This is a genomic window from Vibrio sp. B1Z05, from assembly GCF_052955985.1.
Map to the genome: position 1 here is coordinate 2,364,528 of NZ_CP130463.1, position 57,671 is coordinate 2,422,198.

Genomic DNA, 57,671 nt, shown 5'->3' on the forward strand with positions numbered 1-57,671 from the left:
CTCGAACCCAAACTCTCTGTATGTAATATTATTCCTGTTGCTGAACTTGATGTGATATTCACGCCTCTGGTAGCGTTTGATGTACATGGTCATCGCCTAGGTATGGGTGGCGGATACTACGACAGAACGTTAGCGCCTTTTATTGATGGCCATGGCCCACAAGCAATTGGGATCGCTCATGATTGTCAGCAACTGTCTTTGCTACCCACCGAAGAATGGGATGTGCCGCTAAATAAAATCGTCACGCCAAATAAGACCTGGAATTGGTCTCTTTCACCTTAAGCACTTGATTCAAATATTTAACAGATGAGTATATACTCTTGCTGACCCCCTTTACTCTCGATCTGGAGAACTAGAATGACCCAAGATGAAATGAAAAAAGAAGCTGGTTGGGCAGCACTTAAATACGTTGAAGCTGGCGCAATTGTCGGTGTAGGAACGGGCTCTACCGTAAACCATTTTATTGATGCCTTGGGAACAATGAGCGACAAAATCAAAGGGGCTGTATCTAGCTCGGTCGCATCGACTGAGAAATTAGAAAAACTGGGTATTAAAATATTTGATTGTAATGACGTCGCTTCACTGGATGTCTATGTAGATGGCGCAGATGAAATTAACGCCAATAAAGAAATGATCAAAGGCGGCGGCGCAGCGCTAACCAGAGAAAAAATTGTTGCGGCTATCTCTGAAAAGTTCATCTGTATTGTAGACGGCACCAAAGCGGTTGACGTTCTAGGTGACTTCCCTCTTCCTGTTGAAGTGATTCCTATGGCTCGCTCATATGTTGCTCGTGAGCTAGTAAAACTTGGCGGTGACCCTGTTTACCGTGAAGGTGTCATTACCGACAACGGCAATATCATCCTAGATGTACACAGTTTAAAAATCAGCAACGCTAAACAACTTGAAGACCAAGTGAATGCACTACCGGGCGTAGTGACTGTTGGCCTATTTGCACATCGTGGTGCAGATGTAGTCATTACAGGTACGCCTGCTGGCGCTAAGATCGAAGAGTAATAATATATATATTTCAGCTTTAACTACAAAGTTAATACGCTGATTTTATTGAATAATCATGAAAGCAGAGGCGAAAAATAGCCTCTGCTTTTTTTTTATTGTAATTTTCTTACCCAAACTGTTCTTTTTTTGATAATTTAAAGACAGCCTACTTTGGAAAACGATTGCTTTTCGAAATTAATTTACTAAATGTTAAGGAATAACCACAATGACTAGAGTCTCTTTGCACAAAGATAAAATAAAAATACTACTTCTAGAAGGGCTTCACCCTTCATCAGTTGAGGTGCTAGAGGCTGCGGGTTACACCAACATTGAATACCATAAAGGCTCTATCTCTGAAGAAGAATTGATTGAAGCCATTAAAGACGTACACTTTATTGGTATTCGCTCTCGTACAAACCTTAATGAACGTGTTTTAGCGGCAGCAGACAAGCTGGTCGCTATCGGTTGTTTCTGTATTGGTACCAATCAGGTTGACCTAAAAGCGGCCGCTGTGAAAGGCGTACCGGTATTTAATGCACCATTCTCAAACACTCGTAGTGTGGCAGAATTAGTTCTAGGTCAAATACTGCTATTGATGCGCGGTATTCCTGAAAAGAATGCTCTAGCTCACCGCGGTATTTGGAAGAAAAGTGCCGACCACTCTAATGAAGCACGTGGCAAGCGCTTGGGTATCATAGGTTATGGTCACATTGGTACTCAGCTAAGTATCATTGCTGAAAACCTAGGTATGCGTGTCTACTTCTACGATATTGAAAACAAGCTTTCTTTAGGTAATGCCACCCAAGTTTCAACTATGGCTGAACTGCTCAATAAGTGTGATGTGATTAGTTTGCATGTCCCTGAAACGCCAGAGACTAAAGACATGATGGGCGCAGAACAGTTTGCACTAATGAAGCCAGGCGCTATCTTCATCAACGCCGCTCGCGGCACTGTGGTAGATATCCCTGCGCTCTGTAATGCTCTAGAATCTAAACACCTATCAGGTGCTGCTGTCGATGTGTTCCCTGTAGAGCCAAAAACAAATGCCGATGCATTTGAGTCTCCACTAATGAAATTCGACAATGTTATCCTAACGCCGCACGTAGGTGGTTCGACTCAAGAAGCACAAGAGAATATCGGCGTTGAAGTTGCTGGTAAGCTAGCGAAATACTCAGACAATGGTTCAACACTATCAAGTGTGAACTTCCCTGCGGTATCTCTACCACAGCACAAAGGCACCTCTCGCTTGCTGCACATCCATGAAAACCGCCCAGGTATTCTAACTCAAATCAACACCATCTTTGCTAGCGCTGAAATCAACATCGCAGGTCAGTACTTGCAGACCAACAGCCACATTGGTTACGTTGTGATTGATGTAGAAACCGCGCGCTCGCAAGAAGCACTGGATAAGCTAAAAGAAATCGACGGCACTATCCGCGCTCGTCTACTTCACTAATTTGATGTCGCTATACGCTTTATAGAAATATAAGTGTTAGACAATAACAAAGCCCTTACTGAGCCTAAATTAATAAAGGTCAGTAAGGGCTTTTTAGTATCAATATCTCAGCAGCTATTGGTGTTATACCAATCGTACTAAATAACTGGTCATTCTAGCTTGTTAAAATACTCGATAACGGCGTTAGAATTTTTGATTGTAGAATAACTACTTATCAAAAAATTATGCCTTGTTCTCGAGCATTTTTCCTGCGCTAGTTCTGAACACTTACTTAGTGTGATTGGTATTATTTAAGTTTATAAACCACATCAACTCGGTCTTTAATCACGATAGTGGTATCTTGATAACTATTCGCTCGCTCTGATGAATCCATTGCCATACTGCGAGACAACATTGGTCTAACTTGCGGGGATTGGTAGTTAACTTGCCATACTTCACCCAAGGTTCTATCAAAACCCTCAGCAATAGATTCAGCCTTTAGCTTGGCATCTTTAATGGCCTCGCTGCGTGCAACGGCTTGGTACTTAGAAGGGTCTTTGACACCCAATTGAACCTTATCAATACGATTAATACCCGACTTAAGTGCTACGTCCAATAACTTAGGCAGCATCTCTAAATTATCAATCGTGACTTTTACTTTTCTTACCGCTCGGTAGCCTTTTTGTTCTGGTTTGGCATTTTTCGGATAATGCATTTGTGGCAGCAGCTGAATATTGCCGCTTCTAATATCTTCTCTGGGCAAACCTAACGCTTGCAGTTGCTGCAAAAAATCATCGACTACTTTATCTGTTTTTTGTTTTGCTTGTTCCGCACTATCTTGCACCATCACCACTTGTACACTAAATTCAGCCATGTCGGGTTCAGCGAGCACTTCGGCATACCCTGTCGTATTGATGTGCGGGAAATTTATCGCTTGTGCCTGCACGACTAAAGAACACCCTGCTAATACTATCCCTAAAAACCAATGAGTTATCGCATTACTCTTCTTCATCTAAAGCCCTTCCTTTTTTGGCATTCCACACATTCCAACTGCTACTCGTTATTTATATAGAATAGATAAAAAAACGCGCCATAAGGCGCGTTTTAATTGAATTAGCTTACTTTACTCAGCAATTTTGTTCAGATGAACATCCATTTGTGGATACGGGATTTCAATACCGTTTTCATCCAGAGCAATTTTAATCGCTTTAAGCATATCAAAATACACATCCCAATAGTCAGCAGTGCGACACCAAGGGCGAACAACAAAGTTGACTGAAGAATCCGCAAGCTCAACCACACCAATCTGAATGCCTTTATCTTTCAGAAGACGCTCTTCAGCTTCCAGTGTCTGACGAATCACTTGTTCAGTTTTCTTCAAGTCGGCACTGTAAGAAACCCCTATCACGTAGTCAATACGACGGGTTTCATGGCGGGAGTAGTTGGTAATTGGACTACCAATAACGCTACCATTAGGTACCACAACCATTTTGTTATCAGGCGTAGTCAATACTGTCTGGAAAATTTGAATTGAATCAACAGAACCGGCAACACCACCAATCTCAACATAATCGCCAGATTTGAATGGACGGAATGCAACAATAAGTACACCCGCAGCAAAGTTAGATAGTGAACCTTGCAGAGCAAGACCAACCGCTAAACCAGCCGCACCAATAATAGCAACTACGGAAGCAGTTTGAACACCTAGACGCCCTAGAGCTGCAATCAATACGATAACAAACAGTAGGTAACGCACCATAGCGTGAACAAAATCAATGACAGCTTTGTCTAAATCACGCTTTTTAAGCACTTTAGAAACACTGTTCGCAATCATCTTGGTAATGATATTACCAATAAATAGAATCAGAACAGCGGTAATGATATTCATTGCATAGCCAATCAGAAGGTCAGTATTATTCACGAACCAATGATGAGCATCTTGCATACCTTCATGAAGGGCATCTACGTTTGGGATTTGGGGAGTTTCTTGTGACATTGTAAATTTCTCTTCCGTAATAAAGTGTTACAAACAAACTAAAACCAGCATCATACTTCCATATGTCCGTTATAAGTCAGACTTCTGTCAAAACACAATCGTCTAAAGACCTTATACCACTTGAGCTAAATAACAGGTCGTTCTAGCTTGTGATTGGTATTAAAGGCAGTACTTAAGAACAGCACTTAAAAACTATAGTACACAAGACAAAAAAAACCCGCTAAATAGCGGGTTTTTTTAATTTAATTAGTAGCTTGCAGGCGTATTACAATACGTCAATCGCGTTAAGATCAGCAAAGGCTTTCTCAAGACGAGTCACCATTGAAGATTGACCAGCACGTAGCCATACGCGAGGATCGTAGAACTTCTTGTTCGGCGCTGCTTCACCCGTTGGGTTACCGATTTGACCTTGTAGGTAATCGTGGTTTTTAGCTTCGTAAGTACGGATGCCGTCCCAAGTTGCCCACTGAGTATCAGTATCGATGTTCATTTTGATAACACCGTAGCCGATAGACTCTTTGATCTCTGCTTCAGAAGAACCAGAACCACCGTGGAATACAAAGTTAAGAGCATTTGGTGCGATACCAAATTTCTCTGAACAGTATGCTTGAGAGTCACGTAGGATAGTTGGAGTAAGAACTACGTTACCCGCTTGGTAAACACCGTGTACGTTACCGAAAGATGCTGCGATAGTGAAACGAGGGCTGATAGCGCTCAGTTTTTCGTATGCGTAAGCGACATCTTCAGGAGAAGTGTACAGCTCAGATGCATCCATATCAGAGTTATCAACGCCATCTTCTTCACCGCCAGTACAACCTAGTTCGATTTCTAGAGTCATACCCATTTTAGCCATGCGCGCTAGGTACTTAGAACAGATTTCAATGTTTTCTTCTAGAGACTCTTCTGAAAGGTCAATCATGTGAGAAGAAAATAGAGGCTTACCAGTTTGAGCGAAGAACTCTTCACCAGCGTCTAGTAGACCGTCAATCCAAGGAAGTAGTTTCTTAGCTGCGTGGTCAGTGTGAAGAATAACTGGAACACCGTATGTTTCTGCTACTGCATGAACATATTTAGCGCCAGCGATACCGCCAAGGATTTGTGCACCTTGACCTTCTAATTTAACGCCTTTACCAGCAAAGAAGCCAGCGCCACCGTTAGAGAATTGAACAACTACAGGAGCTTTAACTTTTGCAGCCGCTTCTAGTACACCATTTACAGAATCAGTGTTTACAACGTTTACAGCAGGAAGAGCAAAACCATTTTCTTTTGCTACTTCAAATACTTTTTGAACGTCATCACCAGAGATAACACCAGGTTTTACAAAATCGAAGATCTTAGACATGGAATAAGTCCTATTTTCTGTCGTTTAGTATTAAATTGCACTTTTGCAAGTATAAAAAAGATTGCATACAACGCAAAGCATTGCAGCAAAACAATAAAAAGGCGAGGACAAGGTCCTCGCCAAAAAAATATTACGCTTTTGCTCGTTCTTCTAGCATAGCAACTGCTGGAAGTACTTTACCTTCTACAAACTCAAGGAAAGCGCCGCCGCCTGTTGAGATGTAAGAAACATCAGCTTTGATACCGAACTTGTCGATAGCTGCTAATGTGTCACCGCCACCTGCTACAGAGAAACCTGCAGATTCAGCGATTGCTTTAGAAATACCCGCTGTACCCGCTTCGAAGTTTTTAAATTCGAATACGCCAACAGGGCCATTCCAAAGAATTGTTTTTGCGTTAGCAATGATGTCAGCTAGAACTGCTGTTGAATCTGGACCAAGGTCGAAGATCATGTCGTCATCAGCAACGTCAGCAACGTTTTTGATTTCAGCTTCAGCGTTTTCGTCAAATGCTTTTGCACAAGCAACGTCAGTTGCAACTGGAATTGCACACTCTTTCATTAGTTTCTTAGCAGTTTCAACTAGGTCAGCTTCGTATAGAGACTTACCTACGTTGTGGCCTTCCGCAGCGATAAATGTATTTGCAATACCGCCACCCACAACAAGTTGATCAGCAACTTTAGATAGAGACTCAAGAACAGTCAGTTTAGTAGAAACTTTAGAACCACCAACGATAGCTACTAGAGGACGCTCTGGGTTATCCATTGCTTTACCTAGTGCTTCTAGCTCAGCAGCCAAAAGAGGGCCAGCACAAGCAACAGGAGCGTAAGTACCTACACCATGAGTAGACGCTTGAGCACGGTGAGCTGTACCGAATGCATCCATTACGAAGATGTCACATAGTGCAGCGTATTTCTTAGAAAGCTCTTCTTCGTTTTTCTTTTCGCCTTTGTTAAAGCGAACGTTCTCAAGAACAACAAGTTCACCAGCGTTTAGTTCAAGACCTTCTAGGTAGTCTTTAGCTAGTTTAACTTCGCAATCTAGTGCGTCGTTTAAGTAGTTTACTACTGGCTGTAGTGAGAACTCTTCAGCGTACTCGCCTTCAGTTGGACGACCTAGGTGAGAAGTAACCATTACTTTAGCGCCCGCTTCTAGGCAACGCTTGATAGTTGGAAGAGATGCAAGGATACGAGCATCAGAAGTTACTTTACCGTCTTTTACTGGAACGTTTAGGTCAGCGCGGATAAATACACGTTTACCTGCTAGTTCTAGGTCAGTCATCTTGATTACAGACATTGTTAGTCCTCTAGGTTTTAATTTAAAAACTTTCCGCCTATCCCCACAAAGTTGTCGGCATAGGCGTTCGAAATCTATCTAATGTGATGCTACATGGGGTCTCTTACTCTATAGTTCAAGAGGTTGAACTAAAAAGCTACGGATTTATTTCACGCGATGTAATAAATGTGACGTGTGCATCGCTAGAGCCGTATCTAGCATCCGATTTGCAAACCCCCACTCGTTATCACACCACACTAGCATCTTCACTAAATGGCCATCACTAACACGGGTTTGCGAGCCATCGACAATCGCACTATGCGGGTCGTGATTAAAATCTATCGAGACAAGAGGCGCTTCCGTGTAGTCGACTATTGATTGTAATCTACATTGAGATGCATGCAAAATAGTTTGATTTACATCATCAACACTCACTTTAGCATCTAGTGTAACACTCAGATCCATCGCTGTAACATTGACAGTGGGCACTCTCACTGATATTGCCTCAAACTTATTTTCAAACTTAGGAAAAATACGTTCAATGCCTTTATGTAACTTAGTATCAACAGGGATAATTGATTGGCTCGCACTGCGAGTTCTACGTAAATCTGAGTGATAGGCATCAATGACTTGCTGATCATTCATTGATGAGTGAATGGTGGTTATCGTCCCTCTTTGAATGCCGTACGCTTCATCTAATACTTGGATAATCGGCACGATACAGTTGGTGGTACAAGAACCGTTTGACACTACATTATGCTCAGACTTTAGGCTCTGGTGATTAATGCCATAGATAATAGTGTTATCGAGATCGTTAGAGCCAGGGTGAGAGAACAATACCTTACTCGCACCAGCGGCAATGTGCTGTTGCCCATCCGCCTGCGAGCCATACACCCCAGTACAGTCCAAAACAATATCTACACCTAAGTCACGCCACGGTAATAAATCCAACTCAGCAAGATGTAAAATTCGTATCTCATCTTTGCTTCCATCGGCATTATGAATATTCAAATACTCTTGGGTATGAGAGATTTTTCTAAGAAAGCGTCCATGGCTAGTATCGTATTGCAACAAGTGAGCCATCGCATCCGGTTGTGCGAGTTCATTAACGGCGACCACTTTAATCTGATCTTGTAGCCCCCCTTCATAAACAGCGCGTAGGACATTACGACCAATACGACCAAAACCATTTATTGCGACTCTTAGCATACCGAAACTCCATCTAAGGTTTATTATTATAGTAATGAGGCAAGAGTTTATCAGATCACATATTTTTATACATAAGTGAATTTAACAGTGCTTATCTTATGCTTACGCTTTTATATTATAAGATAGTCTTGTATCCTCTAGAGGCTAGAAGAAAAAGGGTTAGTCTGGATGCTCAAGGGGTGGGTTTACAGCAATAGAAAGGATCTCCTTTTTATTGTTTTTTGTTGGTTTATCATCGCTACCGTAATGTTCACAAAGAGTTGGGAAAATATTTCTAATCTTGAACTAAAGGATAACGATGACTACATGCGTTATGTCCAGTTTATGGATTGGATAAAGTTCGGCAATTGGTATCTAGAGCCAATGCCACGCTTTAACCCTGAAGATGGGGTGATAATGCATTGGTCGCGAGTTTCAGATTTTATTCCGGCAGGGTTAACCCTTTTATTCATCTCATTTTTAGGGTTTGAAGTTGCCAGTCTAGTAGCAATTGCTGTTACGCCATTACTGTATCTACTGTTGTTTGCTCTAGCCTTATTCGCCTATGTTGATCACTACCTTGGAAAGGATCATCGCTTTATAGGTATGTTATTTGCTCTCGGCTCACACGCTATTTCGAAGTTTTTTCCTGGCTCAATTGACCATCATAACCTTCAATTAATTATTGTAGCACTGTTCTTAATTGGCACCCCCCAACTCTGTATTCAAGAGAATGAAAAGTGGCGTCCTATATATCAAGGATTACTGATCGGACTATCTCTATGGATAGGGTTGGATAACTTTATTTTATTTACAAGTTACCTTTGTCTTTACACACTTTATAGTTATCTTTATAGATATAAATTACTTGATTACTTATTTAGACTTTGTTTTTTTGCCACCTTATTTACTACAATAGCAATACTACTTAATAGACCAATATCTGAATTTACATTTGAACATTATGACTCTATTTCATTACCCTTTGCCTTATGCTTTTTAGCTGGAGGGTTCTTTACCTATTTATCCAATAAATGTTTGACTATAGAAACTTCTTTTAATTCAAAGTTAATTAAAGGCATACTATTATTTATAATTTGTTTTGTTCCTATTATCTATATTTACCCACAATTACTGAAAGGAGCTCTAGCTGACTACCCATTATTGCTTCGAGAATTTTGGTTAAATAAAGTGACTGAAGCTCAACCAATGCTGAGAACAATTCAAAAAAATGGCTTCTTTTCTTCTGAGAATTACTTTTTATTTTTCGTTCCTGCACTTTGCTACCCACTATTGCAAAAAAAAAATAAAGACCTCAATATTCTCTACTTTATGTTACTCATTCAATTAGTACTTGGCTTATTGTGGCAAGTAAGAGTTATGACTATTTGCTTCATACTCAGTGCCCCTATTCAAGTGTACGTACTTATGAAGATCAGTAATAGTTTTAAGTTTCAACTGACTCAAGCTATAATTATATTATCTGGTATGCCTATTATTGTTCTAATACTTATCTCTATGATATCACCCAGTCCTGATGAGCCGGAGAAAAATACTAAGAATAATGTCAGTGCATACCAACAACTCATTAATAGTGGCATCAATAGCAATAAGATAATGACTGGAACAGAATCTGGTGCAAAGATCTTAGCTACCACCCACAACACTATCATTGCTGCTCCCTATCACCGCAATATCAACGGTAATAGCTTTGTTATAGAAACCTTTTTGAGCACTAACATTGACGAAGTACATAAAAGACTCATCCAAAATAATGTTGATTTCATACTCATCAATAATGATTCTCAGTTGAAGATCATCCGAGCTTCAGCCACAAATGACGCTTTCATTAATGTATTGGAGCACACTGAACTACCAAGCTGGATTCAACCCACCTCAGTTGACTTCAATACAAATTCACGTTTATTTAAGATAATAGGTCCTAATGAGTAAACCCAATATCGCAGTATTACTTCCGTGTCACAATGAAGCAGGTGCTATCGGCATTACTGTCAATGCATTTAAGCAAGCGCTACCTGATGCAACTATCTATGTTTATGACAACAACTCCTCAGATAGTACAGTAGAAGAAGCTAAAGAAGCTGGCGCGCTTGTTCGCTTTGAACAAAGACAAGGGAAAGGGGAAGTCGTCAGAAGAATGTTTGCTGATATTGATGCTGATATCTATGTCATGGCCGATGGAGATAATACCTATGATGCATCAGTTTCTGCTAAGTTAATCCAAATACTGATCAACGAACATCTAGATATGGTAATAGGAACACGCTCACGTAAAGAAGCTTCTTACCCTAAAGGGCACATTCTAGGCAACTCCATATTTTCTAAGTTAATCAACCGTGCATTTTATTCAAACCTGACTGATGTTTTTTCTGGATATAGAGTTATGTCAAGAAGATTTGTAAAATCAGTGCCTTTATTCAGTGATGGATTCCAAGTCGAGACTGAATTAACAGTGCATGCTTTACAGCATAAGATATCTATCAAAGAAGTACCAACAAACTATATATCACGACCGGAAGGGACTATAAGTAAATTAAATACTTATAGAGATGGATTTAAAATACTAGCGTTTATTATATTTCTGTTAAGGGATGTAAGGCCATTATTTTTCTTCAATATATTGTCATTAATATTCATATCTTTATCTCTTACGCTTGGCATTCCAATAATTATTGATTTTTTTGAAACTGGATTAGTTAAAAGAATACCAACTGCTATATTATCTAGCTCTGTAGCCATACTAGGGATTATATCATTATTTACTGGCTTAATTTTAGATAATGTAAGTAGAGGAAGAAAAGAAACCAAAATCATTAATTTTTTAATGTATAAAAATTAGAGGCAGCAACATGAGAAGTGATCATAATGAAGATCCTGAATGGGAAAAATACTTATCACGATTTAGCAATGAGTACGATGAAAGAGTATATGATAATAAATCCACTGGCTATGTTATGAGGGCCGGCCATAAAGCCACTGAAGCGTTATTTAAGAAAACTCACCATTTTTCTAAAGTTTTAGAGGTTGCAGCAGGCACTGGGGAGCACTTACTTTCAGTAAACCACTCTTATGATGAGTATATTTTAACTGACGGTGATGAAAATGCGTTGAATATAGCAAATCTAAACTGCAAAGACTTAAGTAACTATAGTAAAATCAGATTTAAAAAAGAAAATGCCTCAAAACTATCATTTGCAGATAATACATTTGATCGAGTTGTTGCTACACATATACTAGAGCACTTATATCACCCTCACCTAGCTATTAAAGAGTGGCTAAGGGTACTGAAGCCTGGTGGTACTTTATCAATTTTAATTCCTACCGATCCTGGGGTCGCTTGGAAGGTTGGACGTCATATTTCAACAAGAAAAGTAGCTCTAAAATATGGATGGAACTACGATTACATAATGGCTAGAGAGCATGTAAACCCTTGTAATAATTTAATTGCTTTTTTGGACTACTATTCAACTGATAGTTCATCATTCTTTTGGCCATTAAAAATAATCCCTTCGATAGATTTAAACCTATTTTACATACATCACTCTATAAAACCTTAAATCTATCTAGAAAAATTTAAGCCATATTTATAAATATTTACCTAGTAGGTTATGCTGTAATCCTCTCATTAATAACTGCACGTAATTGTAGCATTTAGACTGCAGTTTTTAGGGGGGATTCCCCACCAATTATTTTTTATTATTGATTAGTTTATAATTATCAATAGTATGTAAGCTTTAGACATTTTTAGTTATTGTACGTAACACTCTCTATGTAGAGATATATTATATCTAACATATGAACATTTCTTATATAAATCATAATATTTAAATCCACTAAAAAATTGCTATTAATGATTATTGCCTAGTTTACACTTGAAACAATAACGAACAGCAAAATTGAATCTGTTAATTATTCTTCCTGATTGTTCTTATTAACATACATAAAAAGAGTAATGTCAGTACTGGAGCATATGGAAAACCAATAATAGAAAAACGCATAGTAAGAATTGGAGTCACCCAAATAAATACCATTAAGTATCTTTCTAGCTTGTTGAAGCTGCATATTTTATCACTAGAAATCAATAAGACGATAATGACACTTAATGCACTCATATCATAAGAATGAATATACGGACTGCTTAAGTAAGTAGCAGTAACTAAAACTGCTACTTTAATTAACCAACAATCTGATTTAATAAATGCATATATGGTAGATAAAATAGCTATTAAACAACATATCACTTGAACAATCCAGGCAAAGTAAATACTTCCAGTTAATAACCTTGCACTTATAAATGGGGATATTTGCATATTAATTCCCAAACCTACACCATGCTCTATAAAATTTTTAGCATACTTCCATGGGCTATTTATCATCCAATAATACCAAACTTCATAGCTTAATATAAAACAGCTAAAAGCAACCATAATAATTGCAGTCAACGTTGCCCATATAAATGTTTTCCAATATCTTCCTGCAATTAACGCAAACGGTATTAGTATTCCCATATGAGGTTTAATAGTTAGGATACCAAATAATATTCCTGAAAGTATATGAGATCTATTTAAAGCTTTACACCCACCAATTAACAAGGCAGCTGTCAGTAAACCATTTTGGCCAAAGCTTATATTAATTAGAGTTGCAGGAGCAAGCATTAAAACTAGTATGTATATTTTATTATAACTAGATCCTAATGTTACAGATAATAAAAAGCAGGAGAAAGAAAGTAAACTCCAGATAATAAATGCACTCTCATAACTTAAAAATCCTAGAGGGTATAGAATGGATAACATCTGAGGGGGGTACGCAAAGTTAAAAGCTACACCGGTGGCTCTCACTTCATCAGGTGCATGATTTGGAAAAAGTGTATGGTTATATACATCAGGTAAGTGATTATTTACTGCTAACTTAGCTGCAGTCCAAGAATGTAAAAAATCTCGCCCAAAAATCTGTCCTCTAGACAGCTCACCAGAAATAAAATCTATATTATCTATATATAAGAAATTTAATGTAATTATTAATCCTAAGATAAAAAAAAACAAAAAGAAAACTTTGTAATCAATATTCTCATCTGTCATAAAAAGTATCCTTTAGTGTTTATTTAGTCTAGATTATAATATGCAAAAAAAACCAGCAGTAAACTGCTGGCTTTCATTTTTTAGAGGTTGCTAGACTTTAATTAAGCTAACAACTCTTTAGCTGTGTTTACTACGTTTTCAGTAGTGAAACCAAACATCTTGAACAACTCACCTGCTGGTGCAGATTCGCCGAATGTTGTCATGCCGATGATCTTGCCACCGAAGCCAACGTACTTGTACCAGAAGTCAGCAATACCAGCTTCTACAGCAATACGTTTAGTTACTGATGAAGGAAGTACTGACTCACGGTAAGCTTCATCTTGCTTATCAAATGCATCTGTTGAAGGCATAGAGACAACGCGTACTGCTTTGCCTGCCGCAGTGAGTTCAGCTTGCGCTGCTACTGCTAGTTCAACTTCAGAACCTGTCGCAATGATGATTAGCTCAGGAGTACCCACGCAATCTTTCAGTACGTAACCGCCTTTTGCGATATCAGCTACTTGAGTAGCATCACGCTCTTGCTGTGCAAGGTTTTGACGAGAGAAGATAAGCGCAGATGGGCCATCTTTACGTTCGATAGCCAGTTTCCATGCTACTGCTGACTCAACTTGGTCACATGGACGCCATGTGCTCATGTTTGGAGTTAGACGTAGAGAAGCCACTTGCTCAACCGGTTGGTGAGTTGGGCCATCTTCACCCAGACCGATAGAGTCATGAGTATAAACTTGGATGTTCTGAACTTTCATTAGAGCAGCCATACGCATTGCGTTACGTGCGTATTCCATGAACATTAGGAAAGTTGCGCCGTATGGTACGAAACCACCGTGCAGAGCAATACCGTTCATGATAGCTGTCATACCAAATTCACGTACACCGTAGTGAATGTAGTTGCCAGAGAAGTCTGATGCTTCAAGAGACTTAGAACCAGACCACATAGTCAGGTTAGAAGGCGCAAGGTCAGCAGAACCGCCCATAAATTCAGGAAGCATTTTACCAAATGCTTCTAGTGCATTTTGTGATGCTTTACGAGATGCGATGTTAGCAGGGTTTGCTTGCAAATCAGCAATGATTTGGTTTGCTTGTTCTTCCCACTGAGCTGGAAGCTCACCATTAACACGACGTTTTAGTTCAGCCGCTTCAGCAGGGTATGCTGCTGCGTAAGCGTCAAACTTAGCATTCCAAGCCGCTTCTTTCTCAGCGCCAGATGCTTTTGCATCCCATTGTGCGTAGATGTCAGCAGGAACTTCAAATGGTCCGAATTCCCAACCTAGTGCCGCTTTAGTCGCAACGATTTCGTCTTGACCAAGTGGAGCACCGTGACAGTCGTGCGTACCCGCTTTGTTTGGAGAACCAAAGCCAATCACTGTTTTAGTACAGATAAGTGTTGGGCGAGGATCTGCTTTAGCCGCGATAATAGCCGCATTAATTGCTTCGCTATCATGGCCGTCTACTGCTGGGATTACGTGCCAGCCGTAAGCTTCGAAACGCTTAGGTGTATCGTCAGAGAACCAACCTTCAACTTCACCATCAATTGAGATGCCGTTGTCATCCCAGAAAGCAACTAGCTTGCCAAGACCTAGAGTACCCGCAAGAGAACATGCCTCGTGTGAGATACCTTCCATCAGACAGCCATCACCCATGAACGCATAAGTGAAGTGGTCAACGATGTCGTGGCCTGGCTTGTTAAACTGAGCAGCAAGTGCTTTTTCAGCCATCGCCATACCAACAGCGTTAGTAATACCTTGGCCTAGTGGGCCTGTCGTTGTTTCAACGCCGGGTGCATATCCATATTCTGGGTGACCCGGAGTTTTAGAGTGCAACTGACGGAAGTTTTTAAGATCATCAATAGACAACTCATAACCACTCAAATGAAGCAGAGAGTAGATCAGCATTGAACCATGACCATTAGAAAGGATAAAACGGTCACGATCAGCCCACTCTGGGTTTTGTGGGTTATGGTTTAGATGATCACGCCAAAGTACTTCAGCGATGTCAGCCATCCCCATTGGTGCGCCTGGGTGACCAGAGTTAGCTTGTTGAACACCATCCATGCTAAGAGCACGAATTGCATTGGCTAGATCTTTACGAGAAGACATGTCTGCTCCTGAATGCATAAGCAATTTATAAAAAATAAGTCCTGTTCCCAACAGAGGATGTTGGGCGGTGTTATTGTCGCAAAGCGCCTCTGTTACTGCAAACAGTTTCCCGTGCAAAATTCAAACTATGAGATATTGATTTATTTAACATCTAACGATATTTAGTAAAAACTAATGTGACCTAGCGCAAATATTTTACTCACTTAAATCGTAAAAAAGCTTGTATTTCGTCTATTCAAAATTAGAATAGACGTCTAGAAGTAGAAACACCTACTTAAAGTACAATTCAAAAGACGCCTATGATGCGTCTTTTCTTAAACCAGAATAAGGGAGCCCATCATGGCTAAGCACCTGTTTACTTCTGAATCAGTATCAGAAGGCCATCCAGATAAAATCGCAGACCAAATCTCTGATGCGGTTCTAGATGCAATCATCGAGCAAGACCCGAAAGCTCGCGTTGCATGTGAAACTTACGTAAAGACTGGCATGGTAATGGTAGGTGGTGAAGTGACTACCTCTGCTTGGGTTGATATCGAAGAACTAACGCGTCAAACCGTTCGTGAAATCGGTTATGTAAACTCAGAGATGGGCTTCGATGCTGACTCTTGTGCTGTACTAAATACTATTGGTAAGCAATCTCCAGATATCAACCAAGGTGTTGATAAAGCTGACCCTAAAGATCAAGGCGCTGGCGACCAAGGTATTATGTTTGGTTACGCGACTAACGAAACTGAAGTATTAATGCCTGCACCAATCACTTACTCTCACCGCTTAGTTGAAAAACAAGCTGAAGTACGTAAAAACGGCACGCTACCTTGGTTGCGTCCTGATGCAAAATCTCAAGTTACCTTCCAATATGACCAAGGTAAAATTGTCGGCATCGATGCTGTTGTTCTATCAACTCAGCACAGCGAAAGTGTTTCAACAGAAGAGCTTCGTGAAGCGGTGATGGAAACTATCATCAAACCAGTACTTCCTGAGCAATGGTTAAACAAAGAAACTAAATTTTTTATTAACCCAACCGGTCGTTTCGTTATCGGTGGCCCAATGGGTGACTGTGGTCTAACTGGTCGTAAAATTATCGTTGATACCTACGGCGGCGCAGCTCGTCACGGTGGCGGTGCATTCTCTGGTAAAGATCCATCAAAAGTTGACCGTAGTGCGGCATACGCAGCTCGTTATGTAGCGAAAAACATCGTTGCTGCTGGCATGGCTGACCGTTGTGAAATCCAACTTTCTTACGCTATCGGCGTTGCTGATCCAACATCAATCATGATTGAAACCTTCGGCACTGAAAAAGTAGCTCAAGAAATCATCATTGAAGCTGTTCGTCAAAACTTCGACCTACGCCCATACGGCTTACAAGAAATGCTGAACTTGCTACAACCTATCTACAAGAAAACAGCAGCTTACGGTCACTTTGGTCGTGAAGAATTCCCTTGGGAAGCGACAGACAAAGCAGCAATCCTTAAGGATTTTGCTGGTCTATAATCGACTAGAAACACCTATTTATATCAACCTCAGCCTTTGTGCTGAGGTTTTTTTTGCTCTCAGTTTACTCCTGTCATCTACCTCCTTCTGATTATTTTTCATGCAAAATTTGTAATTCCTAGCATCCACAACGATAGTTATGAAAGTTAATAAAATGTTAAATAGATCACCTTTTACATAAAGGAATCAAAATAGCAGCAGACCGACTCTAGTAGGATTTCTAGTGCTAACAACCAGTTATCCCATGTTCAGAGTCAATATTACGGGACTCAATCAGGAGGATTATCATGCCTCGTACATACGATGACAGTGATTTTCATAAAGCATCTGAAATCAAAAACAGTGAATATGCCAAAACACTGCCCTGCAATAAAATCAGCATCAGCGACCCTTTTCAATGGTTAGCTTTAGGCTTAAATGACTTCGTCCGCTCCCCCGTTATTAGCCTCTTTTATGGCACCTGTTTTGCTATTGCCGCCGCAGGCATCGTTGGCTTGATCTACCTACAAGGTAATCATCCACACCTAGTGATACTGCCGGCGCTGATTATCTATATGCTCATTGGACCATTTTTAGCGCTAGGGTTATACGATGTCAGTTGGGCAAGAGAAAGAGGCAAACAACCCAACCTACTGCATTCAATGAAAGCCATCGGTCGTAATTCCACATCACAATGGAGCTTTGCAGTGTTGTTGGTTGTCGCCATGATATTTTGGATGAGAATAGCCTCACTACTGCATGCTTTATACCCTTCCGTGGAAGGCGCCAGTATCGTCGAATTTGCACCATTCCTTATTACTGGTTCCATCACAGGGTTTATTTTGGCATCCGTGGTATTTAGCATTGCGGTTTTCTCGATGCCTTTAATGCTAGAAAGACGCGTTGATATTATGACCGCAATATTTTCCAGTTTTAATGCGGTTAAAAATAACCCCGGCCCTATGCTAGTTTGGGCGGCCATTATCTGTGGGGGTGTTTTAATAGGCTTTGCCACCTACGGGGTAGGAATGATAGTTACTATGCCCATTCTAGGTTATGGCACATGGCACGCTTATCACGCGACGATTCAGAAAAAGAGTTAGCGTTTTTGCGGGATAAAAGAGCACAAAACGACAATTGCCCACCGATTAATTGGTGGGCAGTTTTTATCAATAATTGTTGGTAGACAATGAAGGTTGATTGATTTATAAGAAAGTTTTGGACATAAACGTATTAGCAAAAAATTCCCAAAACGTCTATGCCATATAGATTAAATTATCTTTTCAATCTATGGTTATTTTTTATTGACTATATTACCTAACAAACCAGAGATTTATTAGTGACTTTTTTAAAGTCTCATGTCTATCTTTTAAGGCTGAAATATTCCATTCAGGAACTTTACAAATATCCTTTGTAAGATCAAAAGAGCTTTTATTATTGAGCTTCTCGTAAATATCTTTCTTCCTATCGAAGTCGCTATTTTGAGCTTCAGAGTTCTTTGTGCCACTTATTAATGTTAGGTTGCCTAATTTATGCAACCATACTGCATGTTCTTCATTAGAGAACCTAGTGTTCCAATATTCATTGGCTAATTTTTGCGGGAGTATATGTTCAATCGTAATTCGCCCTGTATATGTTTTTATTACACTTTCATCTTGTTGCTCAAGATCCAGACGTAACAAAATAGACTTGATTAAGTTAACTTGATTAGGTCTTGGTTCATACAAATCCTTATCTAGAGATTCCATAAACCCTTCGTTATCGGCATGCTGATTTACATGTTCAATTATTTCCGAAAAAGTCCCTTCATTGTTTATAGCTACAAGAGCAGAATAACAGACCATTTCTCTCTGACTTTTAACGAGGTTTTTGATTCTTCCATGCATGTATACCTTCTCAAAAGCAGAGACAAACTCGTCGAATTCAATCCATGTTAAATCTTGCTTCCTAGTCATTCGATTCATAAACGCCATAACTGGCGGAATCCACTCATCAGTAGCAAGATTTGTTAGTGAGGCGATACGTCTCTTTAACGATAAGTTTTCAAAATCAATTTCAGCTAGCCTAGTGTAATTCTTAGCAGAGTTCACTAGCATTAAAGCCATCTCTACTGCATCATCTGAAAAGTCAGTCTGTAAGCTCTCAATGAACGAAGATAAGCCTTTCTGTAAAACACGGTCACGATCCTTTTTTTCGGATAGCCGATGAAGTGTTAGAAACTTGTCTAGTTTATTAACACCGACCATATCCTCAATTTGAGACCAAGAAGATTCTATTTGACTTGAATCTTTTCTCATTGATGCTGCAGACTCAAAAAGAGTATTTTTCAATAAATCAGCATTACTTAGAGGTAGGCCTCTATTATTAAGTACATTAAACAACCTAAATGAAGATGCGAAATCATCAGTTTGTACAAATACTATAAAAACATTGTGGAGAATATACTTCGCGATTTTCTTCAAATCAATCTGATCTTTATCAGATAGAAAACTCCTTACTACACAGGAATTGTCTATAAATAATTGTTCTGTATCTGTAGGCTTTTCTGGTTTATATTCTTTTTTATCTTGAAGAATGTAGAACTTATATAAGCTATGCTCTTTACTACGAACAACTAATCGAGGTTCATCAGTTTCGTCTGAATATACATCTATTGGTAAAATACGTTTTTGTAAGTCGTCTTTTACCCCCTGAAAATCAATGAGTTTTTTCAACTCTGAGACTATAAGGCTAAGTGTCGTTAATCGCTGCTGACCATCAACCACTTCAAAAGTATTATTTCCCTTATTGATGCATATCATACTGCCAATGAAATATTCATTTTCATCTGAAAGGTAACTCTGGTAAATATCATTGATAAGTTGTTCTGCATTATCAGCACTCCAACTATATGGCCTTTGATAAGGCGGGATAATATATTTTTTATTTTCTGTAAGGATATCCTGAACTTTGCATTCTTTCGCTTCCACTATAAATACCTATTTAATAACGGTTTATCTCATTATGACACAGTACATTTTAAGCACAACTTGCCAATAATGGTTCCGTTTCAAAGTCGTGATAAGCGGTTTAGTGAAATGAACACTCATAGACTATGGATTTGTTCCGAGTCTAACAAGAAAAGGGGGATTTCTGAGTTACGAAGTACCGCTATGAAAATTTTGAACAACATTTTTGCGCTCCCGCCCCACATGAACTAAATCATCCATATTTTTCCCACACATCTACCCAAGTTATTCACCCCAAAGCATCTATCACGAACTTTGTATCCAAAGAGAGATTAAGCTAAAGTTGTACCCGTTTTAAATCGATAGCCAAAACCACTGCATGACGCCAATTCAATACCAATTGCTTAGAAAAGCCACAGCACTCATCAAAGTGGCTAATACTCACTTTGAGCGACAGTTTTCAATTCCTACGATTGAAACTGATATGCGTGGTAAGGCGGCCGGAAAAGCCTTTTTGCAGTTGAATACCATAAAGCTGAATCGCGTATTGCTGGCGGAAAACCAACAAGAATTTATTGAGCACGTTCTGCCTCATGAAGTTGCGCACTTAATCACTCATCAAGTGTTTGGGCGAGTTAGACCGCACGGTAAAGAGTGGCAATACGTGATGTCTAAAGTGTTTGGTATCAAGCCAGATCGTACGCATTCTATGGATGTCAGCTCGGTGCAGGGCAAAACGTTTGAGTATCAGTGCTCTTGCCGCCAGTATCCTTTATCGATACGTCGCCACAATAAAGTGCTGCGAGGGGAGACTAACTACTCTTGTCGCAACTGTGGCAATGAACTTAAATTTACTGGTAAGCAACTCTGTTAATAACACTATTACAATCTATAACTGCAAGGCGAGATTAGGCTGAACAATATCTGGTCAAAGCGCCAAAGTGGCTGTATTCTCTGCGCTGTTTTTCTCAACAGCCGTAATTTACTCTTGAAACGTTATATTCTCCCTATCATTAGCCTACTGCTGGTCTCGCTATCAGTGCATGCGAAACCACACTCTTTTTATCAATCTAAACGACTGGCTGTTGGCATCTATCAGCAACACCCACAAACCTTCTATTGTGGATGCAAAATAGATTGGCAAGGCAAAAAGGGCAAACCACAATTATCCGATTGTGGCTATCAAGTACGTAAACAAGAACGTCGTGCCAATCGCATTGAATGGGAGCACATTGTGCCTGCCGCACAACTGGGTAATCAGCGACAATGTTGGCAACATGGCGGCCGCTCCAATTGCACCAAGAGCGATCCTGTTTATAAGGAGATGGAAGCGGATTTACATAACTTAGTGCCTGCCATTGGCGAAGTTAATGGTGACCGCTCTAACTACTCTTTTACTCAGTGGAATGGCAACCGTGGAGTAAGCTATGGTCAATGCCATATGCAAGTCAGCTTTAAAGACGACAAAGTGATGCCACCAAAACGTGCTCGTGGCGCTATTGCTCGAACCTACCTATATATGGCACAGCACTACCCTATCAAGATATCAGATCAGCAAATTAAACTGATGCAAGCATGGAATAAAACCTATGCTGTGACTGATTGGGAATGTCAGCGCAACCAAATGATCGATAAAATTCAAGGCAACTCAAACCCATTTGTTGACCAAGAGTGCAAACATTAGATAAATCCTGTCACGCAGACGAAGCGACACCTCTTGTTATTTGCTAACATAGCAACCATATTTATTTTGTTAAGTTAGTTACAGGTGTAGTTTTAATGCGCATTCCTAGGATATATCATCCTGAATCTTTATCTTCAGCCACACACGTTCAGCTATGCGATGATGCCGCAGGGCACATTGGACGTGTGTTACGAATGCAGGTAGGCCAAGCGGTTTCACTCTTTGATGGTAGCAATGTTGAGTATTCTGCTGTCATTACCGAGGTCTCCAAGAAAAATGTCGCGGTTGAGATACAAGATTCCAAACAACACAATGTAGAATCACCACTGGATATCCACTTAGGGCAAGTGGTCTCTCGCGGTGACAAAATGGAATTCACCATTCAAAAATCGGTGGAGCTTGGTGTTAATACGATCACTCCACTTATTTCTGAGCGTTGTGGCGTGAAACTAGACCAAAAACGTTTCGAGAAAAAGCTGCAACAGTGGCAAAAAATCGCTATTGCCGCTTGTGAGCAAAGTGGTCGAAATACCGTGCCCGTCATCCGCCCTATCATGCCTCTAGAGCAGTGGTGCCAAGAAGAATATCAAGGGTTGAAACTCAATCTTCACCCTAGAGCTCCCTACTCTATCAACACCCTTCCTCAGCCAATCACAGAAGTGAAATTATTAATTGGCCCTGAAGGCGGACTTTCTGAGTCCGAAATTGACATGACCACAGAATATAACTTTGAACAAACATTATTAGGCCCGCGCGTTCTTAGAACAGAAACCGCGGCCCTAACAGCCATAACCGCACTCCAAGTTCGCTTTGGCGATCTTGGCTAGGAGAAATAAATGATTAAGATCGGCATAGTGATGGACCCTATTTCGTCCATCAATATTAAAAAAGACTCTAGCTTTGCCATGCTTTTAGAAGCGCAAAAACGTGGTTATGAAATCCACTATATGGAAATGAATGATCTGCATTTAGATCAGGGTGTGGCCGTTGCGGATACCAAAACTCTAAAAGTAGAGAAAAACCCTGACAATTGGTTTGAGTTCCTTTCAGAGCAAACCATCCGCTTGTCTGATCTTGACGCTGTGTTAATGCGTAAAGATCCTCCGTTTGATACTGAATTCATCTACGCAACTTACATTCTTGAGCGCGCAGAAGTTGAAGGCACCTTGATTGTCAACAAACCACAAAGCCTACGTGATTGTAACGAAAAGCTCTACACAGCATGGTTTGCAGACATGACACCAACCACCATCGTGACTCGCAAAGCAGACAAAATCAAAGCCTTCCACGAGCAACACAGAGATGTAATTCTAAAACCTCTAGATGGTATGGGCGGCGCGTCAATCTTCCGCGTTAAAGAAGGCGATCCTAACGTCTCCGTTATTATCGAAACCTTAACTAATCACGGTCAAAACTACGCTATGGCGCAGGCATTTGTGCCAGATATCAGCAACGGTGACAAGCGCATCTTAATTGTTGACGGTGAGCCAATGCCGTACTGCCTAGCTCGTATTCCAGCTAAAGGTGAGACTCGTGGCAACCTAGCGGCTGGCGGCCGTGGTGAAGCTCGTCCTTTAAGTGACACTGATTTTGCAATAGCGAACGCAATCGGTCCTACACTTAAAGAGAAAGGATTAATCTTTGTTGGCTTGGACGTTATTGGCGATAAAGTTACCGAAATCAATGTGACTAGCCCTACTTGTATCGTAGAAATCGAAACTGAATTTGGTATCTCGATTACAGGTAAATTGATGGATGCTATTGAGCGTCGCATCGGCAAATAATCAGTCATGCAGACATCATTGATAGCCACCTCAATGAGGTGGCTTGTTATAGGAGGGAATGCATGAATCTCACCAATCATTTCTTGGTGGCTATGCCATCGATGCAAGACCCACATTTCAAGCGCTCAGTGATTTATATTTGTGAGCACAATGAACATGGGGCGATGGGAATTATGATTAATGCTCCCATCGATATTACCGTTGGCGGTATGCTAAAGCAGATAGAGCTAAAATCAGCCCATATTCAAGCGGGTGATAGCCTAAAACAACCTGTACACAATGGTGGTCCTGTTTCCGAAGATCGCGGCTTTATTTTGCATCAGGCTAAAGATAAATATCAGTCCAGCTTAGTCATGACCAACGGCATCACTATGACCACCTCAAAAGATATTTTATCGGTATTAGGTACTGAAGAAGAACCGACTCAATACCTAGTGGCATTGGGGTATTCGGGTTGGGATGCAGGGCAACTGGAAAGCGAGTTAGCGGAGAATTCTTGGTTAACCATTGAAGCAGATCCTGACATCATTTTCAGTACTCCAGTACAAGACCGCTGGGCTAGCGCAGTACAATCTCTGGGCATCGAAGCCTCACAATTATCAACACAAGCAGGACATGCATGAGCAAAACCATAATGGCGTTTGATTATGGCACTAAAAGTATTGGCAGTGCTATCGGACAAGATATCACTGGCACCGCCACCCCACTAAAAGCCTTCAAAGCCAAAGATGGCATCCCAAACTGGGACGACATTGGCACTCAAATACAAGAGTGGAAACCCGACTTAGTTGTGGTGGGCTTACCAACGGATTTGCATGGCAAAGATCTGAAAACCATTACCCCGAGAGCTAAAAAATTCGCCCAAAGAATACATGGTCGATTTGGCGTACAAGTCGAGCTGCATGATGAAAGGCTCTCCACCACTGAAGCTCGCTCAGACCTTTTTGCTATGGGCGGTTATAAAGCACTAAGCAAAGGCAATGTGGACTGCCAATCTGCCGTTGTGATCTTAGAAAGTTGGTTTGAAAATCAATGGGCTGAGTGATTCACCGCCCCTTTAAGCTCACCCCATATCAATCTTAACGTCATCTAAGGGGCTACTGCCTTTAGTCCCTTGCTGATTTTTAAGCATTAAGCGCAGATCGTTGGCTGAATCAGCACTGCGCAACGCTTCTTCTGCTGTGATCTTGTCTTGCATCACTAAGTTAAACAAAGAGTGATCAAAAGTGCAGATCCCCTCTTGTCTGGTTTTACTCATGTAATTTTTAATTTCAGCAATCTCACCTTGTCGGATAAGATCGGACGATCTTGGCGTAGAAAGCAGTATTTCCAATGCCACATGACGCCCTTTTCCATCTTTGGCTTTTAGCAGTTGCTGGCCAACAATCCCTTTTAAATTAAGCGAAAGATCCAACAAAAAATGCTCTCTTTGATCTTTTGAGACTAAATGTAAAATCCGCTCTAAGGCTTGGTTGGCATTATTGGCATGCAAGGTTGCCACACACAAATGCCCTGTTTCGGCAAAGGTCATCGCATAACGCATGGTTTCTGGGGTGCGGATCTCGCCAATCACTATCATATCGGGCGCTTGTCGTAGCGAGTTTTTCAGCGCGATTTCGTAGCTTTCCGTATCTAAACCCACTTCACGCTGAGTCACTATGCTTTGCTGATGTTGATGCACAAATTCAATCGGATCTTCTACCGTTAAAATATGCCCGTGTTGATGCTGATTTCGATGCCCCACCATAGCGGCAAGCGTTGCCGACTTACCAGAGCCTGTTGCTCCAACCACCAGCACTAAACCTCGCTTAACCATAGCCAGATCTTTTAAGGTATTGGGCAAGCCAAGATCTTCAAAGGACGGAATTTCTGTCTCAATATGTCGAATAACCGCACCGGGTAAATCACGCTGAAAAAAGGCGCTGACACGAAAACGCCCCGATTCACTTTCAATGGCAAAATTGGCTTCTCGGCAGGCTCGATACTCTTTGCGCCTATCGTTATCCATAATGCTGTCTAAAATTGCAGTCACACCTGATTGATGCAGCTTTTCACCAAACGGTTGCAGCTCTCCATCGACCCGAAACATACAAGGTGCATCGACTGTAATGTAAAGATCAGACGCTTTGTGCTGTGTCATTGCACCTAACAACTCTTTCAATTCCATGTTGCTGCCCTCGCTGTTATTTTGCGCTTAAAAACCGCCACCAAGACCGACTTGAATCTCAATTTTAGTTTCGACTTCTTCTCTAGTGACCTGATTTTGTTGCATCAATTGATTTGCCGCTTGCTCCATCGTTTTCATGCCGTGTGACGCGCCCGTTTGGATAATGGAATACATCTGCGCCACTTTATCTTCCCGAATTAGATTTCTAATGGCTGGGTTAGCCAACATGATTTCATGACAAGCAATACGACCGCCGCCCACTCTCTTTAATAGCTTCTGCGCAATCACCGCTCGCAGTGATTCAGAAAGCATAGAGCGCACCATGTTTTTATCTCCGGCAGGAAACACATCAATAATCCTATCTATGGTTTTGGCCGCCGAACTGGTGTGCAATGTGCCAAAGACCAAGTGCCCTGTTTCAGCCGCTGTTAACGCTAAACTAATGGTCTCTTGGTCGCGCAATTCTCCCACCAAAATCACATCTGGATCTTCACGCAGTGCCGAGCGGAGCGCCGCTTTGAAGCTGTGCGTATCACGGTGTACTTCACGCTGATTGATCAAACACTTATTGCTTTGGTGTACAAACTCAATCGGATCTTCAATGGTCAATATATGTTTATTGTGATGACGATTAATATAGTCCACCATCGCCGCGAGCGTGGTAGATTTACCCGATCCTGTAGGGCCAGTGACCAAGACTAAGCCTTTTTCATAATTGACGATGTTTTCGAAGATAGGCGGGCAATCTAGCTGTTCAAGCGTAGGGATATCGGTGGGAATGGTTCTAAATACCGCTGAAGCGCCACGACTTTGATTAAAGGCATTAACCCTAAATCGCCCCACGCCTGCAAGCTCGATCGAAAAATCCAACTCTAGATTTGACTCAAACTCACTTCGTTGGGCATCATCCATGATATCAAAAATAAGCTCGTGGACTTCAGTCTCGCTAAACTCTGGCATCTCCAGACGTCGCACATCGCCGTCTATCCTCACCATAGGAGGTAAGCCCGATGAAAGATGTAGATCTGAAGCATTATGCTTTACACTAAAGCGAAGTAATTCGGTGATATCCATAAAATTCCTTGTTAAGTCAAAACTATGCAGACAATCCAATCAAATTTAGAACACATTCATCAGCAAATTAAAGATTCTGAACGTAAGTTTGGGCGTCTAACTGATTCCGTGCAACTTCTTGCGGTAAGTAAAACCAAACCTATTCAAGCTGTGTTAGATGCTTGTCACGCTGGTCAGCGTCAGTTTGGTGAAAATTACGTACAAGAAGGTGTTGAAAAAATTCAATACTTTCAAGAACATCATAACGATTTCGATATAGAATGGCACTTTATTGGGCCAATCCAGTCAAATAAAACACGCCCTATTAGTGAGAGTTTCGACTGGGTTCACTCTATTGATCGACTCAAGATCGCACAACGCCTTAACGATCAAAGACCTAGCGGTAGTGATCCGTTGCAAGTCTTGCTGCAAGTCAACACCAGTGGCGAAGAAAGCAAATCTGGGATCAATGCTGCTGAAGCACTAGAATTGGCCGCAGCTGTCGATGCGCTACCTAATCTGACGTTACGCGGACTGATGTCTATACCGGCAGCAGTTGCGAGTTATGAAGAACAACTGCAAGCCTTTAATCAACTGAAAGGCTTGTTTGATCAAATTAAATCCCAATATCCTCAGGTAGACACTTTATCTATGGGCATGAGTGGTGACATGGAAGCCGCTATCGAAGCTGGCAGTACAATGGTTCGCATTGGTACCGCTATTTTTGGTGCTCGAGATTATTCGAACAAACAATAGTATTCGAACAAACAAGAAGGAAGACAGGTTTGGCACATTCAGTACGTAATATCGCCTTTATCGGCTCTGGAAATATGGCAAAGTCTATCATTGCCGGTTTGCTTGATAGTGGCTATCCAGCTCAAGCCATTACCGCTACCGCTCCATCAGAGCAAAGCCGTGACAAGGTTAGCCAGCGTTTTTCAATTTCGACTACCGCTGATAATCAACTGGCAGCGACCATGGCAGATGTAATTGTGTTGTCAGTCAAACCGCAGATTATGTCTGAAGTGTTGGCCGAGCTTGCCAATGTCGACCTAGAGAACAAACTGTTAATCTCAATTGCGGCGGGAATTACCATCCCTCGCCTGCAAACCATGCTAGGTAAAGAAGCCAATTTTGTACGAGTGATGCCAAATACACCTTCTCTACTTGGGCTTGGCATGAGCGGCCTATACGCGCCAGAAACCATCAATCAAGCAGACCAAGATTTTGCCAATGAGCTAATGCAAGCGGTTGGTGAAACTTGCTGGGTTGAGAGTGAAGCACAAATTAACTCGATTATTGCGGCAGCTGGTAGCTCTCCTGCGTATTTCTTCCTATTTATGGAAGCAATGCAAAAAGAAGCAATAGCGCAAGGTTTTGATGAACAAACCGCGCGTCAGCTAGTACAACAATCTGCACTCGGAGCGGCACAAATGGTTGTTGCCAATCCAAATTTAGATCTATCCGTTTTGCGCCAGCAAGTCACTTCCAAAGGCGGTACTACCGCAGAAGCGATTGCGACATTTAACCAACATCAACTCTCTGACACTGTTTCTAAAGCGATGCAAGCTGCGGTTACTCGTGCAGAAGAGATGGAAACTCTTTTTTAACCCATCAAGGATTTGTAATGAATTCAATGCAGTTTTTAGTGACTACCGCTTTTGATCTCTACATCATGATAGTCATTCTTCGAATTTGGTTGCAGGCGGCGCGAGCTGATTTCTACAACCCATTTTCTCAGTTTATTGTTAAAGCTACACAACCGGTATTAAAACCACTACGTAGCATCATTCCATCTATTGGCAGTGTCGACCTCGCAACATTGACCTTTGCTTATGTACTGTGTGTATTGAAGTTTGTATTGCTAATGCTAATCGCTTCCAATGGCGCTATGGCCTTTAGCCCTGATTTATTAATCATTGGCTTGATGGCATTAGTAAAAGCGGCGGGTAAATTGCTATTTTGGGTATTACTACTGCGCGCTATTTTAAGCTGGGTAAGCCAAGGCCGTAGTCCTGTTGAGTATGTATTCCACCAGCTAACAGAGCCTTTGCTTGCGCCTATTCGCCGTATTATTCCTGCCATGGGCGGGCTTGATCTGAGCGTATTAGTGCTGTTTCTTGGTCTACAATTTGCCAACTACTTAATCGGCGATCTAACGACTAGCCTATTTGGTCCAATTTGGTACGGACTATAATAGTCACCTCTATTAAAGGGCGATAAATGAAGAAGATATTCAGCGCACTCTTATGTGGCTTACTGTTAGCAAGCTTTGCCGTGCCAAGTTGGGCAGGACAATTTGTACGCATGAAGGATATTGAACTGCACTACTCAGCATTCAATTCAACATTTATTGCCCCTAAAATTGCTCGCGAGCTAAAGCTCAAAAGAAACCCTTATGTCGCGCTGATCAATATCAGCGCACTGGATCTCTACAGTGTAGGTAAAAAGCCAACTCAAGTGACTTTAACGGGAACGGCAAAGAACCTAATCGGTAATACCCGCACACTAACTTTTAAAGAGATCACTCAAGGTGACGCTATTTATTATTTAGCCGAATTACCTATCACCGAAAATGAAACCTTCCGTTTTGAAATCAAAGCCGATGCAGGAACGAAAGGCAGTGGCATTCTTCGTTTTAATCAAACCTTCCATATTCAGGAGTAATCCCTTTGTCTGCAAATAAATTAGTACTAGCGACCGGAAACCAAGGCAAAGTACGCGAAATGGCCACCTTGTTAGCCGAGTTTGGGTTTGAAGTACAAGCGCAAAGTGAATACAAGGTCTCTGAAGTTGCAGAAACTGGCACTACCTTTATTGAAAACGCCATCATCAAAGCCCGTCACGCAGCTCAAGAAACTGGCCTGCCCGCTATTGCTGATGACTCAGGCTTAGAAGTCGACTTTCTTAAAGGTGCACCGGGTATTTATTCTGCTCGCTTTGCTGGCGAAGACGCGACAGACCAACAAAACCTCACTAAGCTACTAGCAGAGCTTGATGGTGTACCACAAGCACAACGCAGTGCACGTTTCCATTGCGTACTGGTATATATGCGCCACCACCTAGATCCAACTCCTATCGTATGTCACGGTGTGTGGCAAGGCGAAATCCTAACCCAAGCACAAGGGGAAAATGGTTTTGGCTACGACCCAGTATTTTACGTACCAGAAGATGACTGCGCCTCAGCGCAACTAACACCTGAACGCAAAAAGCAGCTATCACATCGTGGCAAAGCACTGGCTGAATTATTCCAGAAGCTAAAACACGCTCTATGAGCCAGTTAATACCACCATCACTGGGACTGTATATCCATATTCCGTGGTGCGTACAAAAATGCCCTTACTGTGACTTTAACTCGCACGCTTTAAAGGGAGATATCCCTGAAGATATTTATATCAATGCGTTGCTTGAAGATTTGGATGCAGACCTCGCCAGATATGCAGATTCAATCCAAGAGCGACAGCTCACTTCTATCTTTATTGGCGGCGGCACGCCTAGCTTAATCTCGCCGCAAGAGATTGCGCGCTTGTTGCAAGGCGTAGAACAACGTATCGCCTTTAAAGACGGTATAGAAGTCACCATGGAAGCCAACCCCGGCACTATTGAGGCAGCACGTTTTGCTCAATATGTCGAAGCAGGTGTCACCCGCATGTCGATTGGGGTGCAGAGCTTTGAACAACAAAAGCTAGAACGTTTAGGGCGTATTCATGGTCAGGATGAAGCGGTCAATGCCGCTAAGTTAGCTCATCAAATTGGGCTCAATAGCTTTAATTTAGATCTTATGCACGGCCTTCCAGATCAAAGCATAGCGCAAGCTCTGGTTGATTTAGAAAAGGCGATTGACCTTGCTCCTCCGCATCTGTCTTGGTATCAGCTCACCATTGAGCCCAATACCATGTTCTACTACAAAACACCGACCTTACCCGATGACGATGACTTGTGGGATATCTTTGAACAAGGACATCAGAAGCTCAGCGACGCCGGTTACGTGCAATATGAAATCTCGGGCTACAGCAAACCCGGATATCAATGCCAGCACAACCTTAATTATTGGCGCTTTGGTGACTACTTAGGTATTGGCTGTGGTTCACATGGTAAGGTGAGTTTTAGCGATGGTCGCATCGTGCGCACCACCAAAATAAAACACCCGCGTGGTTATTTAGCCGCTTATCAAAATATGGTGAAACCCTATTTAGATCATGAGCACCAAGTAGCAGAGATTGATCGTCCGTTTGAGTTCTTTATGAATCGCTTTCGCTTGATAGAGGCGTGCCCAAAACAAGACTTTATTGATACTACAGGCTTAGCGCTGAGCGCAGTGAAAGAGACGATGGATTGGGCTATTGGTATGGATTATGTCACTGAAACAGACACTCATTGGCAGATCACCCGTAAAGGAAAGCTGTTCTTAAATGACTTGCTAGAAGCTTTCATGGCTGACGAAGACGCCGACTAACCACTCCCTAATGCACTATTTTATTTAGCCTCTCTATGCTCAGTATAGGGAGGCTTTTTTATTAAAATATCGAACGTCCGATACGTTCAGATAACAACTCTAAAGCGCGAGTACCCGCTAGCGAGTTCCCAGAAGCATCCAGCTCTGGAGACCAAACCGCGATACTCATCTCACCCGGCACAACCGCAATAATTCCGCCGCCAACACCGGACTTACCCGGCATACCAACTCGATACGCAAACTCCCCTGCGCCATCATACAAACCACACGTCGCCAGCAAGGCATTTAATTGCTTGGTTTGAGTAGCCGTGATTATGCGTTTACCTGATGGAGCCAAACACCCTTTGTTCGCCAAATAACTAAAGGTTTTAGCTAGATCGACACAACTCATTTTTAACGCGCAAGCCGAAAAGTAATTGTGCAGTACAGGGTGAACTTCACTATGAAAATTGCCAAACGAACGCATCAAATAAGCGATAGCGGCGTTACGGTCGCCGTGCATCATTTCTGATGCCGCCACCACTTTGTCATACACAATGCGCTCATCACCAGACAACTGACGGACAAACTCTAACAGGTAATGACGCGGCGCTGATAAACGGCAGTTTAATAGGTCTGATACAACAATCGCCCCAGCATTAATAAATGGGTTGCGCGGAATACCTTGCTCCATTTCAAGCTGAATCATGGAGTTAAAAGCTTGCCCAGAAGGCTCTTTCCCCACTCGTTGCCATATTTCTTGCGGATCATACAGTTGCATGGCCAAGGTTAGGCTCAGTGCTTTAGAAATCGACTGAATTGAAAACGGCTCGTCAGCATCCCCTGCTTTAAACACTTCACCTGTGTTGGTGTACACCGCAATGCCGAGCTTTTTATTTGAAACCTCAGCTAACGCGGGAATATAGTCCGCCACTTTTCCTTGCCCTATTAACGGGGCAACCTCTGTCAGAATGTCTTGTAATAGTTGAACGGTTGGTTTCATCTTTTACCTTCTTTCATAGACAACAAAGCCAACACTAAGTTGGCTTTGTAATGAAGTAATAATTTTTGATTGTAGAATAACTACTTATCGAAAATTTCCGCCTTGTTCTCGAGCATTTTTCCTGCGCTAGCTCTGATCACTTACTTAGTGTGATTGGTATAAAATTAAGGCTTAACAGCAATAAATATATTTCGATTTATGGATTGGTCCACTCGGTGCAGATAACCGATATAAGGTTCTTGATCTTGCACCTCAAAACCTTGCTTGGCGAACAACTCCGCGAGCTCAGTCCATTTCAAAGTAAATTCATTAAACGACAATACAATTGAACCCTTAGGTTTTAATACGCTCTTCCAAGCCGGTAGCGCCTCTTCTAGAAGCTCTAACGGGCTACGAGCCATCTTAGTATCTTTTGCACTTTTACTGCCGTGCTGAACACCGTAGGGAAGATCTGACACCATCACATCACAAGAATTCTTTTTGATGATTTGATTTACAATGCGGGTATCCGATGCATATAGCTTCAGTGATTGGCCTTGGTCTTTAATAAACGCTTCTTTGGTCACAGCCGCATTCACCACAAAACCATCGGCAATTTTTTTACCGCCAGCACCTGTGCGCTTCTCTTTGGTTACTTTATGCTTATAACGACCATTTTTCATGTACTTAACGATAAATGTTTGAATCTCTTGAACCCATTTAGCGTTAATTTCTACTCCCATCACATCTAGACCTTGAATCAAACCTTCATACAAAGTCGTGCCTTTGCCACACATAGGGTCCATTAAACACTTACGCTGGCTGTCCGTTTTAGCCGCGCTAAGACCAAGGTTAACCATCAAGCGAGTAAACTGCTCATTGGTTTTGCCTGTATATCTGAGTATTTGGCTCATGCTTTCAGGAAAAGTATTAAAAGCTTGTGGCTGCAAAGGTTTCAACAAACCGCTATCCATTACTTGGAATATGGCGTAATAGATAGACGAGGAGGACAACCTTTGTAGCTGTACGTCATCAAGTTGTTGTTCTGTTTCAAATACCAAAGCCGCAGGTAAACCGATATCTTTTTCAGTGACCTCATCAACTGCAATATCCATAGAAGAAAGGATTGCTTTTAGCTCAGAACAAGCAATCTTTACTGCGGTATCAAAGTAGATTCGATTGTGACCGGGGTTGGCCAAGATAGCGTATTGAAACATCCAAAAACCTTAATTTGAATTATTGAGAATAAAAAAGGAGCTACATTGGTAGCCCCCTAGAATAGAGAATCAGTCGCCCCACACATAAAGGGACTACATGAGACTAAACTGTGCGCTTGTATTTAATGTCCCAAACGCCGTGACCTAAACGATGACCACGCGCTTCAAACTTAGTTAAAGGACGCTCGTCAGGGCGAGGAACATAATCGCCATCAGTGGCAATGTTAGCAAAACCCGGTGCTTGGTTCATTACTTCAACCATATGCTCTGCGTAGTTTTCCCAGTCAGTTGCCATGTGGAAAACACCAGAATCTAGTTGAAGTTTAGCACGTACCATTTCGGCAAAATCAAGCTGCACGATACGACGCTTATGGTGACGCTTTTTATGCCAAGGGTCTGGGAAGAATAATTGTAGCGTATGTAAGCTACTATCAGGAATCATGTGAGCAAACACTTCTACAGCATCGTGACACATTACGCGCAGGTTAGTCACACCCGCATCACGCGCTAAACCAAGGCAAGCACCCACGCCAGGACGGTGAACTTCAATACCGATGAAATTTTTCTCTGGAGCAGCTTTTGCCATTTCTACTAGAGAGGTGCCCATACCAAAGCCAATCTCTAATACTACTGGGTTGTTATTGCCGAATACTTGCGCCCAGTCTAATAATTCGTTCTGGTAATCGATGCCCATTGTTGGCCAGCATTCATTCAAAGCTGTTTCCTGACCTTTAGTCAATCGACCTTCTCGACGTACAAAGCTGCGGATCTTTCTCACCAGCTTGCCATCTTCGGTGTATTCGTTAGTCGTTACTTCGCTCATTCTGTTTGTTGCCTGCTCATCGATTAATCAAAGCGGGAATTATCCAAAGAATTCTTCAATACGCAAGTGTATAAACCACTTCAATCGCAAATTATTCCAATTTCCACACATATTCGCCGTAAGTTGCGTTTATTCCACACAAACTCAGTTTTACTTCCTTACACTATTATGGTGCAATTTCTGATCTTTGATGACTAATTTATGGGCTCTCAGTGACACCATTCGCAAATCAAATACTCAACTGGTATCAAAAATACGGGCGTAAACATCTGCCTTGGCAGCATGACAAAACCGCTTACAGAGTTTGGCTCTCTGAAATTATGCTCCAACAAACTCAAGTAGCCACGGTTATTCCGTATTTTGAGCGCTTCATCGAACAATTTCCGGATGTGACTTCACTTGCCAATGCCCCTATTGATGAAGTGTTGCATCTATGGACTGGCCTTGGCTATTACGCACGGGCGCGCAATTTACATAAATGTGCGCAAATAGTGGTTACACAATACCAAGCAGAGTTTCCCCTCGATATTGAACAGCTTAATGCCCTACCCGGCATTGGACGTTCGACCGCTGGCGCCATTTTATCTTCGGTCTTTAAGCTGCCACACGCTATTCTTGATGGGAACGTAAAGCGAGTGCTTGCGCGCAGTTATGCTATCGACGGTTGGCCGGGGAAAAAGGCGGTCGAAAACCAATTGTGGGCAGTGGCGATAGAAAATACCCCACAACAAAGGGTGGATGAATATAACCAAGCTATGATGGATATGGGGGCTATGATTTGTACTCGTAGCAAGCCTAAATGTTCGTTGTGCCCTGTATCGGAGCATTGCGTAGCGTATAAGCAACACACGCCAACGGACTACCCTGGTAAAAAGCCGAAAAAAGAAAAACCGACCAAGCAAGTATGGTTTGTGATTCTGCACTATAAAGATGAAGTTTGGCTTGAACAGAGGCCATCGTCTGGAATTTGGGGAGGATTACACTGTTTTCCTGAACAAAGCAGTGCCGATATTGATTATTTTTTACAGACTTTTAATTGCTCACAAAGCGATATAGATAATGCTAAAACATTGATTACGTTCAAACATACTTTTAGCCATTACCATTTAGACATAACACCTGTTCTAATAAACCTATCGCAACGACCTAGCCTTATAATGGAACAAAGCCAAGGTCTTTGGTATAACTTGTCTCAACCACAGAAACTAGGTCTGGCTGCACCGGTTAAGAACCTGTTAGCAAACCTTAAGTATGATCTAACATAAGGAACACTCATGAGCCGCACAGTATTTTGCGAACATCTAAAAAAAGATGCCGATGGTCTAGATTTTCAACTTTACCCAGGTGAACTAGGTAAACGTATATTTGATGGTATTTCGAAAGAAGCTTGGGCTATGTGGCAAAGCAAACAAACCATGCTAATTAACGAAAAGAAATTAAATATGATGGATCCTGAACATCGCAAACTACTTGAAACAGAAATGGTAAATTTCCTGTTTGAAGGAAAAGAAGTTGTGATCGATGGTTACACACCACCAAGTGAGTAATTCTATAGAGTGGCGTTAGCCACTCTTTTTTTGACCTTTATTTTTAGCTTTTGGATACCAATGAGAAAACTGCTCTATTTCGCCCTTCCTCTCATACTCGCCGGTTGTAGTCGTGAATTTGTCGAAAAAATCTATGACGTAAACTACGAACCAACCAGTCGATTTGCGGCGCACAACCTAGCCCCAATGCCGGGACAATTTGAAAAAGATACCGATGCCCTAGATGCTTTGATGAATAGCTTCACCGGGGATATCGAGAAGAAATGGGGTAAAGACCAAGTCAAAGTGGCGGGTAAAAGTAACTATGTTAAATACATAGATAACTACGACAGTCGCGCCGATGTTAACTTCTCAACCGGCAAGATCGTCATCGAAACCATTGCCTCTGACGATCCAAAAGCACACTTAAAAACCGCGATTATTACTACGCTGTTGACGCCAGATGATCCTGCGCATGTGGATCTATTCTCTTCATCAAACATTAAATTAAAGGGTGAACCCTTTTTATATCAACAGGTTGTCGACCAAGACAATAAAGCGATTCAATGGAATTGGCGCGCAAACAGATTTGCCGATTACCTGATTGCGCACAAAATGAAGACCAAGAAAGTAGACTTCAAAATAGCGCATTACGTTGAGATCCCTATGGTGTCCAGTCACTCCAATGTTCGTTCGTATAAGTACGCCAGCATAGTGAGAAAAGCCTCTCAGCGTTACGATATTCCTGAAGATCTGATTTATGCCATCATCAGAACAGAAAGTAGCTTTAACCCTTATGCGGTAAGTTGGGCAAACGCTTATGGTTTGATGCAAGTGGTTCCAAAAACCGCTGGTGCGGATGTATTTAAGTTGGTGAAGAAAAAATCGGGCATGCCTTCTCCTGAGTATCTATTTAATCCTGAAAACAACATTGATGTTGGTACAGCTTATTTCCACATATTAAGAACTCGCTACCTTAAAGACGTGAAAAACTTCCTCTCTTTAGAGTACGCCATGATCTCTGCTTACAATGGCGGTACCGGTGGAGTGCTGAATACTTTTGACCGAAATAGCCGCAACAATGCAATGAGACACATAAACTCCTTGAATCCGAGCCAAGTTTTTTGGGCATTAACCCATAAACATCCCAATGCGGAGTCTCGACGCTACTTAGAGAAAGTGACCAAGTACAAACGGGAATTTAACCAAAGTAAGGGATAATTTAACCAATATGCTTAAATAAAAAGCAAACAACACAGTTTTTGAAAAAAAACCGAAAAACAAGTTGACGGATTCCTTAAAAATACGTTTAATAGCGCTCCGTTGCCCGGATAGCTCAGTCGGTAGAGCAGAGGATTGAAAATCCTCGTGTCGGTGGTTCGATTCCGCCTCCGGGCACCACAATTTGTTGTTGGTGTTCATGTAACGTCAACGAAGCAATAAGAATATAGTGTGCCGACTTAGCTCAGTAGGTAGAGCAACTGACTTGTAATCAGTAGGTCACCAGTTCGACTCCGGTAGTCGGCACCATTCTTTTGCCTCGATAGCTCAGTCGGTAGAGCAGAGGATTGAAAATCCTCGTGTCGGTGGTTCGATTCCGCCTCGAGGCACCATTATTTGGTGCGTAACACGATAAGTGTTGCTCAAATAATTCCCCTTTAGTTCAGTTGGTAGAACGGCGGACTGTTAATCCGTATGTCGCAAGTTCAAGTCTTGCAAGGGGAGCCACATTATAAGCCCTAGTCTTCGGACTGGGGCTTTTTTGTATCTGCATGATTCCTCATCACAACAGCAAAACAATACAATACAATACAATACCTTCTACTCTTACCCCTATTTGCTTGCTAGCTAAACACACTTCTAAAACCAAGAATGGCTAATAAACCTAGTGCACAACAATTCAGCAGCGTGAATTTTATCTCCCCTCTATTGTTAGTTAATCAGCAAAGCCAGCCGTTAATTAGTGATTACTCAATTAGATCTCAATACTGAGGGTGAAAAGTCACACATTTACCCGCATATCTTCAACACAGGGTATGCAAGCACTCTAATAGAGAAAACGTAATCATGAATTAATTGATGAAAAAACCGCTCTTTTATACACAAAACATACACTTCGGACTAGAATTTCGCCAAGTGGAAGATTTTTTGCATTTTTTTGTTGACCTTAAAACCGAAAAACCGTTTAATACCCCCCGTCGCCCGGATAGCTCAGTCGGTAGAGCAGAGGATTGAAAATCCTCGTGTCGGTGGTTCGATTCCGCCTCCGGGCACCACAATTTATTGTTGGTGTTCAAAGAACGTCAATGAAGTAAAAGAATATAGTGTGCCGACTTAGCTCAGTAGGTAGAGCAACTGACTTGTAATCAGTAGGTCACCAGTTCGACTCCGGTAGTCGGCACCATTTATTTAGTTTGAAACAATTCCCCTTTAGTTCAGTTGGTAGAACGGCGGACTGTTAATCCGTATGTCGCAAGTTCAAGTCTTGCAAGGGGAGCCACATTATAGTCAATAGCAAAAGCTGTTGATCAGGCGCCGACTTAGCTCAGTAGGTAGAGCAACTGACTTGTAATCAGTAGGTCACCAGTTCGATTCCGGTAGTCGGCACCATTTATTAGTTTAAAAGTAATTCCCCTTTAGTTCAGTTGGTAGAACGGCGGACTGTTAATCCGTATGTCGCAAGTTCAAGTCTTGCAAGGGGAGCCACATTATAAGCCCTAGTCTTCGGACTGGGGCTTTTTTGTTTCTGCACGCCCGCCTCTATTTCTGTCTCTGCCTGATCTTATTTCTTGGTATTCCCACGCCTCAAGCCACAAGGTTAACGTGAACTCCCCCTCTTCTTTCCACTAAGCTCACTACAAGCGCTCAAGACGCTCTATCTGATTATCTATGTCATATGACTCTTTAAACCATTACCAAGCGATACAGAGCGAATTAAACAACATTTCACTTGAACAGCTACAACTACAGCTACAACTTCAACTACAACTGATATCGCACCAACCCTATAGATGGTGGTTTAGCGTCAAGATAAAGGTGCTATTCCTATCCCGAATTATTAATAAAGTTAATGGCTAACAAGTACACAGTAATCAACAGATGAATATCCTTACACAATTAATGTAATTTAATTACAGATCATGTAAAACCCTCTTATTTGTTCACTATGCAATCAAAAAACAGCGGTTATCCGAGCAATTGTTGCTGCTAATTTAAGTCAAAGTTTATAAAACGCGATCTGTATCACTATTTATTTTTCCTACCCAAGACATAAAACGTTATGTAGATCACCTTTAATTGAGAATCAATATCATCTAAAGTGCTGTGTAATTTATTGACACGTATTTATTGTGACGAATATCACTAAGTTAAAAGTTTGATCGGATTCTTTGTGTGATTTAAATCACACTTAATGGGCTAGTAATGCGTTTTCAAATTTATGTGTTAGATTTTTCTCAACGTTAAACAAAACAACAGTGCCATTTGGCTCAAATAATAAACGAGGTCACCTATGCTATCTCCCGAAGCGAAGATTAAGGTTCAAAACTTTGGTCGTTTCCTCTCCAACATGGTTATGCCAAACATTGGCGCATTCATTGCTTGGGGTTTCATTACTGCACTATTCATTCCAACTGGCTGGATTCCTAACGAAACGTTAGCCGCTATGGTTGGTCCTATGATCAAATACCTTCTACCACTATTGATTGGTTACACCGGTGGTAAAATGGTCGGCGGTGAACGCGGAGCAGTTGTAGGTGCTATTACTACAATGGGTGTCATCGTTGGTACTGATATCCCAATGTTTATGGGTGCAATGATTGTTGGTCCACTCGGTGGCTTAGCCATCAAGCGATTTGATGAAGCTGTTCACGGTAAAGTGAAAAGTGGCTTTGAAATGCTAGTGAACAACTTCTCTGCCGGCATCATCGGTATGATTTGTGCGATTCTAGCATTCTTAGTTGTTGGCCCTGCTGTAAAACTTCTCTCTACTGGCCTTGCTGCTGGTGTAGATATTATGGTGACCGCAGGCCTACTTCCTCTGGCTTCTATTTTCGTAGAACCTGCAAAAATCTTGTTCCTGAATAATGCGATTAACCACGGTATCTTCACACCACTTGGTGTTCAGCAATCAGAAGAACTAGGTCGTTCAATCTTCTTCCTTATTGAAGCAAACCCAGGCCCAGGTCTTGGTCTACTACTTGCTTACATGGTGTTTGGTAAAGGTAATGCTAAACAATCTGCAGCGGGCGCTTCTATTATCCACTTCTTCGGTGGTATCCACGAAATCTACTTCCCATACGTATTGATGAACCCTCGTCTAGTGCTTGCTGTAATCGCTGGTGGTATGACAGGTGTATTCACAAACGTAATCTTTAGCTCAGGTCTTATTTCTCCAGCATCACCGGGTTCAATCTTTGCTGTTCTTATCATGACACCTAAAGATTCCTTTGTTGGCGTAATCCTATCTGTAGTTGCTGCAGCAGTTGTGTCTTTCCTAGTGGCTTCGCTACTAATGAAAACTCAAGCAAATTCTGATGACAGTGAAGACTCTCTAGAAAAAGCAGCTAACCAAATGAAGGACATGAAAGCGTCTTCTAAAGGTCAAGAAGCGGGCTCTGTAAACATGTCAGCTGTAAAAAGCATCATCGTAGCGTGTGACGCGGGTATGGGCTCAAGCGCAATGGGTGCGGGTTTACTACGCAAGAAAGTTGAAGCTGCAGGTTTAGATATTTCGGTTATTAACTTGGCAATCAACAACCTTCCACAAGACGTTGATATTGTAGTTACGCACCGAGACCTGACTGACCGTGCTCGCTCAGTGGTAACAAGTGCTCACCACATTTCACTATCTAACTTCCTTGATGGTGGTGTGTACGACAAACTTGTAGAACAACTTGTTGATGCACAAGGCACTGGTTCAGCGCCAGTCACAACTCAAGCACCTAAGTCGCAAGGTACTTTGCACTTATCTGAAGACCATATCTTCCTAGGGCTACAAGTTAAAACAAAAGAAGATGTCATTAAATTTGCCGGTGAACAACTAGTTAAACTAGGTCACGTAAGCCCTGAATATATTGATGGCATGTTAGCGCGAGAAGAGTTGGTATCAACCTATCTTGGCGAATCTATTGCGGTACCACACGGTACTATCGAAGCGAAAAAATACGTGCAAAACACGGGTATCGTATTCTGCCAATTCCCTGAAGGTATTCAGTGGGGCGAAGACGAAGATGATGTTGCTAAGATGGTTATTGGTATCGCCGCTCAAGGTGATGAACATATCCAAGTTATTACCGCTATTACGAATTCACTTGATGACGACGAAGCAGTTGAGTTATTGAAGACCACATCTAACTCTCAAGATGTACTTAATATTCTTAACGGAAAGTAATGCTTAAATCGTGCTCCTAAGTAAGTGACGAGGCCAGTTCCCCTAGTTTTCTACTGGCCTCTTTTTTATTTTTAATCTCTATTGTTTAGGTATTGTTATGAAAGCTCTACATTTTGGTGCAGGTAACATTGGTCGTGGTTTTATCGGTAAACTGTTAGCGGATGCAGGTATCACAGTTACGTTTACAGACGTCAATGAAACCGTGGTAAATGCTCTAATCGAGCGCAATGAATATCCAGTGAAAGTTGTCGGCGCTGACTGTGTTGTTGACACAGTGTCCAACGTCACTGCTGTAAATTCAACTAGCCCAGAAGTGATTGATTGTATTGCAGCCTCAGATATGGTCACCACCGCAGTTGGTCCAACTGTATTAAACATCATTTCTAAAACCATAGCGCAAGGTATTGAACTGCGTTTCTCGCAAGGAAACACAGCACCACTTAATATCATCGCCTGTGAAAATATGGTGCGCGGTACTAGCCAGCTAAAAACCGCAGTTTACGGCCACCTTAGTGATGAAGTAAAAGCACAAGCAGACCAATTTGTTGGCTTTGTGGATTCAGCGGTCGATCGCATTGTGCCACCAGCAGAAGAAGGGGAAACAGACCCACTAGCTGTTACGGTAGAAACCTTTAGCGAATGGATTGTTGACCGTACACAATTCAAAGGAGAAGTACCTAATATTCCAGGTATGGAATGTACTGACAATTTAATGGCATTTGTTGAACGTAAGTTGTTTACATTGAACACAGGTCATTTAATCACAGCTTATCTCGGTGTTTTAGCCGGCCATGAAACCATTAAAGATTCTATCGAAGATGAAGCAATTCGTACTGAAGTAGAAGCAGCAATGCAAGAAAGTGGCGAAGTTCTTATCCGTCGTTACGGTTTTGATCCAAAGGCACACGCTGCATACATTGAAAAAATCTTAGGTCGATTTGCTAACCCTTATCTTCGCGATGAAGTTGACCGTGTAGGCCGTCAACCAATTCGAAAATTGAGTCCTCAAGACCGTTTAATTAAGCCATTAAATGGTACTCTAGAGTACAACTTACCTAACGAACATCTATTGAAAGGTATTGCAGCTGCATTCCACTACAAGAATGACGATGACCCACAAGCTGTCGAGCTTCAAGCTATGTTCGCCGAGAAAGGTTTTGCCGAAACACTCGCTCATTACTCTGAGCTGAATGTTGACGCTGAAGTTGTTAAACTTGCAGAGCAAGCTTATCTAGCCATTAAATGACCGTCGAAATTAGGTGCTTCAAACGAAGCACCTTTTAGGTTTATTTCTCATAGTATAAAGAACTGTATGCCCATAACCCCACAAAATGAAACTGAGTTACTCGAAGCCCTTTCTGAAGCAGAAAGTGCCCATGAGTGCTTGTTCACCGCCTACGATGTATTAGACGATACCGTTGATGCATTGCTAAAAAGCATCTTTTTCAAAGATGACTATGCGGTAAAGTTTGTGGTCGACCCACTACTGACTAACGACGGTCCTCTTGGCGAAATTCAAGTTCGTACCAAGCTATTACTAGGGTTAGGAAGTATCTCCAAAGAAGTGTATGACGATATCGAAATATTCGTCACTCTAAGAGAGTGGGCAAAAATTCAAGGGGATGATGTTAGCTTTACTGAAGTCGATGTTTTATTTGAATTAAATAGAATTAACGCCATTAAAGGCATTACTCCATTAGAGTTTGATGCCACACTCCTTGAAGGCATGAACGGTGCAACATTAGATATGTTTTTAACCCGCCACTTTCAAAGGGTGCGTTCCACTTTAGTGTTAGCGGTCACTGATATCGTCGCTCAGCTATGCCAAGAGAATGACCTCACCTCTTAAAACACAAAAACCACCTTGCGGTGGTTTTTTTAGCTTTACTATAATCGGTTTAATTATAGACCTTTAATGTTCTCAGCTTCTAGCTCATTAAAGTATTTAACTGTTTTCACTTTAAGCTCTTGTTGTGCTGGTTCATCAGCAACAATCACAGCTTTATTGTGAAGTTGTAGTGCAGTTACAGTCCACATGTGGTTGATAGAACCTTCTACCGCCATTTGTAGTGCTTGTGCTTTATTGTGACCTAAAGACAGAATCATCACTTCTTCAGCATCTAGCAAAGTCGCAACACCAATAGTGAGTGCGTATTTAGGCACTTGCGTGATATCGCCATCAAAGAAGCGAGAGTTAGCAATACGAGTATCTTCAGTTAGCGTCTTAATACGAGTACGTGAAGATAGAGATGAACCAGGCTCATTAAATGCGATGTGGCCATCAATGCCTACGCCGCCCATGAACAAGTTAATCTTGCCATAAGACTTCATTTTCGCTTCGTATGCCGCGCAATGAGCGTCGATATCATCCGCTAAACCGTCAAGTAGGTTAATGTTTTCTTCTTGTACATCAACGTGGTTAAAGAAGTTGTTGTACATGAAAGAACGGTAAGATTCAGGATGGTTAGGATCAATACCCACATACTCATCCATGTTAAAAGTTACTACGTGTTTAAAGCTAACTTCACCCGCTTTATACAAATCGATAAGAGCTTTATATGTAGTTAATGGAGTACCACCTGTTGGTAGACCAAGTACAAATGGTCGTTCAGCAGTTGGTTGAAATTTATTAATGCTTTCAACAATATGACGCGCTGCCCACTTACCTACTTTCTCAGCATTGCTTAACGGAATCAGTCTCATAAATCTACCTTTCTAACGATTAGGGTTGAATGTTTTTTTGTAGTGTAAAATAAGTCTGGGTATTATCCAATAGAAATTAGAGATTTTTTGACCTAGATCGTACAAAAATTCGCTAATCAAGCAAATTAACTCACCTATTCTCTGTTTAAAATTGACTTCAAAGTGAAAGTTTATGCCATGAATTGCCCTAATAATTCTCGATGAAAATTATCTACTTCGATTCACAAGCTGTAATGCCCTACATGTATTAGCTTATAAATAAACCATTTCGTTTATGTTTCGATTTATAGACATATGACTTTCGATGTGAAACAATTGAATAATCGAAACGAAACACAGACACCCATGACCAAGAGAAACTCACAAATTCGACGCAGTGCTATTGCCTCCTTAGTTGAACAACAAGGAGAAGTGACGGTTGAAGAACTAGCAAAACGCTTTGACACTTCTGAAGTCACTATTCGTAAAGACCTCGCCTCTTTAGAGCAAAGCGGACAACTAGTACGTCGATACGGTGGCGCAGTTTCTATTCCTAGCGAAACTGTGGTTGAAGAACTCAGCCTTCTTGTCTCGGAAGAAAAACGCTCTTTAGCTGCCACTGCAGTATCCCTTGTCCGTGACCACAACCGTATTGTCATTGATAGCGGCAGCACCACTGGCGCTCTGATTTCTATGCTCAATACCAAAAAAGGTTTAGTGGTTATGACTAATTCGTTAACCGCAGCAAATGCGTTGAACGAATTAGAAAGTGAGCCAACCTTACTGATGACAGGCGGAACATGGGATGCACATTCAGACTCATTTCAAGGTCAAGTAGCAGAAGCCGCTTTAAGATCGTATGACTTTGATCAGCTGTTTGTTGGCGCTGACGGTCTGGATCTTGATCGAGGCACCACCACCTTTAATGAACTGATTGGTTTAAGCCGAGTCATGGCCGAAGTGTCGCGCCAAGTGATCGTGATGATCGAGTCAGACAAAATTGGTCGACGTATCCCCAACCTAGAACTGGCTTGGGACAACATAGATATTGTCATTACCGATCAAAGCCTGTCTGACGAATATAAAGAAATTATCGAATCAAAGTCTGTTCGTGTCATACGAGCAGAAAATTAAATTAGTACTTATGGTCTTCCTCTCAGGTAAAGAAGACAAACTGGAGAATATAAAATGTGTGGAATTGTTGGTGCAGTAGCACAACGTGATGTAGCTGAAATCCTTGTTGAAGGTTTACGCCGTCTTGAATACCGTGGCTATGACTCTGCCGGTGTTGCAGTAGTAGATAGTGAATCAAACCTAACTCGCGTGCGTCGCTTAGGTAAGGTTCAAGAACTTGCTGATGCCGTAAACGAGCAGCACGTTGCGGGCGGTACAGGCATTGCACACACACGTTGGGCAACTCACGGTGAACCAAGTGAAGCAAATGCTCACCCACACATGTCTGGCGATATTGCAGTTGTACACAACGGCATCATTGAAAACCACGAAGAACTGCGTGAACTATTAACTGGACGTGGTTATGTGTTCACTTCTCAAACAGATACTGAAGTTATCGCTCACCTAGTTGAGTGGGAACTGAGAACTTCGGCTTCATTGATTGAAGCTCTACAAAAAACTGCAAAACAACTTGAAGGTGCGTACGGCACAGTAGCCGTTGATCGTAAAGATCCTAGCCGCATCGTAGTTGCTCGCTCTGGTAGCCCAATTGTTATTGGTCTAGGTGTGGGTGAAAACTTCCTAGCCTCTGATCAGCTAGCACTGCTTAACGTAACTCGTCGCTTTATCTACCTTGAAGAAGGTGACATTGCCGAAATCACTCGCCGTGAAGTGTCTATCTTTGATGCAGAAGGCAATGCAGTTGAGCGTGAAGAGCACGAATCTAACGCTGAACACGATGCCGGTGACAAAGGTAAATACCGTCACTTCATGCAAAAAGAGATCTTTGAGCAACCTGCTGCGCTTATCAGCACTATGGAAGGTCGTCTATCTGCCGATGCTGTTATCACTAACGCGATTGGCGTAAAAGCAGAAGAAATCCTAAGCAAAGTAGAACACGTACAAATCATTGCTTGTGGTACTTCATACAACTCAGGTATGGCCGCTCGCTACTGGTTTGAATCTATCGCTGGCGTAAGCTGTGACGTAGAAATTGCCTCTGAATTCCGCTACCGCAAATTCGTGACTCGCCCTAACAGCTTGTTAGTGACACTTTCTCAATCAGGTGAAACAGCCGATACACTGGCCGCACTACGCCTAGCTAAAGAGAAAGGCTACATGGCCGCAATGACCATCTGTAACGTGGCAGGTTCATCACTGGTTCGTGAATCAGACTTCGCCTTCATGACCCGCGCGGGAACTGAAATCGGCGTAGCATCAACCAAAGCATTCACAACCCAACTTGCAGCAATGCTAATGATGGTAGTCTCTATTGGTCGCTTGCAAGGTCGCGTAGATCACGCGCAAGAAACAGAAATTGTTAAAGCACTGCACGAGCTACCAACCGCTATCGAAAAAGCGCTAGCCTTCGACAAAGAAATCGAAGCACTAGCGCCTGATTTTGCAGACAAACACCACACCCTATTCCTAGGTCGCGGTGAGTACTACCCAATTGCAATGGAAGCCTCTCTAAAACTGAAAGAGATCTCTTACATTCACGCAGAAGCCTACGCCGCTGGCGAGCTAAAACACGGTCCTCTAGCGCTAATTGATGCTGATATGCCTGTAGTCGTCGTTGCACCAAACAACGACCTACTAGAGAAGCTAAAATCTAACGTTGAAGAAGTACGTGCCCGTGGCGGTCTACTGTATGTCTTTGCTGATGAAGAAGCCGGCTTTGAAGGCGACGAAAACATGAAGATCATCAAAATGCCTCACGTCAGTGAAATCATTGCCCCAATCTTCTACACAGTACCAATGCAATTGCTGTCGTACCACATTGCATTAATCAAAGGTACTGACGTTGACCAACCACGTAACCTAGCGAAAGCGGTAACGGTTGAGTAAGACTCAATAATTCGCAAACGATTCTGTAAGGGGCTTCTAGCCCCTTTTTTGTGCCTGCCTGTAGCATGCCTGTAGCATGCCAGAAAGTACTATTGGCACACATTAAAGAGTGCAAATTTAGTCACTGAAGATAGATCGATCTGAGTAATGTTGAATTTTTTCTTCTTAGATACGGCATCAAAAAATCATATAGCTACAATGGCATCAACAAGTTACAAAGAAGGATGACAAAGTGCTATTACCCAAGAATAATCCTACAGATTTCTGTCAAGCGTTCATCAAACGAGAATTAGAAGATTTCAAAGAATCTAAAATATATATGAATTACTGGCCAATTATGGAAAGAATGATCGACCGTAGGTATGAGCTCAATACAGTTTATGAAGAGATCATTAGTAAATATGGCTACTCTGACAAGCAATATTGTGATTATGTTTGGCTAATTCTTGAGCATATTTGGTTTAGTGTTGATTACGCAAAAATAGAAGTTGAAAAAGCAAAGGCTGAATTAAAAGAGATAAATCAACTCAGTGAAGAAATTGAAACTCTTGCTTGTCGTCTCTCCACTGCATTAGCTAGACAGAATGAACTTTTTGAATATTCGGGATTCAGAAAACCAGATTATCAGACAGTGTTAGATATGGTAGAGGAAGCTAACGAGCACAACTATTTATATCAGTCTCATGTATCTGATCAAATACGGTTATTGGGGACTCGATACGATTTGAAATATTGGCCGAACCGTTCTGATTTAGTGAAATCTATTGCTAAATTTGAAAAGCGACAACCTCAGCCAGCACACTCAGAATACCCAGAAACAGTATTACAGGGGCGCGCTTCTGACATAAAAGACTTTGTCATTGCTTTTGACGCAGCATTTGATGAACTTAATGGGTTACCAACTGGGTTTAGGTTCACTAATAACGCAATGGCTGACATTCTCAATGTAATACTAGATTTACCGCTTGAAAAACTCACTACAGGAGAAGCAATTAGGGTGGTTAGAAATAGGCAACGCAAGAAAGGCGTATCTGGAGACTGTCCTAAATTCTGTGTAATTGCCTAAACTAAGCCTTAAAGGCTAAGGATAGGCAATATGAATAAGAAAGAACTTGAAGCTTTCGCTAAGGAAGCCGCTAAAGGAATTAAAACTCCTGAAGACTTAACTGAGTTCAGCCAAATGCTGAAGAAAATCACGGTTGAGGCTGCTCTCAATGCAGAGATGGATGCGCACCTTGGCTACGAAAAACATCAGCCCTCTAAGTCTAATAATTACCGCAATGGTAAGAGCAGTAAACGCGTAAAAACCGAAGATGGAGAGTTTGAACTCGATACTCCTCGGGATCGCCTTGGCTCATTTGAACCTAAACTGGTCAAAAAACACCAATCACGATTTACCTCTATGGATGACAAAATCTTGTGGCTCTATGCCCAAGGAATGAGTACTCGCGATATCGTCAATGCCTTCGATGAATGGTATGGCGCAGATATATCACCGAGCCTCGTATCACGAGTGACAAATGCAGTGATAGAAGAAATAGTTGAGTGGCAATCTAGGCCACTTGATGCCATTTACCCCATCGTTTATCTCGATTGTATTGTGGTCAAGATCCGCCAAGACAAACGTATCATCAATAAGTCGGTCTTCCTCGCTCTAGGTATTAACACTGATGGTCAGAAAGAACTCATGGGCATGTGGATAGCAGAAAACGAGGGTGCGAAATTTTGGTTGAGTGTTTTAACTGAGCTCAATCAACGTGGTGTTGAAGACATTCTTATTGCTTGTGTGGATGGATTAAAGGGTTTTCCCGATGCCATCAACACAGTTTTCCCCCAAACGCATATTCAGCTGTGTATCGTCCATATGGTACGAAACTCATTAAAGTATGTGTCATGGAAAGATTATAAGGCCGTCACAGCTGACCTAAAGCGTGTGTACCGCTCAGCTACAGAAGATGAGGCTTTACTTGAGCTAGAGCGCTTTGGCGAAGCCTGGGATAGTCAATATCCACAAATATCCAAGTCCTGGCGCAATCATTGGCAGAACCTCAACACGCTGTTCAACTACCCTGAAGATATCCGTAGAGCTATCTACACAACTAATGCTATTGAATCTCTCAACAGCGTGATACGTAAAGCACTAAAAAAACGGAAGATCTTCCCAAACGATGAGGCTGCAACAAAAATGGTATACCTAGCGATTAAAGACGCCAGCAAGAAATGGACGATGCCCATTCAAAACTGGCGTCAAGCTATGAGTCGGTTTATTATCGAGTTCGAGGAACGTCTCGAAAAACACATTAACTAAATGGCAATTACACAGAATCTGTTACAGCCTCGAAAAAGCCTGTTTATCTTAATCAGTAAAGAGGTTCTGTATGATAAAAGTAATCTCACCAATCGGCTTCTTGATTCTCATATCACTAGAACCCTTCAACAAAAGTTTCAACAAAGCTTTTCAATCTATCGCTAATCCTAGGCAATATTGTCCTTCTCGATCTAAAAGTCATCCTCTCGGTGGTTAGTTGAGCAATATCATCGGATTTCAAACGTTCAACATCCAAACCATTTTCGAGTTCAATGATCATTTCGCTAAACTTATCAGTGTCCAGATTCTCCTCTAGAACAATCTGCTGCAGCTCTTTTTTCTTTTGCTCCTCGATATACTCATCAAATTCTTCGCCCTGAACGATGCCTTGCATGCTCTTCTCAATAAAGCCTTCGATGAGTTCACGTTTACTGTGCAAAGATGGCTCTGTGGCAAGTAGGTTAGCAATCACTTGGCGTTTTTTATCTTGGGCTTCTTTGCTTGGCTCTTCGAGCATGGTTTGCAATAGGTGACGAATGTAGCCAACATTTACGTTATCTCGTTGCAGCAACTCAAGTTCAAAGTCGATATTGTCTAGGATGGATGCTTTATCGGCTGGCCCTTTTTTCAGCTCTCTGGCGAGATCGCTGTACTTAGATGCATAATCGACAAATTCCTGCTCAGAGATACCCAGAGTTTCAATATCAAAATCACTGAAAGTTTCCAGTTGATTCTTCAGTCTCATCAAGATGCGAAACTGTTTTACAAACCCGGCTTGCAGGTCTTCATTGGGCAGGTCATCAACACTTTGTACATCGGGCACAATGGCTTTTAATGCCTCAAGAGCCTTGGCAAAGTCGTCGGTTAAACCATTAAGATCAGGGACTTCTATGTACTCTATCGGTTGCTTGTTAGAGAACAGGGTAAAGGCTTCATCTGCTTGCGGTTTAAGGTTGCGATAGCACATCACGTTGCCGTGCGACTTCACGGTGCCATTTAAGCGGTTGGTGCGAGAAAAGGCTTGCACTAAACCATGATATTTAAGGTTTTTGTCGACATAAATGGTGTTCAATCCCGGCGCATCAAATCCGGTTAAGAACATATTCACCACCAGCAAGATATCAATTTCACCATCTTTAGTGCGCTTGGCAATGTCTTTGTAGTAGTTATAAAAACTGTCGGTGTCTTTGGTTGAATAAGAAGTGCCAAAGTTATGATTGTAATCATCAATATAAGAATCTAGCTTATCTCGGCTATGGTATTTGGCGCTGGCTTCATTAACGCCTTTTATATTGATGTCAGCTTCATATTCTTCCTCTTCGTTGACCCCGTAACTGTAGATAGTGGCAACATTAAGCTTATGTTGTCCTTCTTCTTTTAATGCTTTTAACGTGTCGTAGTAAGTGATCAAATCGGGCACACTAGCCACACACAGCATGGCATTAAACTGACCCTTGGTTTTATGTCGATGGATACCAATCAGGTGTTCACACACCTTTCTGATCCGTTTAGGCGAGCTAAAGAACTCACTAATATCGATACTGCTAACATCAACGTCTAGATCCGTATCACGCTGTTTAAGCTTGCCGTAATATTCAATGGCAAATGGCAGTACGTTGTCATCTCGAATCGCATCCACAATCACGTAACTATGCAAACGTTCACCAAACAGATCTTTGGTGGTTTTCTTGTGGCTTTTCTCGGCTTTAGTGGTTTGGTTTTTTATCTTCTTAGTGGTGGCGTTATCGGCAAAGATAGGCGTACCGGTAAACCCAAACAGCTGAGCATTTTTAAAGAACTCAACAATGTTCTGGTGTGTCTCACCAAACTGGCTCCGATGACATTCATCAAAAATAAACACCATACGTTGGTTGGCAATATCTTCGATCTGCTTTTTATAGTGGCCCTTGGTCACTAGGTTATTAAGCTTCTGAAGTGTGGTAACAATTAGCTTAGAGTTACGGTTCTCATTAACTGCTTTACCCTTCTCTGCTTTGCCTAGAAATTGGTTCAATAAACTCTTGGTGTTGTCGGTGCTATCAACACACCCTTTGAGGAATGAATTGAACTCCTTGGCAGTCTGATAATCCAGATCCTTCCTATCCACTACAAACAGGACTCTATCAACATCATCCAATTGTGTGAGAAGTTGAGCTGTCTTGAAGCTAGTAAGTGTCTTACCACTACCTGTTGTATGCCAGATGTAGCCATTCTTATTGGTAGTAGCCACTTGGTTCACAATGGCCTCAACAGCATAGAACTGGTACGGACGTAGAACCATAAGGAACTTACCTGTCTCGTTCTGCACTATGTATCGTGACAGCATCTTAGTCAGGTGTTCTTGGTTCAAGAAAGCACTAGCAAACTGAGGCAGAGCATTGATCTTCTGGTTCTCTACATCAGTCCAGTGGAAGGTTTGTTTGAATGACAGTTCTCGGTTGTTTGAGAAGTACTTGGTGTTTACACCATTAGAAATCACAAACAGTTGAACGTAGTTAAACAGTCCACCCTCTGCACCAAAGCTATGCTTGTCGTAGCGTTTGATCTGGTTGAATGCTTCTGCCATTTCAATGCCACGGCGTTTCAGCTCAATTTGAACCAAAGGCAAACCATTCACTAGTATGGTTACATCGTACCTGTTCTCGTACTTACCATGGATCGTAATCTGGTTCGTAACTTGAAAGATGTTCTTCTCTGGTTCAGTAAACAGCAGAGTCAGGTAACTAACTGTACCGTCCTCGTGAACCACATCTACCTTACCTCGTAGTCGCTTGGACTTATCGAAGATGTTGCCTTTCTCAAGGCTTATGAGCACACTTTCGAACTCACGTTCAGTTAACTTAATATCATTAGCTCTCTCTAGCTGAACCTTCAGGTTAGCCTTGAGTGCATTTGCATCCTCAATTACCACTGGTTCAAAGCCAAAGGTGTTCAGTTGTGCAATGAGATCGTTCTCTAGTTGTGCTTCTGATTGAGTCATAATAGTTGAAAGTTGATAAGTGAAAGTTGATAGCTAAGAGCTAAAAATAGAGCAAAGAGATAAGCACTATTTGTTTAAATTTTGCTTGCTGGTTTTTACTATACTAACCAGTAGTTTAAGTATTTCAATACTATCTGGAATGATCGACTGGGATTGCGTATGTGACAGGTATTCAGAATCTCTAAGCAACTCCAGCCAATAAACGGTTTCATTGGCTTCTTTCAAAGCAATATTCATCTTATTAATAAAATCTGCTTTTGATTGAGCATGCTCAGCTTCTCGTACCAATGCCCCTATCGCAGTACCACTTCTAAGTAATTGCTTAGATAGTACATATTCACGCTTTTCACTCTGCAAAAACTGATACAGCTTGATAATCCGTAGTGAAAAGTTGTATGACTTTATTTTTATTGCACCGTCCATGGTGAGCCTTTTATTAGTTGAAAGTGGTAAGTTGAAGGTTGAAGGTTGATAGTGGCAAACATCACTGTCAACTATCCACTCTCCATTTTCAATTAAACAAACATCTGTTGTAGCAAGCCTTTCTTCCACTCTTTGGCTTTCTCAAGTTCAGAGTTTGTTAGGTCTATCTTCCGATCGATGGAAGATAGAAATTTAGCTATTTTGGTTTGCTCAGCTAACGACGGTATCAAGAGTCTAATATCTTTGATATCCTCTTGCCCTATAGTGGTCATTGTGCTTTGCTTACCTCTTGATATTAAAGCCTTTCTTGATGAATAACTTCGTAAGTAGTTTGCAAAGTAGTAAGGTGAAATCATGTCTAATTTAGGGCTGAATTTTATCAAATGACCATCATAGGTAATATCATCATCGTTGGATAAATTCACATTACTGTAGGCAATACCGCTAGGTACGAGTGAAGAACGGGTAAAGAAAATGTCACCATACTTTACTTGGTTATTAGAAAATTCTTTTTCACTTAGATCAAGGAGTGATAATGTCAATGTATCAATGAAATTACCTGAATACATATCCTTTACATTTATCAATTTATAGCCCTTACCAATCCTTTTAGGGTCGTTGAAAACACCATTTGATAGACGCTGATCTGCTAATTCAATCAGAGTTTTCTCTTCCCAATCAGGAAACTCGCTATCATCAGCCTTGAATCGTAGAGTTGGTGGAATGAAGGTTAGCTGTCCATCTTCTTTCCCATCAACATAGCCCCACTTACCATTGAACAACTGTTGCATCACACCTTTCTTGTACTCAGTGAGCTTATCTTTTTTCTCTGAAAGTAGGCTGATTTTCTCGTCTACCTTTGACAAGAATGAGGCTATTTTTTGTTGTTCAGGCAGTACCGGAAGGCTTACCTTTATATGGTTAATTTCAGAGGGAGCTAAGTTCGGTGGATCTGTACCAGCGATATTTTGAACAATACTTGTAATCACACGATTACATTGTACTTGATAGTAAACGTAGTCTAAGTGTTCGTTTGATAGTAACTTCGCTACTCTCTGGTTCAACAATGAGTTTTTTGATTCCTCATCGATATAAGCAATTTTCAATTTTCCATTGAGTACAGGGCGAGTCAAAGCTACAACTATATCCCCTTCATCCAACTTGAATTTCTTATACTTTTCTAGAAACCCAACTGGCAGATATGAGATATTCTTATCAGAAATTTCTTGGATGCCAACATCAGCAATTTTGATCCAACGTACACCATTACCCACCGAATCCGTGCTTTTGAATGCAAATCCATTAAAGAGAGAAAGTACGTTTTTCAGAGTGGTTTGCTGAAGGGAACTTTCCTTAAACTCGTCAAATCTAAGTTTTGGCACATTCACATGTTCTGTCATGACATACCTACCTTAGAATGGAGCTTTGATATTAAGCTGAGAACAGAAGTCAGCAATGTCAGCATCAACTGAATGCATCTCGGTTTCAAGCTCAGTCAAGTCAGTAGCTACTGCTTCTAGATCTACTGATTCCTCTTCCTCAAAGGTATCAACGTATCGAGGGATGTTGAGGTTATAGTCGTTCTCGGCAATCTCAGACAAGTCAGCCACATGAGCAAACTTCTCTACTGGTTCACGCTTGGTGTACGCCTCAATGATACGATCTACATCTTCATCTCTCAGGTGGTTCTGAGCTTTACCTTTCTCGAAGTGGTTTGAACCATCGATAAACAATACGTCTTCAGTGTGAGTACGATTCTTCTTAAATACCAAGATACAAGTAGGGATACCTGTACCAAAGAAGATACCGGCAGGTAAGCCAATTACTGCATCAAGGTAGTTCTTCTTCTCGATTAGGTGTTTACGGATATGTCCTTCAGCCGCACCACGGAACAGGATACCGTGAGGGACTACAACAGCTAGAGTACCGTTCTGGTTTAATTGATGAACCATGTGAAGTACGAATGCAAAGTCAGCTTTAGTCTTAGGAGCAAGCTTGCCGTAATCTGCAAAACGTTCATCATTCAGTAGTAGTTCGTTTGCACTCCAATTAGCTGAGAATGGAGGATTAGCTACAACAGCATCAAAGCGTTGATCGAGGTGCATTGGGTGTTCAAGAGTATCGTCATTCTTAATATCAAACTTATCGTAGCGAACACCGTGCATAAGCATGTTCATTCGAGCAAGGTTGAATGTGCTTGGGTTTTGTTCTTGACCTGTAAATTGAAGATTGTGACTAGCTTTATTTCCTGAACTATCAACCTCACGAGCAACACGAAGTAGCAATGAACCAGAACCACACGTAGGGTCATATACAGACTTCACATTACCATCGATGCTCACCAACTTAGCAAGAATCTTACTGACCTGCTGAGGTGTATAGAACTCCCCTGCTTTCTTACCTGCACCCGATGCAAACTGACCAATCAGATATTCATAAGCATCGCCAAGAAGATCAATCTCTGTATTCTCAATCTGGAAGTCGATGTTCTCTAAATGAACCAGAACCTGACTAATTAACTTATTACGAGAGTCAGGGTTCTTACCTAGCTTGCTTGAGTTGAGTTCTAGTTCTTCAAACAAACCATTGAAATCATCTGCTGAGTCAGCAGAGGTGGTTGATTGTTCAATGTCGTTAAGTACACGGCTCAGTTCATCAAGAATAAACTCATTCTTCTGACCACGCTCAGCTAGGCTTGAGAACAACTGGTTCGGAGCTACGAAGTAGCCTAGGTTCTCAACACACTCTTCATGTAGTTCTTTGATTAACTCATCGTCAGATTCAACGAACTTGATACCATCTTCAGCAAGCAAGTTGTCACAGTAAGTGTTTAGTTTTTCCGAAAGATACTTGTAGAAGATCAACCCTAGTATGTAATCACGGAAGTCATCTGCCGACATATTACCTCTGAGTGTGTTGGCAATATTCCAGAGCTGTTTTTGTAATTCTTGTTGATGTTCACGAACCATGACGTACCTATAAATGGGAATGAATAGCTTGAATAATAAAAGTGCTTAACTGAGCTCATAGCACAAACCGATACAAGCTAAGATAAATTTTTCTACGCGTACTATATAACGGCTCAAAAACAAAATCCGACGCTCAATATCAAATTACCTCGATTTAACGAGTATTTATGAACAAATAGTGAGTTTTGCTGGAGAAAGTTTCTGTGGCAAGGAAGCCACAGCAAAGCCATCATGGATGATTTCACGGCGTCTTTCGTAAGCAAAGCTCATTATTTGCCCACCTTCCCCTTAATTACCCCGAATTTACGCTACGTAAAGAGAACGTTCGAATATAAAGAGACACAAGAAAGGTTTCTTTTAGCGGGAGATTTTACAGAAAATAAAGTAAAGAAAGGAGGCTAACTATTTGATTACGCTAGATACAACAAAGCCCCGACTTTCGTCGAGGCTTTATCATTTAAATAATGGTACCGGTGGGCGGACTTGAACCGCCACGCTCGAAAGCAACGGATTTTGAATGCATAGCCCACCTGTTGACACCTTTAATAACAGTAACTTATAATTAAAAAACACAATCTATGCAAGGGACTATGCAAAAATGGACAATGAAGGTTATCATTACAAACATCTTCAGAAAGGACTTTCAATCTATAAGCAAAAGCAGAGTAAAAACTACTATCTATACCTTCGAGGCACTTATCAAGGAGCTCCAATAGAGCGTAGATTTAGCCTGAGAACCAGTAATGAACAAGAAGCTGAACAGCAAGCATATCGGCATTATTTTAACATGAGGGATGGTACGCCTTCTAAAGAACTTGAGGCACCATCAAAAAAGCTCAAGCTTTCTAGTATCTGTCAAAAAATCATCGAGCAACTGGATAAAGACGTCCAGCAAAGCTCCAAAAAAAATCCTCAGCCCAAAACACATATAGCATGTATCAAAAATGATATCCTTCCTTCATATGGAGATCTGCCTATAACTAAGTTTAAAAGTAAGCAGATAAAAGAAATCTTTAATACAGCTAAAAACAAAACCAAATTGAGTAATCTAAAAAAGATAATTAATGATATTTTTACATATGCCTACGATGAAGAGTTGATAAAAAAGGGGGATATACCTGATGTTAATCATAAAGGGAAATTTAATGATCACAACTCTAGAAAACCTTTTAGTAAAACAGATTTAGATAATATTAAACGAAATTTACCACTATTTATTGATGAAAGTGCGAATGAAACAGTAGCTCAGAATCGTTTTTTATTATCTATTGCATTTGACTTTCTATTGCTTACTGGTTGTCGACCTGGAACAGAAATTGATGGGCTAAAATATGGATGCATATCCAAAATCACAGAAAGAAATGGGGATAATAACAACTTCAAACTAACATTCCCTCAATCAAAAACAGAAAACCACAAAAAACCAAGAACAATACAAATAACTAGAAGTGTATTTTGTCTCTTTTTAAAAGTACATATGAAATTTAACCCCAACGTATACAAACATTTAAATGAAAGCTATAAAAAATCGACACAAACAATAAATGGGAAACATTTATTCTATAAAGATAGTTCTTTAAGCAATGAATATGATAATGTTTTTTTTAAATCTATAGATAAAGAACAATTTATATTTAGGCGACCTAGTCATCCTAACCTAACTCTTGGTTGGAGTAAATTTTTCAAACAACTAATGAGTAAACTAAACTTCGATTACACCTTATACTCATGTCGCCATTATTATATAACGAAATTATTAAAAGCTAATGTAGACATTCACACTGTAGCATTACAGTGTGGCACCTCAATAAAAGTCATTGAAGATTATTATTCAGATATGCAAGCATATGATGCAAGTGACCGAATTTTGCAACAAATGCCAAGAGAAAGTATCGAATTTGAGGTGGTTCGTAATGGTAAAGTAACAAAGGTTCATACTTTTGATTTGAAATGAGTGAAAATGTGACAAGCATATATAATACTAATTTTATATTGATATATAATTAGTATTATATATATCAATATGAATATTTACATATGACTATTTCAAATATCGCTAAAAAGTACAGTCTAACTATTAGCTTTGTTTTTATTTTATTCTATTCATTATATCCAATATACTCTGAAGCTAAAAATAATGACTTATCGATCGCTTTAAAAAAAATAACCTCAATTGACGGATTTCAAAGATCAGGTTTACCACTTAAAAACGACGACTGTAGTAATGGCTTGTCTAGAGGTGTAATGCATTACTCATATGATAACCTAGGTAAAAGCGGTGTTCAGTATTACATTATTGAAAAATGTAAATACCGAACAATATTTATTGATAAAGAGTCGATTGTTATAGCTGATGATAGTTCTGATGTACTAGGTTTAGAG

The 57,671-nt window shown here is 41.2% G+C and carries 50 protein-coding genes and 9 tRNA genes (2 of these 59 cut by a window edge); 41 read left to right on the top strand and 18 right to left on the bottom strand.

Going from position 1 to position 57,671, the window contains the following annotated elements; genetic code table 11:
- The 3 genes from QV280_RS10745 to serA form a co-directional block, all read left to right on the top strand.
- Positions 1-282, top strand: the 3' end of a protein-coding gene (locus tag QV280_RS10745; protein WP_152819435.1) for a 5-formyltetrahydrofolate cyclo-ligase. 318 nt of this gene lie to the left of the window's left edge; only the last 282 of its 600 coding nucleotides appear in the window; its start codon lies off the left edge, out of view; it ends in the stop codon at positions 280-282.
- Between the two features lie 75 nt (positions 283-357).
- Positions 358-1,014 (top strand): ribose-5-phosphate isomerase RpiA, encoded by a 657-nt coding sequence (rpiA, locus tag QV280_RS10750; RefSeq protein WP_023405092.1) that lies wholly within the window; start codon positions 358-360, stop codon positions 1,012-1,014.
- Between the two features lie 208 nt (positions 1,015-1,222).
- On the top strand, positions 1,223-2,452 hold the full coding sequence (gene serA / locus QV280_RS10755) for a phosphoglycerate dehydrogenase (RefSeq protein ID WP_152819434.1): 1,230 nt from the start codon (positions 1,223-1,225) through the stop codon (positions 2,450-2,452).
- A gap of 286 nt (positions 2,453-2,738) precedes the next feature.
- Here the strand turns inward: serA and QV280_RS10760 are convergent, their stop codons facing one another.
- The 5 genes from QV280_RS10760 to epd form a co-directional block, all read right to left on the bottom strand.
- Entirely contained in the window at positions 2,739-3,443 is a 705-nt protein-coding gene (locus QV280_RS10760) for an oxidative stress defense protein (protein WP_152819433.1), read from the bottom strand.
- Between the two features lie 111 nt (positions 3,444-3,554).
- On the bottom strand, positions 3,555-4,376 hold the full coding sequence (gene mscS, locus QV280_RS10765) for a small-conductance mechanosensitive channel MscS (protein WP_240432745.1): 822 nt from the start codon (positions 4,374-4,376) through the stop codon (positions 3,555-3,557).
- A 316-nt stretch (positions 4,377-4,692) separates the two neighbouring features.
- Positions 4,693-5,769, bottom strand: coding sequence for a class II fructose-bisphosphate aldolase (gene fbaA, locus QV280_RS10770; protein WP_152819432.1), 1,077 nt, complete (start codon positions 5,767-5,769; stop codon positions 4,693-4,695).
- Positions 5,770-5,899: 130 nt separating this feature from the next.
- On the bottom strand, positions 5,900-7,063 hold the full coding sequence (locus QV280_RS10775) for a phosphoglycerate kinase (protein WP_152819431.1): 1,164 nt from the start codon (positions 7,061-7,063) through the stop codon (positions 5,900-5,902).
- Positions 7,064-7,207: 144 nt separating this feature from the next.
- Positions 7,208-8,251, bottom strand: a complete 1,044-nt coding sequence (gene epd / locus QV280_RS10780) for an erythrose-4-phosphate dehydrogenase (RefSeq protein WP_152819430.1) — start codon at positions 8,249-8,251, stop codon at positions 7,208-7,210.
- A 168-nt stretch (positions 8,252-8,419) separates the two neighbouring features.
- Here epd and QV280_RS10785 point away from each other — a divergent pair, with 168 nt between their 5' ends.
- Genes QV280_RS10785 through QV280_RS10795 form a run of 3 tightly spaced genes read left to right on the top strand, consistent with a single transcriptional unit; the run spans position 8,420 to position 11,808 of the window.
- A complete protein-coding gene (locus QV280_RS10785) occupies positions 8,420-10,183 on the top strand; it encodes a hypothetical protein (protein ID WP_152819429.1) in 1,764 nt (587 codons plus the stop codon).
- Entirely contained in the window at positions 10,176-11,090 is a 915-nt protein-coding gene (locus QV280_RS10790) for a glycosyltransferase family 2 protein (RefSeq protein ID WP_152819428.1), read from the top strand. The genes QV280_RS10785 and QV280_RS10790 overlap by 8 nt, the downstream gene beginning before the upstream one ends.
- Before the next feature lie 10 nt (positions 11,091-11,100).
- Positions 11,101-11,808: a class I SAM-dependent methyltransferase gene (locus QV280_RS10795; protein WP_152819427.1), complete on the top strand. Its 708-nt coding sequence runs from the start codon at positions 11,101-11,103 to the stop codon at positions 11,806-11,808.
- A 348-nt stretch (positions 11,809-12,156) separates the two neighbouring features.
- Here the strand turns inward: QV280_RS10795 and QV280_RS10800 are convergent, their stop codons facing one another.
- Both QV280_RS10800 and tkt read right to left on the bottom strand, forming a co-directional pair.
- Positions 12,157-13,329, bottom strand: a complete 1,173-nt coding sequence (locus QV280_RS10800; protein ID WP_152819426.1) for a glycosyltransferase family 87 protein — start codon at positions 13,327-13,329, stop codon at positions 12,157-12,159.
- 101 nt (positions 13,330-13,430) lie between these two features.
- Entirely contained in the window at positions 13,431-15,425 is a 1,995-nt protein-coding gene (tkt, locus tag QV280_RS10805) for a transketolase (protein WP_152819425.1), read from the bottom strand.
- Between the two features lie 339 nt (positions 15,426-15,764).
- On the opposite strand from tkt, the gene metK reads away from it, so the two are divergent.
- Positions 15,765-16,916, top strand: a complete 1,152-nt coding sequence (metK, locus tag QV280_RS10810) for a methionine adenosyltransferase (protein ID WP_021712314.1) — start codon at positions 15,765-15,767, stop codon at positions 16,914-16,916.
- Positions 16,917-17,203: 287 nt separating this feature from the next.
- Entirely contained in the window at positions 17,204-17,998 is a 795-nt protein-coding gene (locus QV280_RS10815; RefSeq protein ID WP_152819424.1) for a DUF2189 domain-containing protein, read from the top strand.
- 210 nt (positions 17,999-18,208) lie between these two features.
- On the opposite strand, the gene QV280_RS10820 is transcribed toward QV280_RS10815, so the two are convergent.
- Entirely contained in the window at positions 18,209-19,864 is a 1,656-nt protein-coding gene (locus tag QV280_RS10820) for a DUF262 domain-containing protein (RefSeq protein ID WP_367869509.1), read from the bottom strand.
- 358 nt (positions 19,865-20,222) lie between these two features.
- Between QV280_RS10820 and QV280_RS10825 the strand changes: the two genes are divergently transcribed.
- The 6 genes from QV280_RS10825 (at position 20,223) to ruvX (ending at position 24,356) form a co-directional block, all read left to right on the top strand.
- A complete protein-coding gene (locus QV280_RS10825; RefSeq protein ID WP_152819423.1) occupies positions 20,223-20,717 on the top strand; it encodes a SprT family zinc-dependent metalloprotease in 495 nt (164 codons plus the stop codon).
- Positions 20,718-20,831: 114 nt separating this feature from the next.
- Positions 20,832-21,527, top strand: a complete 696-nt coding sequence (locus tag QV280_RS10830) for an endonuclease (protein WP_152819422.1) — start codon at positions 20,832-20,834, stop codon at positions 21,525-21,527.
- Positions 21,528-21,622: 95 nt separating this feature from the next.
- Positions 21,623-22,354 (top strand): 16S rRNA (uracil(1498)-N(3))-methyltransferase, encoded by a 732-nt coding sequence (gene rsmE, locus QV280_RS10835; protein WP_152819421.1) that lies wholly within the window; start codon positions 21,623-21,625, stop codon positions 22,352-22,354.
- Positions 22,355-22,363: 9 nt separating this feature from the next.
- Positions 22,364-23,311, top strand: coding sequence for a glutathione synthase (gene gshB / locus QV280_RS10840; protein WP_023405076.1), 948 nt, complete (start codon positions 22,364-22,366; stop codon positions 23,309-23,311).
- Positions 23,312-23,373: 62 nt separating this feature from the next.
- A complete protein-coding gene (locus tag QV280_RS10845) occupies positions 23,374-23,934 on the top strand; it encodes a YqgE/AlgH family protein (protein WP_023405075.1) in 561 nt (186 codons plus the stop codon).
- Positions 23,931-24,356 carry a Holliday junction resolvase RuvX gene (gene ruvX / locus QV280_RS10850; RefSeq protein WP_023405074.1) on the top strand — a complete coding sequence of 142 codons (426 nt, stop codon included), beginning with the start codon at positions 23,931-23,933 and terminating at the stop codon, positions 24,354-24,356. The genes QV280_RS10845 and ruvX overlap by 4 nt, the downstream gene beginning before the upstream one ends.
- A gap of 18 nt (positions 24,357-24,374) precedes the next feature.
- On the opposite strand, the gene QV280_RS10855 is transcribed toward ruvX, so the two are convergent.
- Together QV280_RS10855 and QV280_RS10860 are read right to left on the bottom strand one after the other, a co-directional pair.
- Complete coding sequence (locus tag QV280_RS10855; RefSeq protein ID WP_152819420.1) at positions 24,375-25,478, bottom strand: PilT/PilU family type 4a pilus ATPase; 1,104 nt, start codon at positions 25,476-25,478, stop codon at positions 24,375-24,377.
- Between the two features lie 27 nt (positions 25,479-25,505).
- On the bottom strand, positions 25,506-26,552 hold the full coding sequence (locus tag QV280_RS10860) for a type IV pilus twitching motility protein PilT (RefSeq protein WP_152819419.1): 1,047 nt from the start codon (positions 26,550-26,552) through the stop codon (positions 25,506-25,508).
- Between the two features lie 24 nt (positions 26,553-26,576).
- Between QV280_RS10860 and QV280_RS10865 the strand changes: the two genes are divergently transcribed.
- The 6 genes from QV280_RS10865 to hemW are packed head-to-tail and all read left to right on the top strand — an operon-like array spanning position 26,577 to position 30,987.
- Positions 26,577-27,287 carry a YggS family pyridoxal phosphate-dependent enzyme gene (locus QV280_RS10865; protein ID WP_152819418.1) on the top strand — a complete coding sequence of 237 codons (711 nt, stop codon included), beginning with the start codon at positions 26,577-26,579 and terminating at the stop codon, positions 27,285-27,287.
- A 29-nt stretch (positions 27,288-27,316) separates the two neighbouring features.
- Positions 27,317-28,141: a pyrroline-5-carboxylate reductase gene (gene proC / locus QV280_RS10870; protein ID WP_152819417.1), complete on the top strand. Its 825-nt coding sequence runs from the start codon at positions 27,317-27,319 to the stop codon at positions 28,139-28,141.
- A 17-nt stretch (positions 28,142-28,158) separates the two neighbouring features.
- On the top strand, positions 28,159-28,728 hold the full coding sequence (locus tag QV280_RS10875; protein ID WP_152819416.1) for a YggT family protein: 570 nt from the start codon (positions 28,159-28,161) through the stop codon (positions 28,726-28,728).
- A gap of 26 nt (positions 28,729-28,754) precedes the next feature.
- Positions 28,755-29,198 carry a DUF4426 domain-containing protein gene (locus tag QV280_RS10880; RefSeq protein ID WP_023405068.1) on the top strand — a complete coding sequence of 148 codons (444 nt, stop codon included), beginning with the start codon at positions 28,755-28,757 and terminating at the stop codon, positions 29,196-29,198.
- Positions 29,199-29,203: 5 nt separating this feature from the next.
- Positions 29,204-29,806 (top strand): XTP/dITP diphosphatase, encoded by a 603-nt coding sequence (locus QV280_RS10885; RefSeq protein ID WP_023405067.1) that lies wholly within the window; start codon positions 29,204-29,206, stop codon positions 29,804-29,806.
- Positions 29,803-30,987 carry a radical SAM family heme chaperone HemW gene (hemW, locus tag QV280_RS10890; protein ID WP_152819415.1) on the top strand — a complete coding sequence of 395 codons (1,185 nt, stop codon included), beginning with the start codon at positions 29,803-29,805 and terminating at the stop codon, positions 30,985-30,987. The genes QV280_RS10885 and hemW overlap by 4 nt, the downstream gene beginning before the upstream one ends.
- 61 nt (positions 30,988-31,048) lie before the next feature.
- Here hemW and glsB read toward each other — a convergent pair whose 3' ends face one another.
- The 3 genes from glsB to trmB form a co-directional block, all read right to left on the bottom strand.
- The gene (gene glsB / locus QV280_RS10895) at positions 31,049-31,969 is read right to left on the bottom strand and encodes a glutaminase B (protein ID WP_152819414.1); all 921 of its coding nucleotides are present in this window, start codon (positions 31,967-31,969) and stop codon (positions 31,049-31,051) included.
- A 164-nt stretch (positions 31,970-32,133) separates the two neighbouring features.
- Complete coding sequence (locus QV280_RS10900; protein WP_152819413.1) at positions 32,134-33,165, bottom strand: TRM11 family SAM-dependent methyltransferase; 1,032 nt, start codon at positions 33,163-33,165, stop codon at positions 32,134-32,136.
- A 103-nt stretch (positions 33,166-33,268) separates the two neighbouring features.
- Complete coding sequence (gene trmB, locus QV280_RS10905) at positions 33,269-33,988, bottom strand: tRNA (guanosine(46)-N7)-methyltransferase TrmB (protein WP_023405063.1); 720 nt, start codon at positions 33,986-33,988, stop codon at positions 33,269-33,271.
- Positions 33,989-34,200: 212 nt separating this feature from the next.
- On the opposite strand from trmB, the gene mutY reads away from it, so the two are divergent.
- From mutY to QV280_RS10980, 15 genes are all read left to right on the top strand, one after another.
- Complete coding sequence (gene mutY, locus QV280_RS10910) at positions 34,201-35,253, top strand: A/G-specific adenine glycosylase (protein WP_023405062.1); 1,053 nt, start codon at positions 34,201-34,203, stop codon at positions 35,251-35,253.
- Positions 35,254-35,262: 9 nt separating this feature from the next.
- A complete protein-coding gene (locus QV280_RS10915; protein WP_021712335.1) occupies positions 35,263-35,535 on the top strand; it encodes an oxidative damage protection protein in 273 nt (90 codons plus the stop codon).
- A gap of 60 nt (positions 35,536-35,595) precedes the next feature.
- Positions 35,596-36,735, top strand: a complete 1,140-nt coding sequence (mltC, locus tag QV280_RS10920; RefSeq protein ID WP_023405061.1) for a membrane-bound lytic murein transglycosylase MltC — start codon at positions 35,596-35,598, stop codon at positions 36,733-36,735.
- 104 nt (positions 36,736-36,839) lie between these two features.
- Positions 36,840-36,915: transfer RNA gene (locus QV280_RS10925), tRNA-Phe, on the top strand.
- 53 nt (positions 36,916-36,968) lie between these two features.
- Positions 36,969-37,044 (top strand) — tRNA-Thr (locus QV280_RS10930).
- A gap of 7 nt (positions 37,045-37,051) precedes the next feature.
- A tRNA-Phe gene (locus QV280_RS10935) sits at positions 37,052-37,127 on the top strand.
- Positions 37,128-37,166: 39 nt separating this feature from the next.
- Positions 37,167-37,242: transfer RNA gene (locus QV280_RS10940), tRNA-Asn, on the top strand.
- A gap of 472 nt (positions 37,243-37,714) precedes the next feature.
- Positions 37,715-37,790: transfer RNA gene (locus QV280_RS10945), tRNA-Phe, on the top strand.
- Between the two features lie 52 nt (positions 37,791-37,842).
- Positions 37,843-37,918 (top strand) — tRNA-Thr (locus QV280_RS10950).
- Positions 37,919-37,938: 20 nt separating this feature from the next.
- A tRNA-Asn gene (locus QV280_RS10955) sits at positions 37,939-38,014 on the top strand.
- 34 nt (positions 38,015-38,048) lie between these two features.
- Positions 38,049-38,124 (top strand) — tRNA-Thr (locus tag QV280_RS10960).
- 20 nt (positions 38,125-38,144) lie between these two features.
- Positions 38,145-38,220 (top strand) — tRNA-Asn (locus QV280_RS10965).
- A gap of 805 nt (positions 38,221-39,025) precedes the next feature.
- Positions 39,026-40,906, top strand: a complete 1,881-nt coding sequence (locus QV280_RS10970; RefSeq protein ID WP_152819412.1) for a PTS mannitol transporter subunit IICBA — start codon at positions 39,026-39,028, stop codon at positions 40,904-40,906.
- Between the two features lie 97 nt (positions 40,907-41,003).
- Positions 41,004-42,152 (top strand): mannitol-1-phosphate 5-dehydrogenase, encoded by a 1,149-nt coding sequence (locus QV280_RS10975; RefSeq protein WP_152819411.1) that lies wholly within the window; start codon positions 41,004-41,006, stop codon positions 42,150-42,152.
- Positions 42,153-42,218: 66 nt separating this feature from the next.
- Entirely contained in the window at positions 42,219-42,755 is a 537-nt protein-coding gene (locus tag QV280_RS10980) for an MltR family transcriptional regulator (protein WP_023404161.1), read from the top strand.
- Positions 42,756-42,808: 53 nt separating this feature from the next.
- Here QV280_RS10980 and nagB read toward each other — a convergent pair whose 3' ends face one another.
- Entirely contained in the window at positions 42,809-43,609 is an 801-nt protein-coding gene (gene nagB / locus QV280_RS10985) for a glucosamine-6-phosphate deaminase (RefSeq protein ID WP_023404160.1), read from the bottom strand.
- Between the two features lie 345 nt (positions 43,610-43,954).
- Here nagB and QV280_RS10990 point away from each other — a divergent pair, with 345 nt between their 5' ends.
- The 4 genes from QV280_RS10990 (at position 43,955) to QV280_RS11005 (ending at position 48,917) form a co-directional block, all read left to right on the top strand.
- On the top strand, positions 43,955-44,722 hold the full coding sequence (locus QV280_RS10990; RefSeq protein WP_023404159.1) for a DeoR/GlpR family DNA-binding transcription regulator: 768 nt from the start codon (positions 43,955-43,957) through the stop codon (positions 44,720-44,722).
- A 54-nt stretch (positions 44,723-44,776) separates the two neighbouring features.
- The gene (gene glmS / locus QV280_RS10995) at positions 44,777-46,609 is read left to right on the top strand and encodes a glutamine--fructose-6-phosphate transaminase (isomerizing) (RefSeq protein ID WP_152819410.1); all 1,833 of its coding nucleotides are present in this window, start codon (positions 44,777-44,779) and stop codon (positions 46,607-46,609) included.
- Between the two features lie 232 nt (positions 46,610-46,841).
- The gene (locus QV280_RS11000; RefSeq protein WP_216643765.1) at positions 46,842-47,675 is read left to right on the top strand and encodes a hypothetical protein; all 834 of its coding nucleotides are present in this window, start codon (positions 46,842-46,844) and stop codon (positions 47,673-47,675) included.
- Between the two features lie 30 nt (positions 47,676-47,705).
- Positions 47,706-48,917: an IS256 family transposase gene (locus QV280_RS11005; RefSeq protein WP_152819409.1), complete on the top strand. Its 1,212-nt coding sequence runs from the start codon at positions 47,706-47,708 to the stop codon at positions 48,915-48,917.
- Between the two features lie 115 nt (positions 48,918-49,032).
- Here the strand turns inward: QV280_RS11005 and QV280_RS11010 are convergent, their stop codons facing one another.
- From QV280_RS11010 to QV280_RS11025, 4 genes are all read right to left on the bottom strand, one after another.
- The gene (locus QV280_RS11010) at positions 49,033-51,900 is read right to left on the bottom strand and encodes a type I restriction endonuclease subunit R (RefSeq protein WP_367869537.1); all 2,868 of its coding nucleotides are present in this window, start codon (positions 51,898-51,900) and stop codon (positions 49,033-49,035) included.
- Between the two features lie 63 nt (positions 51,901-51,963).
- A complete protein-coding gene (locus tag QV280_RS11015) occupies positions 51,964-52,449 on the bottom strand; it encodes a four helix bundle protein (protein WP_216643764.1) in 486 nt (161 codons plus the stop codon).
- Entirely contained in the window at positions 52,413-53,720 is a 1,308-nt protein-coding gene (locus tag QV280_RS11020; RefSeq protein WP_172972772.1) for a restriction endonuclease subunit S, read from the bottom strand. The genes QV280_RS11015 and QV280_RS11020 overlap by 37 nt, the downstream gene beginning before the upstream one ends.
- Before the next feature lie 12 nt (positions 53,721-53,732).
- The gene (locus QV280_RS11025; RefSeq protein WP_152819407.1) at positions 53,733-55,289 is read right to left on the bottom strand and encodes a type I restriction-modification system subunit M; all 1,557 of its coding nucleotides are present in this window, start codon (positions 55,287-55,289) and stop codon (positions 53,733-53,735) included.
- 598 nt (positions 55,290-55,887) lie between these two features.
- Here QV280_RS11025 and QV280_RS11030 point away from each other — a divergent pair.
- Together QV280_RS11030 and QV280_RS11035 are read left to right on the top strand one after the other, a co-directional pair.
- On the top strand, positions 55,888-57,243 hold the full coding sequence (locus QV280_RS11030) for a site-specific integrase (protein ID WP_021712364.1): 1,356 nt from the start codon (positions 55,888-55,890) through the stop codon (positions 57,241-57,243).
- 83 nt (positions 57,244-57,326) lie between these two features.
- On the top strand, positions 57,327-57,671 hold the 5' portion of the coding sequence (locus tag QV280_RS11035) for a hypothetical protein (protein ID WP_021712365.1). 330 nt of this gene lie beyond the right edge of the window; 345 of the gene's 675 nt are visible here — the first part of the coding sequence; it begins with the start codon at positions 57,327-57,329; its stop codon lies off the right edge, out of view.

Excerpts from the sequence above, each read along its gene's own strand:
- QV280_RS11030 (WP_021712364.1), top strand. The coding sequence starts at position 55,888 with ATGGACAATGAAGGTTATCATTACAAACATCTTCAGAAAGGACTTTCA.
- rpiA (WP_023405092.1), top strand. The coding sequence starts at position 358 with ATGACCCAAGATGAAATGAAAAAAGAAGCTGGTTGGGCAGCACTTAAA.
- QV280_RS10880 (WP_023405068.1), top strand. The coding sequence starts at position 28,755 with ATGAAGAAGATATTCAGCGCACTCTTATGTGGCTTACTGTTAGCAAGC.
- rsmE (WP_152819421.1), top strand. The coding sequence starts at position 21,623 with ATGCGCATTCCTAGGATATATCATCCTGAATCTTTATCTTCAGCCACA.
- hemW (WP_152819415.1), top strand. The coding sequence starts at position 29,803 with ATGAGCCAGTTAATACCACCATCACTGGGACTGTATATCCATATTCCG.
- QV280_RS10865 (WP_152819418.1), top strand. The coding sequence starts at position 26,577 with ATGCAGACAATCCAATCAAATTTAGAACACATTCATCAGCAAATTAAA.
- QV280_RS11020 (WP_172972772.1), bottom strand. The coding sequence starts at position 53,720 with ATGACAGAACATGTGAATGTGCCAAAACTTAGATTTGACGAGTTTAAG.
- fbaA (WP_152819432.1), bottom strand. The coding sequence starts at position 5,769 with ATGTCTAAGATCTTCGATTTTGTAAAACCTGGTGTTATCTCTGGTGAT.
- QV280_RS11025 (WP_152819407.1), bottom strand. The coding sequence starts at position 55,289 with ATGGTTCGTGAACATCAACAAGAATTACAAAAACAGCTCTGGAATATT.
- QV280_RS10775 (WP_152819431.1), bottom strand. The coding sequence starts at position 7,063 with ATGTCTGTAATCAAGATGACTGACCTAGAACTAGCAGGTAAACGTGTA.
- QV280_RS10855 (WP_152819420.1), bottom strand. The coding sequence starts at position 25,478 with ATGGAATTGAAAGAGTTGTTAGGTGCAATGACACAGCACAAAGCGTCT.
- mltC (WP_023405061.1), top strand. The coding sequence starts at position 35,596 with ATGAGAAAACTGCTCTATTTCGCCCTTCCTCTCATACTCGCCGGTTGT.
- QV280_RS10795 (WP_152819427.1), top strand. The coding sequence starts at position 11,101 with ATGAGAAGTGATCATAATGAAGATCCTGAATGGGAAAAATACTTATCA.
- QV280_RS10860 (WP_152819419.1), bottom strand. The coding sequence starts at position 26,552 with ATGGATATCACCGAATTACTTCGCTTTAGTGTAAAGCATAATGCTTCA.
- QV280_RS10800 (WP_152819426.1), bottom strand. The coding sequence starts at position 13,329 with ATGACAGATGAGAATATTGATTACAAAGTTTTCTTTTTGTTTTTTTTT.
- ruvX (WP_023405074.1), top strand. The coding sequence starts at position 23,931 with ATGAGCAAAACCATAATGGCGTTTGATTATGGCACTAAAAGTATTGGC.
- QV280_RS10990 (WP_023404159.1), top strand. The coding sequence starts at position 43,955 with ATGACCAAGAGAAACTCACAAATTCGACGCAGTGCTATTGCCTCCTTA.
- QV280_RS10815 (WP_152819424.1), top strand. The coding sequence starts at position 17,204 with ATGCCTCGTACATACGATGACAGTGATTTTCATAAAGCATCTGAAATC.
- serA (WP_152819434.1), top strand. The coding sequence starts at position 1,223 with ATGACTAGAGTCTCTTTGCACAAAGATAAAATAAAAATACTACTTCTA.
- gshB (WP_023405076.1), top strand. The coding sequence starts at position 22,364 with ATGATTAAGATCGGCATAGTGATGGACCCTATTTCGTCCATCAATATT.
- glsB (WP_152819414.1), bottom strand. The coding sequence starts at position 31,969 with ATGAAACCAACCGTTCAACTATTACAAGACATTCTGACAGAGGTTGCC.
- QV280_RS10845 (WP_023405075.1), top strand. The coding sequence starts at position 23,374 with ATGAATCTCACCAATCATTTCTTGGTGGCTATGCCATCGATGCAAGAC.
- QV280_RS10825 (WP_152819423.1), top strand. The coding sequence starts at position 20,223 with ATGACGCCAATTCAATACCAATTGCTTAGAAAAGCCACAGCACTCATC.
- QV280_RS10875 (WP_152819416.1), top strand. The coding sequence starts at position 28,159 with ATGAATTCAATGCAGTTTTTAGTGACTACCGCTTTTGATCTCTACATC.
- nagB (WP_023404160.1), bottom strand. The coding sequence starts at position 43,609 with ATGAGACTGATTCCGTTAAGCAATGCTGAGAAAGTAGGTAAGTGGGCA.
- QV280_RS10760 (WP_152819433.1), bottom strand. The coding sequence starts at position 3,443 with ATGAAGAAGAGTAATGCGATAACTCATTGGTTTTTAGGGATAGTATTA.
- glmS (WP_152819410.1), top strand. The coding sequence starts at position 44,777 with ATGTGTGGAATTGTTGGTGCAGTAGCACAACGTGATGTAGCTGAAATC.
- trmB (WP_023405063.1), bottom strand. The coding sequence starts at position 33,988 with ATGAGCGAAGTAACGACTAACGAATACACCGAAGATGGCAAGCTGGTG.
- tkt (WP_152819425.1), bottom strand. The coding sequence starts at position 15,425 with ATGTCTTCTCGTAAAGATCTAGCCAATGCAATTCGTGCTCTTAGCATG.
- epd (WP_152819430.1), bottom strand. The coding sequence starts at position 8,251 with ATGCTAAGAGTCGCAATAAATGGTTTTGGTCGTATTGGTCGTAATGTC.
- QV280_RS10975 (WP_152819411.1), top strand. The coding sequence starts at position 41,004 with ATGAAAGCTCTACATTTTGGTGCAGGTAACATTGGTCGTGGTTTTATC.
- QV280_RS10790 (WP_152819428.1), top strand. The coding sequence starts at position 10,176 with ATGAGTAAACCCAATATCGCAGTATTACTTCCGTGTCACAATGAAGCA.
- QV280_RS11005 (WP_152819409.1), top strand. The coding sequence starts at position 47,706 with ATGAATAAGAAAGAACTTGAAGCTTTCGCTAAGGAAGCCGCTAAAGGA.
- QV280_RS10900 (WP_152819413.1), bottom strand. The coding sequence starts at position 33,165 with ATGTTTCAATACGCTATCTTGGCCAACCCCGGTCACAATCGAATCTAC.
- QV280_RS10915 (WP_021712335.1), top strand. The coding sequence starts at position 35,263 with ATGAGCCGCACAGTATTTTGCGAACATCTAAAAAAAGATGCCGATGGT.
- QV280_RS10970 (WP_152819412.1), top strand. The coding sequence starts at position 39,026 with ATGCTATCTCCCGAAGCGAAGATTAAGGTTCAAAACTTTGGTCGTTTC.
- QV280_RS10785 (WP_152819429.1), top strand. The coding sequence starts at position 8,420 with ATGCTCAAGGGGTGGGTTTACAGCAATAGAAAGGATCTCCTTTTTATT.
- QV280_RS10980 (WP_023404161.1), top strand. The coding sequence starts at position 42,219 with ATGCCCATAACCCCACAAAATGAAACTGAGTTACTCGAAGCCCTTTCT.
- mscS (WP_240432745.1), bottom strand. The coding sequence starts at position 4,376 with ATGCAAGATGCTCATCATTGGTTCGTGAATAATACTGACCTTCTGATT.
- metK (WP_021712314.1), top strand. The coding sequence starts at position 15,765 with ATGGCTAAGCACCTGTTTACTTCTGAATCAGTATCAGAAGGCCATCCA.